The organism is Actinomadura citrea (assembly GCF_013409045.1).
Lineage (GTDB): Bacteria > Actinomycetota > Actinomycetes > Streptosporangiales > Streptosporangiaceae > Spirillospora > Spirillospora citrea.
In genome coordinates this window covers 3,935,507-3,990,931 of sequence record NZ_JACCBT010000001.1, presented here as the reverse complement: position 1 = coordinate 3,990,931, position 55,425 = coordinate 3,935,507, and the positions used below count along the sequence as shown (strand labels likewise).

At 72.7% G+C, this 55,425-nt stretch carries 56 protein-coding genes (2 of these 56 only partly in view); 13 read left to right on the top strand and 43 right to left on the bottom strand.

The window, feature by feature from the left end; translation table 11 throughout:
• Window positions 1-689: the 5' portion of a DUF349 domain-containing protein gene (locus BJ999_RS18795; RefSeq protein WP_179834496.1), read on the bottom strand. Its footprint begins 547 nt before the window's first position; 689 of the gene's 1,236 nt are visible here — the first part of the coding sequence; its start codon is at window positions 687-689; the stop codon falls past the left edge of the window.
• A gap of 72 nt (window positions 690-761) precedes the next feature.
• The gene (locus BJ999_RS18790) at window positions 762-1,511 is read right to left on the bottom strand and encodes a peptidylprolyl isomerase (protein ID WP_179834495.1); all 750 of its coding nucleotides are present in this window, start codon (window positions 1,509-1,511) and stop codon (window positions 762-764) included.
• A 221-nt stretch (window positions 1,512-1,732) separates the two neighbouring features.
• On the opposite strand from BJ999_RS18790, the gene BJ999_RS18785 reads away from it, so the two are divergent.
• The 3 genes from BJ999_RS18785 to aspS are packed head-to-tail and all read left to right on the top strand — an operon-like array spanning window position 1,733 to window position 5,477.
• Window positions 1,733-2,428 (top strand): MBL fold metallo-hydrolase, encoded by a 696-nt coding sequence (locus tag BJ999_RS18785; protein WP_179834494.1) that lies wholly within the window; start codon window positions 1,733-1,735, stop codon window positions 2,426-2,428.
• Window positions 2,429-2,439: 11 nt separating this feature from the next.
• Window positions 2,440-3,720, top strand: coding sequence for a histidine--tRNA ligase (gene hisS, locus BJ999_RS18780; RefSeq protein ID WP_179834493.1), 1,281 nt, complete (start codon window positions 2,440-2,442; stop codon window positions 3,718-3,720).
• The gene (aspS, locus tag BJ999_RS18775) at window positions 3,717-5,477 is read left to right on the top strand and encodes an aspartate--tRNA ligase (protein WP_179834492.1); all 1,761 of its coding nucleotides are present in this window, start codon (window positions 3,717-3,719) and stop codon (window positions 5,475-5,477) included. The genes hisS and aspS overlap by 4 nt, the downstream gene beginning before the upstream one ends.
• Window positions 5,478-5,530: 53 nt before the next feature.
• Here aspS and BJ999_RS18770 read toward each other — a convergent pair whose 3' ends face one another.
• From BJ999_RS18770 to pgsA, 18 genes are all read right to left on the bottom strand, one after another.
• Window positions 5,531-7,705 (bottom strand): RelA/SpoT family protein, encoded by a 2,175-nt coding sequence (locus BJ999_RS18770; RefSeq protein ID WP_218935919.1) that lies wholly within the window; start codon window positions 7,703-7,705, stop codon window positions 5,531-5,533.
• A 413-nt stretch (window positions 7,706-8,118) separates the two neighbouring features.
• Complete coding sequence (locus BJ999_RS18765) at window positions 8,119-8,643, bottom strand: adenine phosphoribosyltransferase (RefSeq protein WP_179834490.1); 525 nt, start codon at window positions 8,641-8,643, stop codon at window positions 8,119-8,121.
• 12 nt (window positions 8,644-8,655) lie between these two features.
• On the bottom strand, window positions 8,656-9,825 hold the full coding sequence (secF, locus tag BJ999_RS18760; RefSeq protein WP_179834489.1) for a protein translocase subunit SecF: 1,170 nt from the start codon (window positions 9,823-9,825) through the stop codon (window positions 8,656-8,658).
• 2 nt (window positions 9,826-9,827) lie between these two features.
• The gene (gene secD / locus BJ999_RS18755) at window positions 9,828-11,636 is read right to left on the bottom strand and encodes a protein translocase subunit SecD (protein ID WP_308427305.1); all 1,809 of its coding nucleotides are present in this window, start codon (window positions 11,634-11,636) and stop codon (window positions 9,828-9,830) included.
• 41 nt (window positions 11,637-11,677) lie between these two features.
• Complete coding sequence (yajC, locus tag BJ999_RS18750) at window positions 11,678-12,205, bottom strand: preprotein translocase subunit YajC (RefSeq protein ID WP_179834488.1); 528 nt, start codon at window positions 12,203-12,205, stop codon at window positions 11,678-11,680.
• A 178-nt stretch (window positions 12,206-12,383) separates the two neighbouring features.
• On the bottom strand, window positions 12,384-13,457 hold the full coding sequence (ruvB, locus tag BJ999_RS18745; protein ID WP_179838648.1) for a Holliday junction branch migration DNA helicase RuvB: 1,074 nt from the start codon (window positions 13,455-13,457) through the stop codon (window positions 12,384-12,386).
• Window positions 13,458-13,707: 250 nt separating this feature from the next.
• Window positions 13,708-14,316 (bottom strand): Holliday junction branch migration protein RuvA, encoded by a 609-nt coding sequence (gene ruvA / locus BJ999_RS18740; protein ID WP_179834487.1) that lies wholly within the window; start codon window positions 14,314-14,316, stop codon window positions 13,708-13,710.
• On the bottom strand, window positions 14,313-14,906 hold the full coding sequence (ruvC, locus tag BJ999_RS18735) for a crossover junction endodeoxyribonuclease RuvC (protein WP_244983797.1): 594 nt from the start codon (window positions 14,904-14,906) through the stop codon (window positions 14,313-14,315). Before ruvC ends, ruvA begins: the two co-directional genes overlap by 4 nt.
• Window positions 14,907-14,943: 37 nt before the next feature.
• Window positions 14,944-16,095, bottom strand: coding sequence for a GNAT family N-acetyltransferase (locus BJ999_RS18730; protein WP_179834486.1), 1,152 nt, complete (start codon window positions 16,093-16,095; stop codon window positions 14,944-14,946).
• Window positions 16,096-16,175: 80 nt separating this feature from the next.
• Window positions 16,176-16,931 (bottom strand): YebC/PmpR family DNA-binding transcriptional regulator, encoded by a 756-nt coding sequence (locus tag BJ999_RS18725; protein ID WP_089316293.1) that lies wholly within the window; start codon window positions 16,929-16,931, stop codon window positions 16,176-16,178.
• Between the two features lie 3 nt (window positions 16,932-16,934).
• Complete coding sequence (pdxT, locus tag BJ999_RS18720; protein ID WP_276530304.1) at window positions 16,935-17,552, bottom strand: pyridoxal 5'-phosphate synthase glutaminase subunit PdxT; 618 nt, start codon at window positions 17,550-17,552, stop codon at window positions 16,935-16,937.
• 319 nt (window positions 17,553-17,871) lie between these two features.
• Complete coding sequence (locus tag BJ999_RS18715; protein ID WP_179834485.1) at window positions 17,872-18,486, bottom strand: DUF6928 family protein; 615 nt, start codon at window positions 18,484-18,486, stop codon at window positions 17,872-17,874.
• A 141-nt stretch (window positions 18,487-18,627) separates the two neighbouring features.
• Complete coding sequence (gene pdxS / locus BJ999_RS18710) at window positions 18,628-19,551, bottom strand: pyridoxal 5'-phosphate synthase lyase subunit PdxS (RefSeq protein ID WP_179834484.1); 924 nt, start codon at window positions 19,549-19,551, stop codon at window positions 18,628-18,630.
• A 134-nt stretch (window positions 19,552-19,685) separates the two neighbouring features.
• Entirely contained in the window at window positions 19,686-20,723 is a 1,038-nt protein-coding gene (locus BJ999_RS18705; RefSeq protein WP_229810406.1) for a DUF3048 domain-containing protein, read from the bottom strand.
• Window positions 20,724-20,846: 123 nt separating this feature from the next.
• On the bottom strand, window positions 20,847-21,389 hold the full coding sequence (locus BJ999_RS18700) for a LemA family protein (protein ID WP_179834483.1): 543 nt from the start codon (window positions 21,387-21,389) through the stop codon (window positions 20,847-20,849).
• Window positions 21,390-21,397: 8 nt separating this feature from the next.
• Entirely contained in the window at window positions 21,398-22,558 is a 1,161-nt protein-coding gene (locus tag BJ999_RS18695) for a glycosyltransferase family 4 protein (protein ID WP_179834482.1), read from the bottom strand.
• Window positions 22,559-22,568: 10 nt separating this feature from the next.
• Complete coding sequence (locus tag BJ999_RS18690) at window positions 22,569-23,498, bottom strand: phosphatidylinositol mannoside acyltransferase (protein WP_179834481.1); 930 nt, start codon at window positions 23,496-23,498, stop codon at window positions 22,569-22,571.
• Complete coding sequence (gene pgsA / locus BJ999_RS18685; RefSeq protein ID WP_179834480.1) at window positions 23,495-24,157, bottom strand: phosphatidylinositol phosphate synthase; 663 nt, start codon at window positions 24,155-24,157, stop codon at window positions 23,495-23,497. The genes BJ999_RS18690 and pgsA overlap by 4 nt, the downstream gene beginning before the upstream one ends.
• 354 nt (window positions 24,158-24,511) lie before the next feature.
• Here pgsA and BJ999_RS18680 point away from each other — a divergent pair, with 354 nt between their 5' ends.
• Together BJ999_RS18680 and BJ999_RS18675 are read left to right on the top strand one after the other, a co-directional pair.
• Window positions 24,512-26,677, top strand: a complete 2,166-nt coding sequence (locus BJ999_RS18680; protein WP_179834479.1) for an elongation factor G-like protein EF-G2 — start codon at window positions 24,512-24,514, stop codon at window positions 26,675-26,677.
• Window positions 26,678-26,865: 188 nt separating this feature from the next.
• On the top strand, window positions 26,866-27,723 hold the full coding sequence (locus BJ999_RS18675) for a polysaccharide deacetylase family protein (protein ID WP_179834478.1): 858 nt from the start codon (window positions 26,866-26,868) through the stop codon (window positions 27,721-27,723).
• Between the two features lie 26 nt (window positions 27,724-27,749).
• Here the strand turns inward: BJ999_RS18675 and BJ999_RS18670 are convergent, their stop codons facing one another.
• Window positions 27,750-28,379 (bottom strand): HIT family protein, encoded by a 630-nt coding sequence (locus tag BJ999_RS18670; RefSeq protein ID WP_229810405.1) that lies wholly within the window; start codon window positions 28,377-28,379, stop codon window positions 27,750-27,752.
• Window positions 28,380-28,567: 188 nt separating this feature from the next.
• Between BJ999_RS18670 and BJ999_RS18665 the strand changes: the two genes are divergently transcribed.
• Entirely contained in the window at window positions 28,568-29,224 is a 657-nt protein-coding gene (locus BJ999_RS18665) for an Asp23/Gls24 family envelope stress response protein (protein WP_179834477.1), read from the top strand.
• Here the strand turns inward: BJ999_RS18665 and BJ999_RS18660 are convergent.
• The 6 genes from BJ999_RS18660 to BJ999_RS44015 all read right to left on the bottom strand — a co-directional run bounded on the left by BJ999_RS18660 (window position 29,206) and on the right by BJ999_RS44015 (window position 35,026).
• A complete protein-coding gene (locus tag BJ999_RS18660) occupies window positions 29,206-29,805 on the bottom strand; it encodes a hypothetical protein (RefSeq protein ID WP_179834476.1) in 600 nt (199 codons plus the stop codon). The two genes, BJ999_RS18665 and BJ999_RS18660, sit on opposite strands and share 19 nt — an antisense overlap.
• 106 nt (window positions 29,806-29,911) lie before the next feature.
• The gene (thrS, locus tag BJ999_RS18655; protein WP_179834475.1) at window positions 29,912-31,891 is read right to left on the bottom strand and encodes a threonine--tRNA ligase; all 1,980 of its coding nucleotides are present in this window, start codon (window positions 31,889-31,891) and stop codon (window positions 29,912-29,914) included.
• Window positions 31,892-32,175: 284 nt separating this feature from the next.
• Window positions 32,176-33,639, bottom strand: a complete 1,464-nt coding sequence (locus BJ999_RS18650; RefSeq protein ID WP_179834474.1) for a sugar porter family MFS transporter — start codon at window positions 33,637-33,639, stop codon at window positions 32,176-32,178.
• A 48-nt stretch (window positions 33,640-33,687) separates the two neighbouring features.
• Window positions 33,688-34,320 (bottom strand): class I SAM-dependent methyltransferase, encoded by a 633-nt coding sequence (locus BJ999_RS18645; RefSeq protein ID WP_179834473.1) that lies wholly within the window; start codon window positions 34,318-34,320, stop codon window positions 33,688-33,690.
• A 61-nt stretch (window positions 34,321-34,381) separates the two neighbouring features.
• Window positions 34,382-34,897 (bottom strand): cysteine dioxygenase, encoded by a 516-nt coding sequence (locus tag BJ999_RS18640; protein WP_179834472.1) that lies wholly within the window; start codon window positions 34,895-34,897, stop codon window positions 34,382-34,384.
• A 42-nt stretch (window positions 34,898-34,939) separates the two neighbouring features.
• The gene (locus BJ999_RS44015; RefSeq protein WP_360616493.1) at window positions 34,940-35,026 is read right to left on the bottom strand and encodes a putative leader peptide; all 87 of its coding nucleotides are present in this window, start codon (window positions 35,024-35,026) and stop codon (window positions 34,940-34,942) included.
• A gap of 168 nt (window positions 35,027-35,194) precedes the next feature.
• On the opposite strand from BJ999_RS44015, the gene BJ999_RS18635 reads away from it, so the two are divergent.
• Window positions 35,195-36,448, top strand: coding sequence for a sensor histidine kinase (locus tag BJ999_RS18635; RefSeq protein ID WP_179834471.1), 1,254 nt, complete (start codon window positions 35,195-35,197; stop codon window positions 36,446-36,448).
• Between the two features lie 38 nt (window positions 36,449-36,486).
• Window positions 36,487-37,161, top strand: coding sequence for a response regulator (locus tag BJ999_RS18630; RefSeq protein ID WP_179834470.1), 675 nt, complete (start codon window positions 36,487-36,489; stop codon window positions 37,159-37,161).
• 15 nt (window positions 37,162-37,176) lie between these two features.
• Here the strand turns inward: BJ999_RS18630 and BJ999_RS18625 are convergent, their stop codons facing one another.
• Both BJ999_RS18625 and BJ999_RS18620 read right to left on the bottom strand, forming a co-directional pair.
• On the bottom strand, window positions 37,177-38,133 hold the full coding sequence (locus tag BJ999_RS18625; protein WP_179834469.1) for a quinone oxidoreductase family protein: 957 nt from the start codon (window positions 38,131-38,133) through the stop codon (window positions 37,177-37,179).
• A gap of 26 nt (window positions 38,134-38,159) precedes the next feature.
• Window positions 38,160-38,906 carry an SDR family oxidoreductase gene (locus BJ999_RS18620; RefSeq protein WP_179834468.1) on the bottom strand — a complete coding sequence of 249 codons (747 nt, stop codon included), beginning with the start codon at window positions 38,904-38,906 and terminating at the stop codon, window positions 38,160-38,162.
• 45 nt (window positions 38,907-38,951) lie between these two features.
• On the opposite strand from BJ999_RS18620, the gene BJ999_RS18615 reads away from it, so the two are divergent.
• The gene (locus BJ999_RS18615) at window positions 38,952-40,175 is read left to right on the top strand and encodes an acyl-CoA dehydrogenase family protein (RefSeq protein ID WP_179834467.1); all 1,224 of its coding nucleotides are present in this window, start codon (window positions 38,952-38,954) and stop codon (window positions 40,173-40,175) included.
• The gene (locus BJ999_RS18610; RefSeq protein ID WP_179834466.1) at window positions 40,172-40,837 is read left to right on the top strand and encodes a TetR/AcrR family transcriptional regulator; all 666 of its coding nucleotides are present in this window, start codon (window positions 40,172-40,174) and stop codon (window positions 40,835-40,837) included. The genes BJ999_RS18615 and BJ999_RS18610 overlap by 4 nt, the downstream gene beginning before the upstream one ends.
• A gap of 37 nt (window positions 40,838-40,874) precedes the next feature.
• Here BJ999_RS18610 and BJ999_RS18605 read toward each other — a convergent pair whose 3' ends face one another.
• Window positions 40,875-41,894 (bottom strand): ROK family transcriptional regulator, encoded by a 1,020-nt coding sequence (locus BJ999_RS18605; protein WP_218935125.1) that lies wholly within the window; start codon window positions 41,892-41,894, stop codon window positions 40,875-40,877.
• A 76-nt stretch (window positions 41,895-41,970) separates the two neighbouring features.
• Between BJ999_RS18605 and BJ999_RS18600 the strand changes: the two genes are divergently transcribed.
• Window positions 41,971-43,158 (top strand): MFS transporter, encoded by a 1,188-nt coding sequence (locus BJ999_RS18600; protein WP_179834464.1) that lies wholly within the window; start codon window positions 41,971-41,973, stop codon window positions 43,156-43,158.
• Window positions 43,159-43,243: 85 nt separating this feature from the next.
• Here BJ999_RS18600 and BJ999_RS18595 read toward each other — a convergent pair whose 3' ends face one another.
• From BJ999_RS18595 to BJ999_RS18560, 8 genes are all read right to left on the bottom strand, one after another.
• Window positions 43,244-43,447 (bottom strand): cold-shock protein, encoded by a 204-nt coding sequence (locus tag BJ999_RS18595; protein ID WP_067639228.1) that lies wholly within the window; start codon window positions 43,445-43,447, stop codon window positions 43,244-43,246.
• Between the two features lie 193 nt (window positions 43,448-43,640).
• Window positions 43,641-44,891 (bottom strand): kynureninase, encoded by a 1,251-nt coding sequence (gene kynU, locus BJ999_RS18590; protein WP_229810404.1) that lies wholly within the window; start codon window positions 44,889-44,891, stop codon window positions 43,641-43,643.
• Window positions 44,888-45,916 carry an amidohydrolase family protein gene (locus tag BJ999_RS18585; RefSeq protein ID WP_179834463.1) on the bottom strand — a complete coding sequence of 343 codons (1,029 nt, stop codon included), beginning with the start codon at window positions 45,914-45,916 and terminating at the stop codon, window positions 44,888-44,890. The genes kynU and BJ999_RS18585 overlap by 4 nt, the downstream gene beginning before the upstream one ends.
• A gap of 10 nt (window positions 45,917-45,926) precedes the next feature.
• Window positions 45,927-46,499 carry a 3-hydroxyanthranilate 3,4-dioxygenase gene (locus tag BJ999_RS18580; RefSeq protein ID WP_179834462.1) on the bottom strand — a complete coding sequence of 191 codons (573 nt, stop codon included), beginning with the start codon at window positions 46,497-46,499 and terminating at the stop codon, window positions 45,927-45,929.
• Complete coding sequence (locus tag BJ999_RS18575) at window positions 46,496-46,939, bottom strand: RidA family protein (RefSeq protein WP_179834461.1); 444 nt, start codon at window positions 46,937-46,939, stop codon at window positions 46,496-46,498. The genes BJ999_RS18580 and BJ999_RS18575 overlap by 4 nt, the downstream gene beginning before the upstream one ends.
• Window positions 46,939-47,682 (bottom strand): 2-keto-4-pentenoate hydratase, encoded by a 744-nt coding sequence (locus BJ999_RS18570; RefSeq protein WP_179834460.1) that lies wholly within the window; start codon window positions 47,680-47,682, stop codon window positions 46,939-46,941. Before BJ999_RS18570 ends, BJ999_RS18575 begins: the two co-directional genes overlap by 1 nt.
• Window positions 47,682-48,467 (bottom strand): 2-keto-4-pentenoate hydratase, encoded by a 786-nt coding sequence (locus BJ999_RS18565; RefSeq protein WP_276530294.1) that lies wholly within the window; start codon window positions 48,465-48,467, stop codon window positions 47,682-47,684. The genes BJ999_RS18570 and BJ999_RS18565 overlap by 1 nt, the downstream gene beginning before the upstream one ends.
• Window positions 48,468-48,478: 11 nt before the next feature.
• Window positions 48,479-49,915 (bottom strand): 2-hydroxymuconic semialdehyde dehydrogenase, encoded by a 1,437-nt coding sequence (locus tag BJ999_RS18560; RefSeq protein WP_179834459.1) that lies wholly within the window; start codon window positions 49,913-49,915, stop codon window positions 48,479-48,481.
• A gap of 248 nt (window positions 49,916-50,163) precedes the next feature.
• On the opposite strand from BJ999_RS18560, the gene BJ999_RS18555 reads away from it, so the two are divergent.
• Window positions 50,164-50,343 carry a hypothetical protein gene (locus BJ999_RS18555; protein ID WP_218935124.1) on the top strand — a complete coding sequence of 60 codons (180 nt, stop codon included), beginning with the start codon at window positions 50,164-50,166 and terminating at the stop codon, window positions 50,341-50,343.
• 44 nt (window positions 50,344-50,387) lie between these two features.
• Entirely contained in the window at window positions 50,388-51,317 is a 930-nt protein-coding gene (locus tag BJ999_RS18550; protein ID WP_179834458.1) for a LysR substrate-binding domain-containing protein, read from the top strand.
• Here BJ999_RS18550 and BJ999_RS18545 read toward each other — a convergent pair whose 3' ends face one another.
• The 5 genes from BJ999_RS18545 to BJ999_RS18525 all read right to left on the bottom strand — a co-directional run.
• On the bottom strand, window positions 51,318-52,187 hold the full coding sequence (locus BJ999_RS18545) for an alpha/beta hydrolase (RefSeq protein WP_229810403.1): 870 nt from the start codon (window positions 52,185-52,187) through the stop codon (window positions 51,318-51,320).
• Between the two features lie 134 nt (window positions 52,188-52,321).
• On the bottom strand, window positions 52,322-53,074 hold the full coding sequence (locus tag BJ999_RS18540; protein ID WP_179838640.1) for an amino acid ABC transporter ATP-binding protein: 753 nt from the start codon (window positions 53,072-53,074) through the stop codon (window positions 52,322-52,324).
• Window positions 53,075-53,112: 38 nt separating this feature from the next.
• On the bottom strand, window positions 53,113-54,045 hold the full coding sequence (locus tag BJ999_RS18535) for an amino acid ABC transporter permease (RefSeq protein ID WP_179838639.1): 933 nt from the start codon (window positions 54,043-54,045) through the stop codon (window positions 53,113-53,115).
• Window positions 54,046-54,058: 13 nt separating this feature from the next.
• Window positions 54,059-55,000: an ABC transporter substrate-binding protein gene (locus BJ999_RS18530; protein ID WP_179834457.1), complete on the bottom strand. Its 942-nt coding sequence runs from the start codon at window positions 54,998-55,000 to the stop codon at window positions 54,059-54,061.
• On the bottom strand, window positions 54,997-55,425 hold the 3' portion of the coding sequence (locus BJ999_RS18525; protein ID WP_179834456.1) for a deaminated glutathione amidase. Its footprint extends 381 nt past the window's final position; only the last 429 of its 810 coding nucleotides appear in the window; the start codon falls outside the window, past its right edge; the stop codon is at window positions 54,997-54,999. Before BJ999_RS18525 ends, BJ999_RS18530 begins: the two co-directional genes overlap by 4 nt.

Genomic DNA, 55,425 nt, shown 5'->3' with positions numbered 1-55,425 from the left:
TCGCGGTAGGCGGCGGCAGTGTCGCCCCAGTCGGTGGAGCCCGCCATCGCCTCGGCCTCGGCGACGAGGCGCTCCTTGTCCCGCCGGGCCTCCTCGCGCTGGTCGTCGAGGGTGGCGAAGTAGGCCTTGCGGCGCTTGGTGAAGGCGTTGCGGGCGGCCGACAGGCGCTTCCACAGCGTGGTCTCGGTGGGGCGGTCGATGCGGTCGGCGGCCTTCCACTCCTCGACCAGGAGGCGCAGGCGCTCGCCGCCGTTCTTCCAGTGCGTCTCCTCGACGGCGATGCGCTCGGCCTCGGCGACGATCCGCTCCTTGATCTCGCGGGCCTCGTGCCGGTGCTGCTCGCGCTGGGCCTTGACCTCCTCGCGGCGGCGCCCGACCTGCTCCGACAGGCCCTCCAGGCGACGCAGGAGGGCGCCGAGGTCGCCGACGGCGTGCGCCTCGGCGACGGCCTCACGCAGCCGGTCGATGCCCTGCTGGGCCTGGGCCGGCTGCAGGTCGGTGGTGCGGACCCGCTGTTCGAGCAGGCCGATCTCGGTGACGAGCGCGTCGTACTTGCGCTTGAAGTAGGCCAGGGCCTCTTCGGGCGCGCCCGCCTGCCAGGAGCCGACGATCCGCTCGCCGTCGGCCGTCCTGACATAGACGGTGCCGTCCTCGTCCACCCGGCCCCAGGGATCGGTCGCGCTGGACACCTTGCCTCCTGAATCGCGGGCCCGGACGCGCTCACGGCGACCGGACCCTCCACACCTTAGTATCCCGTTCGCCTATTTCCCGGCGATCGTGACGTCCTGGATCTCTACCTTCTTCTTGGGCTTGCCGTCGCCCTTCGGGTCCGAGCCCGCGTCAGCGATCTTCTTCAGCACGTCCAGTCCCTTGGTGATCTTCCCGAACACCGTGTAGTCCGGCGGGAGCTGCGAGTCCTTGTAGACCATGAAGAACTGGCTGCCGTTGGAGTCCGGCAGGCTGCTGTGCGCCATGGCGAGCGTGCCCTCGGTGTACATGGCGCCTTCGGTGTTCTCGTTGGCGAACTGGTAGCCCGGCCCGCCGGTGCCCTTCGCGGTCGGGTCGCCGCACTGCAGGACGTTGAGCCCGCCGCTCGTCAACCGGTGGCACGAGGTCTTGTCGAAGAAGTTCTTCTGCGCCAGGTACGTGAAGGAGTTGACCGTGCACGGCGCCTTGCCGCCGTACAGCTGCACCTCCACGTCGCCCTGGTTGGTCTTCATCGTCGTCTGGACGATGTCGGTGTAGGCGGGCTTGCCCGCGGGGGTGCCGACACCCTTGGGCGCGCCGTCCTGCTGGGCCGCCTTGTAGGTGCACTTGGGCCCGGCGGCGGTGGACTCGTCGTCCTTGGTGAGCACCATGAACGCGGCGCCGCCGACGACGATGACCGCCACCACCGCCGCGGCGGTGATGATCTTGAGTCGGCGCGCCCGCGCCGCCTCCTGCGCCTGCCGCTGCTGCTGGCGCTCGTAGCGCTGCCGCGCGAGCTGCTTCTTGCGGTCCTTCGCCGCCACGTGCCTCGCCTCTCCGGTGTGATCAGGTGAACGTGCAGCGCATAGTAGCGGTACCCGGGAGTAAAAGCGTCTCCGCGTTCAGGGAGCGCTTTCCCGCCCGGCCGCGCCCCGGCGGGCCGCGCCCCGCGACACGTCGGCCGCGCCAACTCGTTCGCGGTGGCCGTGGCCGCGCCGGTACCCTCGAACACGCCCACCCGAGATGGTTCAAAGGAAGGACGACCGTGCTCGTCGCCGGGTTCCCCGCTGGATCGTTCGCCGCGAACTGCTACGTCGTGGCGCCCGCCGCCGGTGAGGAGTGCGTGATCATCGATCCCGGCCAGGACGCCGAGGGCGGGATCGAGGAGATCCTGCGCGAGCACCGGCTGAAGCCGGTCGCGGTGCTGCTGACGCACGGCCATCTCGATCACGTCTGGTCGGTGGCCCCGGTCTGCGGCGCCAAGGACGTCCCGGCCTACGTCCACCCCGACGACCGCGACCTGCTGACCGATCCGGCCAAGGGCCTGTCCCTGGGCGCCGGGCAGCAGCTGTTCGGCGGGCTGGAGCTGTCCGAGCCGGACGACGTGCGCGAACTGGCCGACGGGTCGGTGCTGGAGCTGGCCGGGCTGAGCTTCACCGTCGACCATGCGCCGGGCCATACGCCCGGGTCGGTGACGTTCCGGACGCCGAAGGCGCAGCAGATCCCGGACGTGATGTTCACCGGCGACCTGCTGTTCGCCGGCTCCATCGGGCGCACCGACCTGCCGGGCGGATCGTACGAGCAGATCCTCGCCAGCCTGTCCCGGGTGTGCCTCACGATGCCCGACGAGACGGCCGTCCTGCCCGGCCACGGCGACCAGACCACAATCGGCCGCGAGCGCGCGACCAACCCGTTCCTCTCGGAGTTGGTCCCCGCGGACGGACCTGACAAGGGATTCTGATCTAAAACACCATGAGTTCGAGTTTCCGGGCCCCAAAGGGGGTCAGCGAGTACGTCCCGCCGCGCGCGGATCTCTTCTACGCCATCCGGGAGGCGTTCGCCGAGCAGGCGAGGCTGGCCGGGTACGGGTATCTGGAACTGGCGGTGTTCGAGGACACCAACCTGTTCCGGCGCGGCGTCGGCGAGTCCACCGACGTCGTGTCCAAGGAGATGTACACCTTCGAGGACAGGGGCGGCCGGTCGCTGACGCTGCGCCCCGAGTTCACCGCGTCGGTGCTGCGCTCCGTCCTGGAGAACAACCTGCACAAGGGCTCGCTGCCGGTGAAGGTGTGGACGACCGGGGCCGCGTTCCGGGCCGAGCGCCCGCAGCAGGGCCGCTACCGGCAGTTCTACCAGCTCGACCTGGAGGCGATCGGCAGCGAGGACCCGCAGGTCGACGCCGAGACGATCGCGATCGCGTGGAACTGGTACCGGTCCCTCGGCCTGACCCGGGTGCGGCTGCTGCTGAACTCGCTCGGCTGCAAGGAGTGCCGCCCCGCCTACCGGGCCCTGCTGCAGGACTTCCTGCGCGGCCTGGACCTGGACGAGGACACCCGCGCCCGCGTCGAGATCAACCCGCTGCGGGTGCTGGACGACAAGCGTCCCAAGGTCCGCGAGCAGCTCGCGGGCGCCCCGCTGATGGCCGACCACCTGTGCCCGGCGTGCAAGGCGCACCACGACCGCGTCCGGGAGCTGCTCGCCGACCTCGGCATCGCGTGGGAGGACACCCCCACCCTCGTCCGCGGCCTGGACTACTACACCCGCACCACCTACGAGTTCGACCACCCGCTGCTCGGCGCCCAGTCCGGCATCGGCGGCGGCGGCCGCTACGACGGGCTGTCGGAGGACATCGGCGGTCCCCTGCTGCCCGGCATCGGATTCGGGCTCGGCCTGGACCGCACGATCCTCGCCCTGGAGGCCGAGTCGTCGGACGAGGCGGGCCCCGCGTTCGCCGCCAAGCCGCGCTGCGAGGCGTTCGGCGTGGCGCTCGGCGACACCGCCGAGCGGCGCCTGTTCGCGCTCGTCGCGGAGCTGCGCCGCGCCGGGATCGCCGCCGACATGGCGTTCGGCGGCAAGAGGCTGAAGGGCGCCATGAAGGACGCGGACCGCTCGGGCGCCCGGTACGCCGTGATCCTCGGGGAGCGAGATATCGCGGACGGCGTCGCCCAGGTCAAGGACCTGGCCGAGGGCGAGCAGACCGCCGTCCCGCTCACCGACCTCACCACGACGTTGAAGGAAAGGCTCTCGAAATGATCCGCACCCACGAGGCGGGGACGCTCCGCAAGGAGCACGCCGGGCAGCAGGTAACGCTGGCCGGCTGGGTCGGGCGCCGCCGCGACCACGGCGGCGTCACGTTCATCGACCTGCGCGACGCCTCCGGAACCGCGCAGGTCGTCTTCCGCGAGGAGGACACCGCGCACGACCTGCGCGCCGAGTACTGCGTCAAGGTCGTCGGCGAGGTCCGCGTCCGGCCGGAGGGCAACGAGAACCCCGAACTGCCCACCGGCGGGGTCGAGGTCGCCGCCGCCCGCATCGAGGTGCTCTCCGACGCGGCGCCGCTGCCGTTCCCCATCGAGGGCGACGTCAACGTCAACGAGGAGATCCGCCTCAAGTACCGCTACCTCGACCTGCGCCGCGAGAGCGTCGCGCGGGCGATGAAGGTCCGCTCGGAGGCCTCGTTCCTGACGCACGAGGTGATGCGCGCGCACGGCTTCGTGAACGTCGAGACGCCCACCCTCACCCGGTCCACCCCGGAGGGCGCCCGCGACTTCCTCGTCCCCGTCCGGCTCCAGCCGGGCCACTGGTACGCGCTCCCGCAGTCGCCGCAGCTGTTCAAGCAGCTCCTCATGGTCGGCGGCCTCGAACGCTACTACCAGATCGCCCGCTGCTACCGCGACGAGGACTTCCGCGCCGACCGGCAGCCCGAGTTCACCCAGATCGACATCGAGATGTCGTTCGCCGAGCAGGACGACGTCCTGTCGGTCGGCGAGGACCTCGTGGCGCGCCTGTGGAAGGAGATCGCCGGGTACGAGATCCCCCGCCCGATCCCCCACATCACCTACGCCGACGCGCTGGCCCGCTACGGCTCCGACAAGCCCGACCTGCGGTTCGGCAACGAGCTGACCGACATGACCGAGTACTTCGCCGGCACGTCGTTCCGCGTGTTCCAGGCCCCCTACGTCGGCGCGGTCGTCATGCCCGGCGGCGCGTCCCAGACCCGCAAGGAGCTGGACGGCTGGCAGGACTGGGCGAAGGCCCGCGGCGCCCGCGGCCTCGCCTACGTGCTCGTCCAGGAGGACGGCACCCTCGGCGGCCCGGTCGCCAAGAACCTCTCCGACGCCGAGAAGGAGGGCCTCGCCGCCAAGACCGGCGCCTCCCCCGGCGACGCGGTCTTCTTCGGCGCCGGCAAGCGGCACTCCACCCAGGAGCTCCTCGGCGCCGCGCGCCTGGAGATCGGCCGCCGCCGCGACCTGATCGACGAGTCCGCCTGGAAGTTCGTCTGGGTCGTGGACGCGCCGATCTTCGAGCCCGTCGAGGACGACAAGGGCGAGCAGGTCGGCTGGACCTCGGTGCACCACCCGTTCACCGCGCCCAAGCCCGAGTACGCCGACACCTTCCAGGAGGACCCGGGCACCGCCCTCGCCGACGCCTACGACCTCGTCCTGAACGGCAACGAGATCGGCGGCGGCTCCATCCGTATCCACCGGGCCGAGATGCAGCAGCGCGTCTTCGACGTGCTGGGCCTGTCCAAGCAGGAGGCGGAGTCCAAGTTCGGCTTCCTGCTGGAGGCGTTCAAGTTCGGCCCGCCGCCGCACGGCGGGATCGCGTTCGGCTGGGACCGGGTGGTCATGCTCCTCGCCCGCCAGGAGTCGATCCGCGATGTGATCGCCTTCCCGAAGGCCGCCTCCGGCTACGACCCCCTGACCGCCGCGCCGACCCCCATCACCCCGGAGCAGCGCGCGGAGGCCGGCGTCGACTTCGTCCCCGAGGACGAGCCCGCCGAGAACTGACCCGTACGCGAGAGGGCGGCCGCAGACGCGGCCGCCCTCTCGCGTACGGGCTCCTACTTGGTGGCGCCGCTCGTCACCCGGTAGACGTCGTAGACGCCGTCGATCGAGCGGACGGCCTTCAGGACGTGGCCGAGATGCTTCGGGTCGCCCATCTCGAAGGTGAAGCGGCTGACGGCGACGCGGTCGCGGGTCGTGGTGACCGATGCCGACAGGATGTTGACGTGCTGGTCGGACAGGACGCGGGTCACGTCCGACAGCAGGCGGGGCCGGTCGAGCGCCTCCACCTGGATCGCGACGAGGAACACCGAGTCCTCGCCCGGGGACCACTTGACGTCGATCAGCCGGTCCGGCTGCGACCTCAGGCTCTCGACGTTGGCGCAGTCGGAGCGGTGGACGGAGACGCCGTGGCCCCGGGTCACGAAGCCGACGATGTCGTCGCCGGGGACCGGGGTACAGCAGCGCGACAGCCGGATCCACACGTCGGGGTCGTCGGCGACGACGACGCCCGGGTCGCCCGCGGGGCGGCTGCGCTTGCGGCGCGTCGGCAGCGCGATCTCGGCGAGATCCTCTTCGGCGCTCTCCACGCCGCCGAGGGCGTCCACCAGGCGCTGCACGACGTGCTGCGCGGAGACCTGGCTCTCGCCCACCGCCGCGTACAGCGACGACACGTCCGGGTAGCGCATGTCGCGGGCGAGGGCGAGGAGGGCCTCGCCGGACATCATCCGCTGCAGCGGCATGTTCTGCTTGCGCATCGCGCGGGCGATGGCGTCCTTGCCGGACTCGATCGCGGTGTCGCGGCGCTCCTTGGAGAACCAGTGCTTGATCTTGTTGCGGGCGCGGGCGCTCTTGACGAAGCCGAGCCAGTCGCGGCTCGGGCCCGCGTCCTGCGACTTGGAGGTGAAGACCTCGACGGTGTCGCCGTTGTCGAGGGTCGATTCGAGGGGGACGAGGCGCCCGTTGACGCGGGCGCCGATACATCGGTGCCCGACCTCGGTGTGGATCGCGTACGCGAAGTCGACGGGGGTGGCGCCCTGCGGCAGCGCGATCACGTCGCCCTTCGGCGTGAAGACGAACACCTCGGAGACCGACAGGTCGAAGCGCAGTGACTCCAGGAACTCGGCCGGGTCGGCGGTCTCCTTCTGCCAGTCGAGGAGCTGGCGCAGCCACTGCATGTCACCGGCCTTGCGGCCGCCGACCGTCTCCTCCTTGTACTTCCAGTGCGCGGCGACGCCGTACTCGGCGCGGCGGTGCATGCCCCAGGTGCGGATCTGCAGCTCGACGGGCTTGCCCTCCGGGCCGATCACCGTCGTGTGCAGCGACTGGTACATGTTGAACTTCGGCATCGCGATGTAGTCCTTGAACCGGCCGGGAACCGGGTTCCACCGCGCGTGGATCGAGCCGAGGGCGGCGTAGCAGTCGCGGACGCTGTCGACGAGGACCCGGATGCCGACCAGGTCGTAGATGTCGTCGAAGCTGACGTCCCGCGCGATCATCTTCTGGTAGATCGAGTAGTAGTGCTTCGGCCGGCCCGTCACGGTGGCCTTGATCCGGGCCTCGCGCAGGTCGGTGGAAACGTTCTCGATCACTTCCTGCAGGTAGACGTCGCGGCGCGGGGCGCGCTCGGACACCAGGCGGGCGATCTCGTCGAACCGCTTGGGGTACAGCGTGGCGAACGCGAGGTCCTCCAGCTCCCACTTCAGCGTGTTCATCCCGAGGCGGTGCGCGAGCGGCGCGAACACCTCCAGGGTCTCGCGGGCCTTCTTCTCCTGCTTGTGCCGCGGCATGTAGCGCAGCGTGCGCATGTTGTGCAGCCGGTCGCCGAGCTTGATCACCAGGACGCGGATGTCGCGGGACATCGCCACGACCATCTTGCGCACGGTCTCGGCCTCGGCGGCCTCCCCGTACTTGACCTTGTCGAGCTTGGTGACACCGTCGACCAGGGCGGCGATCTCGTCACCGAACTCGGCGCTCAGCTGGTCGAGGGTGTACGGGGTGTCCTCGACGGTGTCGTGCAGAAGCGCCGCGCAGAGCGTCTCGGTGTTCATGCCGAGCTCGGCGAGGATGGTGGTGACCGCGAGCGGATGGGTGATGTACGGGTCGCCGCTCTTGCGCTTCTGATGCCGGTGGTAGTGCGCGGCCACGTCGTAGGCGCGCTCGATGAGCCGGAGGTCCGCCTTCGGGTGCGTGTTGCGGACCGTCTTGATCAGTGGTTCGAGTACCGGGTTCATAGCGGGGCCGCGCTGGGCGCCCAACCTGGCGAGCCTACGGCGCACCCGGGCGGCGGACGGCGGGATCGTGGCCGGCGTGGGCCTGGACGGGACGGCGGGCCCGGACGCTTCATCGTCGTCCGGGGCGGCGCCAGGGTCTGGAGCTGGGGGAACATCGGATCTCGACGAGGGCTGGGCGGGCGGGGCGGACGCGGGCGTCCGCGCGGCGGGCTCGTCGGGCTCGGGCGGCCGGACGTCGGGCGGTGGGGGCGCGCGCCGCTCCTCGGCGGCGGTGTTCACCGCGTCGGTCGATACCACCTCACCTGGCACCCAGCCTCCCTAGTCCATCCCGGGCGCCGCACCCGCCGTCGCGCGGGCCGCGCCCGTTCCGACCGGACCCTGATGGCGTCAGTGTATCCGGCCCCTATTTCGTACTAGACCGTAACCAGGGAGTGAACGTCCAGATTCCCCAGCTTGTCGCGTCCGTGCAGGAACGACAGCTCGAGGAGGACCGACAACCCGACGACCTCTCCACCGCCCCGCCGCACGAGCTCGGCGGTGGCCCTGGCCGTCCCTCCGGTGGCCAGGACGTCGTCGACGATCAGCACCCGGTCGCCGGGTTCGAAGGCGTCGAGATGGATCTCGATCGTCTCGCTCCCGTACTCGAGATCATAGGTCTCCGCGTCCGTCGCCGAGGGCAGTTTCCCCTTCTTTCGCACCGGGACGAAGCCCGCCCCGAAGTGGTAGGCGACGGGCGCGGCGAGGATGAACCCGCGGGCCTCGATACCGACGATCTTGTCGATGGTGCCGCGGCCGTAGTGGTTCACCACGGCGTCGACCACCCCGGCGAACGCCACATGGTCGGCCAGCAGAGGGGTGATGTCCTTGAACATCACCCCCTGCTTGGGATAGTCGGGGATGTCGCGGATCCGCTCCTGGATCAGCTTGCCGAGGTCCACTCCGTCCCCGCCCTACCTGCCGCCGCGGCGCTGCTGCCGCGACCCGCGCTTCGGCTGCTGCCGCGACCCGCTCTGCACGACCTTCCGCACGGTGACCGTGCTGCGGATCTCCGGGGTGCCGTGCTCGGCGTCCTCACCGGCGTCGTCGTCGGACGGGTCACCCTCGGCCGAGGCGGCGGAGGCGCCGGCACCGGCCCTGACCTTGGCCTTCGACGCCCGCTTGGCGCTCTGCTCGCGCCGGGCGATGTTCTGCCGGAGCTGCTTGAACTTCGGCTCGCGCTCCTTGAACTGGACGAGCAGCGGCGTCGCCACGCAGATCGAGGAGTACGTGCCGACGATCATGCCGACGAACAGGGCGAGCGAGAGGTCCTTCAGCGTGCCCGCGCCGAACAGCGTCGTTCCGATGAACAGGATCGCGCCGACCGGCAGGATCGCCACCAGAGAGGTGTTCAGCGAGCGGACCAGGGTGCTGCTGAGCGCCTGGTTGGCGGCCTCGCTGTAGGTCATCTTGGAGGTCGGGCCGAGCGGCTTGGTGACCTCCTTGATCATGTCGAAGACGACGACCGCGTCGTACAGCGAGTAGCCGAGGATCGTCAGGAAGCCGAGCAGCGTGGCAGGGGTCACCTCGAAGCCCGACCAGGCGTAGATGCCCGCCGTGATAACCAGGTCGTGGACGAGCGCGACCACCGCGGCCACGGCCATCCGCCACTCGAACGCCACCGACAGGTAGGCGATGATCAAGATCATGAAGACGAGCAGCGCCTGCCAGGCCTTCTTCTGGATCTCACCGCCCCACGAGGCGCCGACGACCTGCGTGCTGACTTTGTCGGCGGGAACGGTCAGCTCCTTGGCGACGCTCGTCTTGACCTCGGTGACCTGGTCGGAGGACAGGCTCTCGGTCGTGACCCGCCAGTCGCCGCCCGCCTTCTGCACGATCACCTGGTGGGCGCCGCCGTCGCCGACGGCGCCGCGCACCTGCTCGATCGACGCGCTCGGCGCCTTGAAGGTGAAGACCGAGCCGCCCTTGAACTCCACGCCGAAGTTGAGGCCCTGCACCAGCAGGCCCGCGATCGACAGCGCCAGCAGCAGTCCGGAGATCGTGTACCAGATCTTCGGCCGGCCGACGATGTCCGCGCTGATCTCGCCCCGGTAGATCCGGGAGATGGCCGCACGCGTTCCCATGCTCAGGCCTCCTGGCTCGTCGTGCGGGCGGCTGGGGCGGAGGTGTCCTGCGCCTTGTGCAGACGCCTCGGATCGAGACCGGACATCGGATGCCCGCGTCCGAAGAAGTTCGTGCGCGCCAGCAGCGCGACCATCGGCTTGGTGAAGAAGAACACCACGATGACGTCGATGAGCGTCGTGAGACCCATCGCGAACGCGAACCCGGCCACGCCGCCGACCGCGAGGAAGTACAGCACCAGCGCCGCGAGGAAGGTGACGGCGTCGGCGACGAGGATGGTGCGCCGCGCCCGCTTCCAGGCGTTCTCCACCGACGAGCGCAGCTTGCGCCCCGCCCGCAGCTCGTCCCTCAGCCGCTCGAAGTAGACGATGAACGAGTCGGCGGTGATGCCGATGGACACGATCAGGCCGATGATGTGCGGCAGGGAGAGCCGGAAGCCCATCCCCTCACCGAGGATCACCACCGCCTCGTAGGTGATGACCGACGCCACGACCAGGCTGGACACCGCCACCAGGCCGAGGCCCCGGTAGTAGAACAGGCAGTAGAGCACCACCAGGCCGAGCCCGATCGCGCCGGCGATCAGCCCGCCGGTCAGCTGGTCGGAGCCCAGCGTGGACGACACCTCGTCGATGGAGCTCTGCTTGAACTCCAGCGGCAGCGCCCCGTACTTGAGCACGTTGGCGAGGTCGGTGGCGTACTGCTGGTCGAAGCTGTCGGGCGGGCCGTCGATGCTGGCGGTGCCGCCGGTGATGGCGCCCTCGCGGATGCTGGGCGCCGAGACGACCTGCCCGTCCAGGACGATCGCGACCTGCGCCTGCGGGGAGGACGGGTTCTGCTGGTAGGCCTGGGACGCGGCGGTGGTGACCTCGCCGAACTGGCGGGCGCCCGTGCCGTCGAACTTCAGCGAGACCGACCAGCTGGCCTGGCCCTGCTGGGCGTTCGGCGGCATCGCGGTCGCCGAGGAGACGTTCTCGCCCAGCACCCGGACCGGGCCGAGGATGTACTTGGCGGCCTGGCCGCTCTCCTCGTCCTGGTCGCAGGCGGCGACGAACTTGCGGTTCGGGTCGTTGGACCCCGGGGCCCGCCGGTCGCCGCCGTAGCAGTTCAGCGCCTCGAACTGGCTGATCACGGCCTTGTCGGTGACGCCCGGGTAGTCCTGCGTGGGAGCCGTGGGCTGCCCGGACGGCTGGCCCAGCGGCGAGGACGCCGACGGCGTCGACGACGGGGCGGCGGACCCGGACGGCTTGGGCGTCGGGGCCGTCAGCGCCCCCGACAGGGCCCGGCCGCGCGGGGTGGACGACGCCGACGGCGACGCGCTCCCCGAGGGCGAGGCCGACACGGACGGCGACGGGCTCTTGCCCCCGTCCTTCTTCTCCCCCGTGCCCTTGGACGGGCTGGGGGACGGGGCGGGCACCGCCCCGCTCGACGGCTTCCCGTCGGCCACCGCGAACACCTGGCGGAACTGCAGCTTGGCCGTCGTCCCGATCAGGTTGACGACGCGGCCCTGCCCCTCACCGGGGACGTTCACCACGATGTTGTTGCTGCCCTGCTTGGCGACCTCGGCGTCGGACACCCCCAGACCGTTGACGCGCTTCGTCATGATCTTGACGGCCTGGTTCATCTGGTTCGCCGGGGGATTCTTGCCGTTCGCGGTCTTGGCCGTGAGCGTCACGGTCGTCCCGCCGGCGAGGTCCAGGCCCAGCTTGGGCTTCGTCTGCCCCTGCCAGACCGCCAGACCGGCCAGGACCACCATGATCGCGAAGAGCGCGAGGAGCGTGCGCCCGGGCTTGGGAGCATTTTTGGGCGGAGCCACTTGTCGTCGTACTTCCCGTCGTATCGTCGCCGTGAGAGGGGTCAGGCGGGCTTGTCGCCCGCCTCGACCTTCGCCTTCCCCTTCGGCTTGGACTCGGGCTCGCCGTCCTCGCCCGCGGTGTCCTCGCCCGCGGCTTCCGCGGCCTCGCCGTCCCCGTCCTTGGACAGGTCGACCTCGGAGCCGTCCTTGGACAGGTCGACGCGGTCGCCGTCCTCGTCGCGCTCCTCGTCCTCGATGTCCTCGTCGTGCTCGTCGTCGAGCTCCTCGGGCTCGTCGTCCTTGAGGACCTGCATGACGGCCTGCTTGACGAAGCGGACCTCGACGCCGTCGGCGATCTCCAGCACGATGCCGTCGTCGTCGACCGACACGACGGTCGCGCGCATACCGCTGGTCGTCAGGACGCGAGCGCCCGGTTCCATGGCGTTCTGCATCTGCATCTGCTCTTTCCGGCGCTTGCTCTGCGGCCGGATGAGCAGGAAGTAGAAGACCAGTGGCACGGCGAGGAGCAGGAGCAGGTTGAAGGACCCGCTACCGCCCGAGCCCGCCGCAAGAATAATGTCGCTGCCCATTACTGGGGCATCCTTCCGAAGTTGATTGCCCAGCCTGTGACCGGATCGGTCACGTGCCACGGGACCGCCGGCTGGAGACGGTGAACCAAGTCCCGGAGTCTAGAGAGTACGCGAGACCCCGGCAACGAGGCGACGATCGGCGACGCCGGGAAGTTCCCAACCCGTTATCAGATGATCACTATTCGGCCCGGCCCGCGTCCCCGTCCAGGTCGAACAGGGCGCCCGCCATCGGAGCCGTCGGCGGCTGGGGAAGCCCCAGGTGCGCCCACGCGGCGGCCGTGGCGACCCGTCCGCGCGGCGTCCTGGCGAGCAGCCCCTGCCGGACGAGGAACGGTTCCGCGACGACCTCGACGGTCTCGGGTTCCTCCCCCACCGACACGGCCAGCGTCGACAGGCCCACCGGCCCGCCGCCGAACTTGCGCATCAGCGACTCCAACACGGAGCGGTCGAGCCGGTCCAGGCCCCGCTCGTCCACCTCGTACAACGCCAGGGCCGCGCGGGCCGATTCCCGCGTGACCACGCCGTCGGCGCGCACCTCGGCGTAGTCGCGGACACGGCGCAGCAGCCGGTTGGCGATGCGGGGGGTGCCGCGCGAGCGCCCGGCGACCTCGGCGGCGGCCTCTTCGGCGATCTCCACGTCCAGCAGCCGGGCGGACCGGCGGACGATGATCTCCAACTCGGCGGGCTCGTAGAAGTCCATGTGCGCGACGAAGCCGAACCGATCGCGCAGCGGACCGGGCAGCATGCCGGCCCGCGTGGTGGCCCCCACCAGGGTGAAGGGGGCGATGTCCAGCGGGATCGCCGTCGCCCCGGGGCCCTTGCCGACGACGACGTCGACGCGGAAGTCCTCCATCGCCATGTAGAGCATCTCCTCGGCGGGCCGCGCCAGCCGATGGATCTCGTCCAGGAACAGCACCTCACCCTCGGCGAGGGTCGACAGCACGGCCGCGAGGTCGCCGGCCCGCTCGATCGCCGGCCCCGAGGAGATCCGCAGCGGCTGCCCCAGCTCCGCAGCGATGATCATGGCGAGGGTGGTCTTGCCGAGCCCGGGCCCGCCCGACAGCAGCACGTGGTCGGGGGTCCTGCCACGCCCCAGCGCGCCGTGCAGCACCAGCGAGAGCTGCTCACGGACCCGCTCCTGCCCGACGAAGTCGGCCAGTTTCTTCGGCCGCAGCGCGGCCTCGATCTGCTGCTCCTCGGCCCCGCCGGCGTCCGCGGACACCAGCCGCTCGGCCTCGTCGGCTCCGCTCATCCCCGCCCCCTGCGCCTCCCCCGGTCCACTGCCGCTCATCCGTGTCTCCTGTGGGAGGCGGCTCCCACACCCCCCGGTTCGCTACCGCTCATCCGTGTCTCCTGTGGGGGGCGACCCCCCACACCCCCCGGTTCGCTACCGCTCATCCGTGTCTCCTGTGGGGGGCGACCCCCCACACCCCCCGGTTCGCTACCGCTCATCCGTGTCTCCTGTGGGGGGCGACCCCCCACACCCCCCGGTTCGCTGCCGCTCATGGTTTGCTGAGCTTCTTCAAGGCCGACCTCAGCAAGGCCGCGACCGGGGGCGTCTCCCCGCCGTCGAGGTCGGCCGCGACCGCGTCCACGGCGGCGTCGGCGTCCCTGGCCGACCAGCCGAGGTTGACCAGGCCCATCTGCACCTGGTCGCGCCACGGCTCGGCGCGGGCCGGCGCGCGCAGGTCGCCGCCGTCGTCGCCGACCGGGCCGCCGAGGCGGTCCCGCAGTTCCAGGACGATGCGCTGCGCGCCCTTCTTGCCGATGCCGGGCACCTTGGTGAGCGCCGTCAGGTCCTCGGTGGACACGGCGCGGCGCAGCGCGTTCGGCGAGTGGACCGCCAGCATCGCCAGGGCGAGGCGGGGCCCGACGCCGCTGGCGGTCTGGAGCAGCTCGAAGACGGTGCGCTCGTCGTCGTCGGCGAACCCGAACAGCGTGAGGGAGTCCTCGCGGACGACGAGGGAGGTCGGCACCTGCGCCTGCTCCCCGACCCGCAGGCCGGCCAGCGTGGTGGGGGTGCACTGCACCGAGAGGCCGACGCCGTGCACGTCGATCACCGCCCCGTCGGGGCCCGCGGCGGCCACCCGGCCGCTGACGAAGGCGATCACTGGACGCTTCCTCCTCTGTTCCGGGCGGCGAGCCGCTCCCGTTCGGCCCTGGCCGCCTCCTCGATCCGCGACCGGTGCGCGTGCGCGAGCCGCCGCTGCGCTCCCCCGCGCCACACGTGGCAGATGGCCAGGGCGAGCGCGTCCGCGGCGTCCGCCGGCTTCGGCGCCGTCTCCAGGGACAGGAGCCGGGTCACCATCCTGGTCACCTGCGCCTTGTCGGCGCGGCCGTTCCCGGTGACGGCGGCCTTGGCCTCGCTGGGGGTGTGCAGCGCGACGGGCAGGCCGCGCCGGGCGGCCAGCAGCATGGCGATCCCGGCGGCCTGGGCCGTGCCCATCACGGTCCGCACGTTGTGCTGGGAGAACACGCGCTCGACGGCGACGGCGTCGGGGCGCAGCTCGTCCATGACCGCCGCGATGCCCGTCTCGACGCCCAGCAGGCGCAGGGCGTGGTCCTCGTCGGGGGCGGTCCGCACGACCGACACGTGCACCAGGTGCAGCCGCTTGCCCGGGGCGCCCTCGACGACCCCGACCCCGCACCGGGTGAGCCCGGGGTCCACCCCCATCACCCGCACGGCCGCTCCTTCGATCATCTGTTCGGCCGCCAACGCTATCAATCCGCGTGGCCGGTCAGAAGTAATCCAGCGAGAACGGCGTGGCCGCGAACACGGCCGTGAGCGCATCGGCGTCCCCGCCCTGGAGCAGGCCGACGCGGCGGAGCGTCGACACCGGGATCCCTGAGTAGAGGGCCGACAGGCCGCGCGGGCCGAGGCGCACGGCGCCGGCGTCGGGGGCGGAGCGTTCCAGCCGCCCCTCCCCGTCCTTGATCTCCAGGCGCCAGTGGCCCGAGTTCGCCGGACGCTGCGGATCGTCGATCTCCATCGGGACGCCGGCGGCGACCCCGTCCGGGTAGCCGCGTGCCGCGATCGCGGCGGGCGCGTCGACGACCCGCAGCATCCACTGGGAGCGCTGCACGGCCTCGCTCTCGCGCTCGCGCGGCAGCCAGAGCACCGGGTCCATCGGCGACACGCAGGCCCGCACGGACTCGGCCGTCGACGAGCCGGACCCGACGATCGCCCACAGCGCCCTCAGCGTCCGCTCGGATGAGGCGACGAGCCGGGCGACCTCCAGCCCGGTGTTGCCCTCCGCCCACTGGTAGGAGAGGAACCCGTCCTCGGCCAGGTAGTGGTAGGCGTCGGGGCCGTCCAGGTACACGCGCCACCTCGCCTCCGGCCAGCCGACCGGACCGCAGTCGCGCGCCGTCCGGTGCGCGCGGCCGACCACGGCGGCCACCTCGGCGGCGTCGCCGGGCCCGGTCCTGCGGACGGGGACCCGCTCGGCCGCGATCGTGCGCAGGGCCTCGGTGGGCAGGTCGACGTGGTGCCAGGCCCCCGCGTGCTCCCAGCCGAGCGACCGGTAGAGCCGCGTCGTGGCCGGATAGAGCATGGCGAGCGGGTGACCGAGATCGGCGCACCGCTCCAGCAGGTCGGCCATCAGGCGGCGGCCGAGACCCCGGCCGCGTTCCTCGGGGGCGACCGTGATCGCGCTGACGCCGGCCGCGGACACCGCCCGCCCGTGCCACCACTGCGTCATGTCGAGCAGGGCTCCCGTGGCGACGACCGTGCCGCCGTCGAGACCGGCGAACTGCCGCCCCGCCTCCGCCGCCTGCCGGACCATGCGGGACCGCCTCGCCCACACCTCGTCGGGCAGCGGCCCGAAGGCGCGGGCCCGGATGTCGCGGACGGCGTCCGCCTCTTCGGGTGCGAGAGCGCGAATCTCCATGATCCAGACCGTATGCGACGGCGCCGACGCGAACGCCGCCGGACCCGGGCGGGCGGCGGCGTTCGGGAGGCGACGGCGCGTCAGGCGTCGATGGAGGCCATGACCTCGTCGCTCACGTCGAAGTTGGCGTAGACCTCTTGGACGTCGTCGGAGTCCTCCAGGGCGTCCAGGAGCCGGAACACCTTCTTGGCGTTGTCCTCGTCGAGCGGGACGGTGACGCTCGGCAGGAACTTGCTCTCCGCCGACTCGTAGTCGATCCCGGCGTCCACCAGGGCCGAGCGGACCGCGACCAGGTCGCCGGCCTCGCTCACGACCTCGAAGTTCTCGTCGTCGAGGTCGTTGACCTCCTCGGCCCCGGCGTCCAGGACGGCCATCATCACGTCGTCCTCGCTGGTGCCCGCCTTGGGGACGATCACGACGCCCTTGCGGTTGAACATGTAGGAGACCGAGCCCGGGTCGGCGAGGGAGCCGCCGTTGCGGGTCAGGGCGACGCGGACCTCGGAGGCGGCCCGGTTGCGGTTGTCGGTCAGGCACTCGATGAGCACGGCGACACCACCGGGGGCGTAGCCCTCGTAGGTGATGTTCTGCCAGTCGGCACCCCCGGCCTCCTCGCCGGCGCCCCGCTTGCGGGCCCGCTCGATGTTGTCGTTCGGGACCGAGTTCTTCTTCGCCTTGTAGATGGCGTCGTAGAGGGTGGGGTTCGCGTCGGCGTCGCCGCCGCCCGTGCGGGCCGCCACCTCGATGTTCTTGATCAGCTTGGCGAAGAGCTTGCCCCGCTTGGCGTCGAGGGCCGCCTTCTTGTGCTTGGTCGTCGCCCACTTGGAATGGCCGGACATCTGTCAATCCTCCTCAGTCGTCCGGCGCACCAGATCGGCGAAGTAGTGGTGCACGCGGAAATCGCCTGTCAACTCCGGATGGAACGCGGTCGCCATGAGGCGCCCCTGGCGGACGGCGACGATCCTACCGGCGTTCGGGCCGCTCTCCGCGCGTCCGAGGATCTCGACGGAGTCGCCGACGGATTCCACCCAGGGTGCGCGGATGAAAACGGCGTGGTACGGCGTGTCACCCATACCGGTCAGCGGGACGGCGGCCTCGAACGAGTCGACCTGCCGGCCGAACGCGTTGCGCCGCACGGTCATGTCGATCCCCCCGACGGTCTCCTGGCCCGCCACGCCGCCCCGGATCCGGTCCGCCAGCATGATCATGCCGGCGCAGGAGCCGTAGGCGGGCATGCCCGCCTCGATCCGCTTGCGCAGCGGGTCGAGCATCTCGAACGAGCGCGCCAGCCTCCACATGGTGGTGGACTCCCCGCCGGGCAGGACCAGCCCGTCGACCCGTTCCAGCTCGTCAGGACGGCGCACCGTCACGGTGCGCGCCCCGGCCTCCTCCAGCGCGCGCGCATGCTCGCGCACGTCGCCCTGCAGGGCGAGGACACCGATCGTGGGCACAGCAGTCACGTGGAAACCTTCCGGGGACACAGGAGACGTCTCAACCCTAGACGTTCCTTACAACGCCCCACGACCTGGCCGATCTTCCCAGCGATACCGGGCGCCTGACCGACGCCTTCCGCTCCGCAAGCTCCGCTCCAGGCCTCGGACACACCACTGTGGGGGACCACCCCCACACCCCCGAAAAGAGCGGCCTGACCGACACCTTCCGCTCCGCAAGCTCCGCTCCAGGCCTCGGACACACCACTGTGGGGGACCACCCCCACACCCCCGAAAAGAGCGGCCTGACCGACACCTTCCGCTCCGCAAGCTCCGCTCCAGGCGTCGGTCAGGCGTGCCGGAAGCGGCGGACCGGGAGCTCCAGGGGGAGGAAGCCGTCCTTGCCGCGGTCGGCGATGCCGCGGCCGAACATGTGCTCCTGGGCGAGGGCGAGGCCGAACTCCTCGGGGTCGAACGGGAGCGGCACGTCCGGGGCGCCCTCGTCGACGGCGCGCCAGAACGGGCGCTCGGCGGGCAGCCGCTCGCCCTGGTCGACGACCACGCCGTCCTCGGCGGTGACGTACACGTCGCGGAGCAGCACGCCCGACTCGTACCAGCGGAACCAGCAGCTGCGGATCACGTTGTGCAGGACGAGGACGCCGCAGTGGGAGCCGGGGAGCGCCGCCGCGGCGGTGTCGGCGATGCGGCGGGCGTCGTCGTCGAGACAGAACAGCCGCCGGTCGCACAGCAGCAGCGCCCGGCCGAAGGCCCCGACGAACAGCTCGTCCTCGTACGGCCAGAGCGCGAAGTCCAGGACGGTGTCGCCGGTCTCGGTGAGGGCGGCCGCCGGATACAGGCGGCGCGCGATCTTCGCGGCGGCGTCCGGATCGGGCACCAGGCCCGACCGGAACACGTCGGTGGGTTCACCCGCGCTCGCGCACGCCAGCGCGACCGACCAAGCCATGCTCTTCCCTCCCGCGGCCGGGCGCCGGCCAGGGCTAGCCCCCTCCGGCCGCGCCGTCAGCGTAAACCCTCTCGGCGGCCCGTGTGGAGGGGGTACCCACCGATCCGCCCGGCCACCCGGGGCCGGGCGGACGCACCTCCGCTACCAGCCGCGGCCGGCGAACTTCTGGTCCTCGCCGAGGGTGGCGGCGTTGATGCCGACCATGGCCTCGCCGAGGCCGCGGGACACCTTGGCGATCACGTCGGGGTCGTCGTGGAAGGTGGTGGCCTTCACGATCGCCTCGGCGCGCTGGGCGGGGTTGCCGGACTTGAAGATGCCGGAGCCGACGAAGACGCCCTCGGCGCCGAGCTGCATCATCATCGCGGCGTCGGCGGGGGTCGCGATGCCGCCCGCGGTGAACAGCACGACGGGCAGCTTGCCCGCCCGGGCGACCTCCTTGACCAGCTCGTAGGGGGCCTGGAGCTCCTTGGCCGCGACGTACAGCTCGTCCTCGGGCAGGGACTGCAGGCGGCGGATCTCCTGCCGGATCTTGCGCATGTGCGTCGTGGCGTTGGAGACGTCGCCGGTGCCGGCCTCGCCCTTGGAGCGGATCATCGCCGCGCCCTCGGTGATGCGGCGCAGCGCCTCGCCCAGGCTGGTGGCCCCGCAGACGAACGGGACGGTGAACGCCCACTTGTCGATGTGGTTGTCGTAGTCGGCGGGCGTGAGCACCTCGGACTCGTCGACGTAGTCGACGCCGAGGGCCTGCAGCACCTGCGCCTCGACGAAGTGGCCGATACGGGCCTTGGCCATGACGGGGATGGAGACCGCGGCGATGATCCCGTCGATCATGTCGGGGTCGCTCATCCGGGAGATGCCGCCCTCGACGCGGATGTCGGCGGGCACCCGCTCCAGGGCCATGACGGCGACCGCGCCCGCGTCTTCGGCGATCTTCGCCTGGTCGGGCGTGACGACGTCCATGATCACGCCGCCCTTGAGCATCTCCGCCATGCCGCGCTTGACGCGGGCGGTCCCGGTCTCGGGCGCGGCGTTGTCAGGGGCGGGAGTGGAAGTGGACACGGGCATTCCTCACGTGGACGGACAACAAGTCTTTTCCCATGATATTGCCTGCTCGTACGACCTCTCGACCCGGCAGAGTGTCAGCGAGGGACACCGGCCGCTTACGCAGTGACGGGCGGCGCCGGCCGCCGGGCGCGTCCCTAGGGCGTGTAGGGCTTGCCGTCGTTGACGAGCACGACCCAGACCTGGCCGCGGGCGAAGTTCATCGGCTTGCCGTCGGCGGTGGTGTAGGTGGTGCCCTCGCTCTCGGACGAGCGCGACCACTTGGCACCGTAGGCCTTGCCGTCGCGCAGGACGACCGCGCGCCCGTTCCCGGTGGTGTGGATCAGCGGCGTGTAGCTGCCGAGGAAGTCGTGGAACTTCGAGCGGGTCGTCTTGGCGTACTGGACGACGACGGTCCTGCCGCCGAGGAGCCCGCCCTCGGCGGCGCGGTCGGGGCTGCCGCCCCAGCTGGCGAGCCACCGCTTCTGCTTGGCCGACCACGTGAACCCCATGGTCGCGGCGGGCCACCGGGCGGTGAACGACCTGGTGGGCTTGCCGCCGTCCGGGGCGTCTCCGAATCGGAAGCCGATGTCGCGCGGCTTCGCGGCCTTCGGTGCCTGCTTCAGCAGGTTCTTGGGATCGGCGTAGAGGTTGTAGGGGATCCGCCTGTCGCCGGAGCGGAAGTACGCGCCCCCCGCGTTCTCCTGGGAGATGTCGTACAGCGGTGCCTTGCGGATGTACTTCTTCATCTTGCTCTGGACGCCGGAGAACGCGAAGGCGGGCCGGCCGAACTGCGGCAGGATGTGCAGGTCGGAGATGCGGGCGCTGCGGACGGGCCCGACCTTCTTCGGCAGCTTGGAGGAGTAGACCGCCATCAGGCGGGTCTCGCCGCCCTCGACCTGCTCGACGTAGACGATGTCGGCGGCCGAGACGCCGCTCTGCGGGAACGCCGGCCGCGTGTTCTCGATCTTGACCGCGAGGACGGGGTTGGTCAGCCCCTTGGCGCCGCCGGTGAAGGGATGCGTCGCGGGAGTCGGCGTCCCGCTGGGCTGGGGCGTGCCCGTGCTGCTCGGCGGTGGCGGCGCCGACTTCGCGCCGTCCGAGCCCGAGCAGGCCGACAGCGCGGCACCGAGGACGAGGACGCCCATCCCCGCGGACGTACGCCCCCGGACGGTGGTGCCCCAGACAGATCGCACGATCTACCCCTCCTTTGGACGATCTGCCCGAGAGTAGCGAACGTGGTCTGATGCGCTCGCCCTGCGGTGGTACGGCCGCGCGGGGCTCCCCCGATCAACACGGCCCCGGCGGATCGCGGGCCGTCAGATCCCGGGCGGGTCGTCGTCGATCTCGAAGAAGTCCGGGAGCGGGGCCCTCCCGGCGAGCGGCAGGACGCGGATGAGCAGCTTGCGGCGCGCGACCCGGGCCTGGGAGACGGCGTCGTTGTAGAAGCTGCGGGCGTAGGCGACCTTCGCGGCGGCGGACGACAGCTCGTCCAGGACCGCCCTGCCGTCGCCGCCGCCGCGGGCGTCGAGGGTGTCGACGAACCCGGGCTGGTCGACGGCGGCGCGCAGCGCCCGCGACAGGTCGCTCTCGGCGAACTCGCGGCCCTCGGCGTCGGCGGTGCGGGCCTCGTGGGCGGCGGTGGCCAGCACCAGGCTGGTGGCGGGGTCCAGGACCCGGGACGCGGCCAGCTCCAGCGTGGCGGCGGCCCGCCGGACGAGCGCGGCGTCGAGCGCGGCGCGGGCCGTCTCGACCCGCACGTGCAGGCGGTCGAGCCTGGTGGCGCGCCACGACACGTACACCACGATCAGGAAGACGACGGCGACCCAGAACAGGACGTCGATGACCCAGTCGTAGGACACGCCGCCCCCTACGCGCCGAGCCCGGACTCGACCACGCCGGCGCGGCCGCCGGTGACGGTCTCGTACACCCGCAGCACGTCGCGGGCCACCGACGACCAGTCGTAGGCCCGCACCGCCGCGCGGGCCTCCGCCGACAGCTGCTTGCGGCGGGCCGGGTCGTCGAGCAGCTCCCCGGCCGCCGCGGCGAGCGCCTCGTGGTCGCCGACAGGGAACAGCATCCCGGCCCGGCCCCCGCGCAGGACGCGGTCGAACGCCTCGATGTCGCTGGCGAGGATGGGCGCGCCCGCGGCCATGGCCTCGGCGAGGACGATGCCGAAGCTCTCACCGCCGAGGTTGGGCGCGACGAACACGTCCACCGAGTGGTAGGCGCGGACCTTGTCGTCCTCGCTCACCATGCCGAGCACGGCGACGCGGTCGCGGAGGTCGGCCGGGACCCGGGCCAGCACGTCGTCGGCGTCGCCGGGCCCGGCGATCAGCAGCCGCAGCCCGGGGCGCAGGCGGCCGAGGATCTCGAAGGCGCGCAGCAGCACCTGCAGGCCCTTGCGCGACTCGTCCATCCGGCCGAGGAACCCCAGCGCTCCCCCGTCGCCGACGGGCGGCGTGTCCGCGCGGCCGCGCCAGCCGGGCAGCGGCTCCGCCATCGCGTAGCGCTCGGTCGCGACGCCGTTCGGGATCAGCACGGCGCCGCCGCCGAGGTGCTCGACGAGGGTGGTGCGGGCGGCCTCCGACACCGCGATCCGGCCGGTGATCTTCTCCAGGGCGCTCTGCAGGATCGGCGCGGTGACCGACAGCGCCCGCGACCGCTCGTAGGACGCGTGGAACGTGCCCACGATGGGCCCGTCGGCCGCCCAGCAGGCGAGCAGCCCGAGCGAGGGCGCGGCGGGCTCGTGGACGTGCAGGACGTCGAACCCGCCCTCGCGGATCCAGCGCCGGACCCGGCCGGCCGACAGGAACCCGAACGCCAGCCGCGCGACCGAGCCGTTGTAGGGGACGGGGACGGCGCGCCCGGCCGACGCGACGTAGGGCGGCAGGTCGGCGTCGTCGTCGGCGGGCGTGATGACCGACACCTCGTGGCCGAGCGCGATCAGCGCCTCGGCGAGATCGCCGATGTGCTGCTGGACGCCGCCCGGCACGTCCCAGGTGTAGGGGCAGACGAGTCCCACCTTCATCGGCCGGCCCTCATCCTCGGTCGTCCTCGAGGTCGTCCACCCAGACCTTCTGCAGCATGTGCCAGTCCTCGGGGTGGGCGGCGATGCCCTCCTCGAAGGCGCGCGCGAGGTCCTGGGTCATGGCCCGGATCTTCTCCTGTCTGCCGCCCTCGTCCGGCACGGGGATCTCCTCGTGGACCCGCGCCGCCCAGTACTCGCCCTCATACCAGAGTGTCACGGGAATGAGGGCGGCGCCGGTCTGGACGGCCAGCGCGGCCGACACGGCGGGCATCCGGGCGGTGGCGCCGAAGAACTGCACGTCGATGCCGCTCTCGGTCAGGTCGCGGTCGACGACCAGGCACACCGGCCGCCCGGCGCGCAGCCGCTGCGCCATCCGCCCGTAGGCGGAGGCGCCCTTGTGCGCGAGCACCTCCATCCCGAGGCCCTCGCGGAACTCGACGAACCGGTCGAACAGCGAGGCGGGTTCGAGCCGCTCGGCGACCGTGGTGAAGGGGTAGCCGCAGTGCACCAGCCACGCGCCTGCGTGCTCGTAGTTGCCCATGTGGGGCAGCGCCAGGATGACGCCGCGCCCGGAGTCGAGGTTGGTGAAGATCTTCTTCTCGCCGGTGACCCGCATCCGGCCGAGGATCCGCGCCCGGTCGTACTCCGGCAGCCGGAAGACCTCCAGCCAGTAGCGGAAGTAGGAGCGGAGCACCTTCTTGCTGAGGATGCGGACCTCGTCGTCGACGGCGTCCTTGCCGAGGACGCGGCACAGATTCCTCTCCAGCTGCCGCACGCCGCCGCCGTAGCGGTGCCACGTGCGGTCGGACAGCGCGGTGAACACCAGGCGCGCCGCGCTCTCCGGCATCTTGCGGACGACCGTCCAGCCCAGGGCGTAGGCGGCGTCGGACACCTCGTCGCGAAGCGACGGCGGCGCCTCTCCGCGGCGGGGCGTGGTCATGGACGCGGCTCCGGCGTCTTCGCGGCCCCGTTCTGCGCACCGTTCCCGGCCCCGGCCTCCGCGCCCGGCCGCGCCTGGGCGTACACCGTGGCGAACCGCTGCCCGACCGTGACGGTGCTGAGCACGGCGAGGCCCCACAGGGCGACCGCGAGGATGTAGGGGACGCCGAGCCCGTCGAACCCGGCCGCGACGAGGACGACGATGAGGCGCTCGGCGCGCTCGGCGATGCCGACGTTGCAGGTGTAGCCGAGGCCCTCGGCGCGGGCCTTGGCGTAGGACACCACGACCCCGGAGACCAGGCAGTACAGCGCGACCCCGGCGAGGGTCTCCTGGTCGCCCCGGTACAGCCCGATCATCAGCCCGGCGAAGATCGCGGCGTCGGCGACGCGGTCCATGGTGGAGTCCAGGAACGCCCCGAACGCGGAGATCTTCCCGGTGACCCGGGCGACCGCGCCGTCGAGCATGTCGAACAGGACGAACGCGGTGATGACCATCGTCCCCCAGAAGAACTCCCCGCGGGGGAACAGCACGAGCGCGCCGGCGGCGACGCCGACCGTCCCGATGACGGTGATGGCGTTGGGCGAGACCCCGGTCCGCGCGACCGCCTGTCCGACGGGGGTGAGGACTCGCCCCAGCGCGGGCCTGATCTTGTTGAGCATCGACGTCCGTTCTCGTGATCATCGGGAGTCGCGGCCACCGGGAGTCGCGCTCACCGGGACCGGCCCCGCCGCGGGCGACCGGCGCTCGCGCGGCGCGCCCATCGTAGTGCGCACGCCGCGGGCCCGCGGCCGGTCCCGGGACCCGCGCCCCGGCGGCCCGCACGGATCACGGTTGTTTGCCGTCCACCCCTTGTGATCCCGGCCATCACGGGAAAGGCTGTTGACACGGGTGTGACGTCGGTCACGCGCGATGGACAAGGTCGGACGCCGCACTCGGACGTCAGGGCCGGGCCCGCCGGGCCGGGCCCCAGCCGCACGCGGGCCTCCGCGAGAGGCCCGTCCGAGGAGGTAGTCATGGCGGACAAGGGAGGCCACCCGGGAGCCCCCGGCAGGGCACCGGAGGCCGGCGGGTGCGACAAGGTGCGCAATGTCGCGCTGGTCGGCCATTCAGGGGCCGGCAAGACCACGCTCGTCGAGGCGCTGCTCGCCGCCACGGGCACGCTGCAGCGGGCGGGGAAGGTCGAGGACGGCACCACCGTCAGCGACTTCGACGAGGTGGAGGTGCGCCAGCAGCGCTCGGTCAACCTCGCGCTCGCACCGCTGACGCACGGCGACATCAAGGTCAATCTCATCGACACCCCCGGCTACGCCGACTTCGTCGGCGACCTGCGGGCCGGGCTGCGCGCCGCCGACGCGGCGCTGTTCGTGATCTCGGCGGTGGACGGCATCGACGGCCTCACCCGGATGATCTGGGAGGAGTGCGCGGCGGTGCAGATGCCGCGCGCGGTCGTCATCACCAAGGTCGACCAGCAGCGCGGCGACTACGACGACGTGGTCATGGCCTGTCAGGACGCCTTCGGTGAGGGCGTCGCGCCGCTGTACTTCCCGGCCCGGGGCGACGACGGTCTCCAGGGCCTGATCGGGCTCCTGTCGCAGCGCTGCCTCGACTACTCGACCGGGCGGCGCACCGAGTGCGACCCCGATCCCCGGTACCTGGACCAGATCTCCGAGCAGCGCGCCTCGCTCATCGAGGGGATCATCCAGGAGAGCGAGGACGAGACCCTCATGGACCGCTACCTGTCCGGTGAGGAGATCGACGTCAAGGCGCTCATCGAGGACCTGGAGACCGCGGTGGCGCGCGGCAGCTTCTACCCCGTCCTCGCGACGTCGGTCCCGCACGGCGACCACCCCGGCCCGGTCGTCGGGATGATGGAGCTGCTGGAGGTCGTCACCCAGGCGTTCCCGTCCCCCCTCGAACACGGCATCCCGCCCGTGACCCCGGTGGCGGGCGGGCCCCCGAAGGAGATCTCCTGCGATCCGGAAGGGCCGCTGGTCGCCGAGGTCGTCAAGACCACGTCCGACCCCTATGTCGGGCGGATCTCGCTGGTCCGCGTGTTCTCCGGGACGCTGCGCCCCGACACGACCGTGCACGTCTCCGGGCACGGCATGGAGGACCGCGGCCACGAGGACCACGACGTCGACGAGCGCGTCGGCGCGCTCACCTCGCCGCTGGGCAAGACGCAGCGCACCGCGGCGTCCTGCGGGGCGGGCGACATCTGCGCGGTGGCGAAGCTCGGCCGCGCCGAGACCGGCGACACGCTGTCGGATCCGGGCGCTCCCGTGGTGATGGCCCCCTGGTCCATGCCGGACCCGCTGCTGCCGGTCGCGATCCGCGCGAAGTCCAAGGCCGACGAGGACAAGCTGAGCCAGGCGCTCGGCCGGCTCGTCGCCGAGGACCCGACGCTGCGGCTGGAGAACAACGCCGAGACCCGGCAGCTGGTGCTGTGGTGCATGGGCGAGGCCCACGCCGACGTGCTGATCGACCGGCTGCGCGCCCGGTACGGCGTCGAGGTCGAGCGGGTGGACCTGCGCGTCCCGCTGCGGGAGACCTTCGGCGGGACGGCGAAGGGCCTCGGCCGGCACGTCAAGCAGAGCGGCGGGCACGGCCAGTACGGCATCTGCCACATCGACGTCGAGCCGCTGCCGTCCGGCGAGGGCTTCGAGTTCGTCGACAAGATCGTCGGCGGGGTCGTCCCGCGCCAGTTCATCCCCTCGGTCGAGAAGGGCGTCCGGCAGCAGATGGAGCGCGGCGTGTCCGCCGGCTACCCGATGGTCGACGTCAAGGTCACGCTGCACGACGGCAAGGCGCACTCGGTCGACTCCTCCGACATGGCGTTCCAGGCAGCCGGCGCGCTCGCGCTGAAGGACGCGGCGGGTCAGGTGCCGATCCTGCTGCTGGAGCCCGTCGACGAGGTGGAGGTTCTGATCGCCGACGAGTACGTGGGCCCGATCATGTCCGACCTCACCTCGCGGCGCGGCCGGGTGCTCGGCTCCCAGGCGGTGCCCGGCGGACGCACGATGATCAAGGCCGAGGTGCCGCAGTTGGAGATCGTCCGGTACGCGATCGACCTGCGGTCGATGTCGCAGGGAACCGGCACGTTCAACCGCGGCTTCCTGCGGTACGAGCCGCTCCCGTCGCATCTCGCCGACAAGGTCGCCGCCGACTCCAAGGACGGCTGACCGCCCGCGCCCGCGGACGGGGCCCGGCGCGGGCCGGGCCCCGTCCCCTCCGCCACGGTGACGCCCGGCGCCCGCGGACGCGACCTCGGGGGGAGCCGGGCTCATCCCGCAGGGTGACCCTCGATTCGGCCGCAGGGCCGATGATCAGGGCGGGTCCGCGGTGGCATCGTGGTCGCACAATGGAAAACGTGGACGACCCCCGGAGCCCGGCCGCCCCCGGACGCCGGGCGTTCATCAAGGGGTTCGGTCTGGCGGCCGCCGGAGCGGTCACGCTGGGCGCGGGGGCGGAGGCGGTCGACGCCGTGGTCGGGTCAGGGAACCCGCCCTCGTCGGCGATGGCGGTCCCCATCGCCGGTCCGTGGCGGCCCGGGAGCGCGCACGTCGACGTGGTCTGGGGCGTCGACACCGCCCAGAAGCTCGTCGCCCTCACCTTCGACGACGGGCCGATGCACAACTGGACGCCCATGGTGCACGACATCCTGGACGCCGAGCGGGTCAAGGCCACGTTCTTCCTAGTCGGGGAGCGTCTCGTCCGGCACGCCCGGCTCGTGCACGGGCGGATGGACCGGCACGAGGCCGGCAACCACACCTGGCAGCACCAGGACTTGTCGCGCCTCTCCGACGAGCGGGCCCTGGAGCAACTGCGGCGCGCCCACAACGCCATCGGGCGGATCGTCGGCAAGGAGCCCCGGCTCCTGCGGCCCCCGTTCGGCCATCTGGGCGGGACCACGCTGAGCGCCGCGTGCCGGTTCGAGTACGACATCGCGCTGTGGTCGATCAAGATGCTGGAGAAGACCTACGAGGACGACCCGCCGGCCCTGGTGGACTACATCGTCGGCAACACCGGGCCCGGCACGATCCTGCTCGCGCACGACACCGGCCACCACGACCGCCTGGTCGCGCTGCGCAACCTCGTCCCGATGATCCGGGGCCTGCGCGCCAAGGGCTTCGAGTTCGTCACGGTCTCGGAGCTGATGAGCGCCTCGCAGGCCCCGCCCCGCCCGCCGGGCGACGTGGGACTGCGGCGCGCCGCGCCTCCCGCCTAGGCCCGCCGGCCCGCCCGGGCGGACGGTCAGGCGTCGTGCGGCCAGGCGTCGGCGAGCATCTGGCGGGTGTCGCGCAGGAGCTGCGGCAGCACCTTGGTGTGCCCGACGACCGGCATGAAGTTCGTGTCGCCTCCCCAGCGCGGGACGACGTGCTGGTGCAGGTGGGACGCGATGCCGGCGCCGGCGACGAGACCGAGGTTCATGCCGACGTTGAAGCCCTGCGCGCCGCTCGCCTTGCGCAGCGCCGTCAGGGACCGCTGCGTGAACGTCGCCAGCTCCACGTACTCCGGCTCTTCGAGGTCGGTGTAGTCGGCGACGTGCCGGTACGGGACGACCATCAGGTGCCCGGAGTTGTAGGGGTAGAGGTTCAGCACCGTGAACACCGACTCCCCGCGGGCCACGACGAGCCCCTCCTCGTCGGTCATCTTCGGGATCTCGCAGAACGGGCAGCCGTCGCCCGATCCCCCGCCCGTGGGCTTGTTCTCGCCCTTGATGTAGGCCATCCGGTGCGGGGTCCAGAGCCGCTGGAAGTTGTCGGGCGTGCCCGCGCCGCCCCTCTGCTCCTCGAAGCGGGGCGTGCGCTCGTTCCCGGCACCGGCCCCGGGCGCGTCCTCGCGCCCCTGCTGCACCACGGACTCCTCCGGCTCTGCGCTCAAGGCGGCGGTCTCCTTTTGTTCACGGCCTGACCAGCAGCATAGAGAGAGACGCCCTCGGACCTGTAGCCGGGATCCCTTAGCATGGCCCGTCGGCGGGTCTTCGGACGCGCCCGCGATCCGGTGCCTGCGTGACGTTCCGCGCGTCGCTCCGACACCATGGTCACCCGACCGAACCGCAGGGAGCGATCATGACCGGGCTCGACAAGCGCCAGACCGGGAACGCCGAGCAGGGACCGGGGGCCAAACCCGGACCGCGGTTCCCCGGGGCGCCCGCCGGCCGCCCGGAGACGGACCCTCCCCCCGGCATGCCGTCGCACGGCACGGTCTCCCCGGGCACGCCGTCCCCGGGCACGCCGTCCCCGGGCATGCCGTCGCAGGGCGCGCCGATCCCGGGGATGCCGCAGCGGGCGCCGCTTTCCGCACCTCCCGCGACCGCGGCACCGCAGTCGGTCCCGCCCCCGCGGAGCGTGCTGTCGTCGGGGCCGAACGCGGTGCCGATGACGATGCACGGCTCGTCCGGCGACCTCAGCGCGCCGGTGGACGGCCGCATCACGATCGGCAACGCGGTGATCGGGAAGATCGCCGCGTTCGCCGCGCTGGAGGTGGAGGGCGTCGCCGGCCTCACCGTCCAGGACGAGCCGGCCGCGACGGGCGTGCGCGTCGTCCAGAACGACGACGAGGTCACGCTGGACGTCGCCATCGCCGTCGAGTACGGCCTGGTGATCAAGGACGTGGCGACGAAGGTGAAGGCGAACGTGGCGCGGGTGGCGGGCATGATGCTGGGGACGCGGGTCGCCGCCGTCAACGTGTCCGTCGAGGACGTCCGTCAGGCGGCGCGGGCGTAGCAGTTCTGCATGCCGCCCCCCACCGAGATCGTGGTGACCTTGACGCGCTCGACCAGTTGCGGCGCGACGCCCGTGAAGTGGAACGTCTGCGGCCCGCCGCTGCGCACGGTGGTCTGCTGGGCCTTGGGCTCCTGCCCCCGCAGCGACAGCTCCGCCCGGATCGCTCCGCTGGCGGAGACCGCGATGACGACGTCCACGCCCGTGGAGGTGGCCCGGTAGTACGCCGTCCCCTTCGGGCAGGCGGCGACGCCGCCCGAGCCGTTCTGGGGAGGGATCTGCGGTCCGCCGCCCTGGCCGCCGGACCCGCCGCCTCCACCGCCCGGATAGGGCTGGCCGCTCCCGTTCTGCTGCGGGGCGGGGCCGGTGGGGGTCATGGGCAGGCCCCCGCCTCCGGGAAGGCCCGTCTGCGCGCCCGGCGCGGACGGGCTCGCCGTCCCGCCGGCGGCGCCCTTCGTGCCGTCGTCCATCAGCGGCATGAGGAGCACGATGACGGCGGCTGCGACGAGCGCCAGGGTGCCGGTGTAACCGGCGATCCGGAGCCAGAGCGACCGCCCCCGCCGCCCCGGCCTCCTGGACTTCATCTCCGCTGTCTCCCCGGTCCTCGAACGTGATCGATGAGGCTACCAACTCCGGGCGCGCGCCACTTCCGGGCCGCGCTCGCGCGGGGCGGGCACGACCCGGCGGGGCTCAGATCTGCACGCGGGTCCGCACGGCCTCGACGATCTCCTCGACCGCGGCGTCGATCGGGACGCCGTTCTTCTGCTCGCCGCTGCGGTACCGGAACGACACCGCGTCCTTGGCGACGTCGTCGTCGCCCGCGATCAGCATGTACGGGACCTTCTGCTTCTGCGCGTTGCGGATCTTCTTCTGCATCCGGTCGGAGGAGGCGTCGACCTCGACGCGCAGGCCGTGCTCGCGCAGCCGCGCGGCGACCTTCTCCAGGTGCGGGGCGTGGGCGTCGCCGATCGGGATGCCGACCGCCTGCACCGGCGCCAGCCACGGCGGCATCGCGCCCGCGTAGTGCTCCAGCAGCACGCCGAAGAACCGCTCGATCGACCCGAACAGCGCCCGGTGCAGCATCATGGGCCGCTGCCGGGTGCCGTCGGCCGCCTGGTACTCCAGGCCGAACCGCTCGGGCTGGTTGGGGTCGACCTGGATGGTCGACAGCTGCCAGGTGCGCCCGATCGCGTCCTTGGCCTGCACGGAGATCTTGGGGCCGTAGAACGCCGCGCCGCCCGGGTCGGGGACGAGGTCGAGCCCGGTGGCCTCGGCGGCGTCGCGGAGGGCGGCGGTGGCCTTCTCCCACATCGCGTCCGAGCCGATGAACTTGTCGGACTCGTCGCGGGTGGACAGCTCCAGGTAGAACTCGTTCAGGCCGTAGTCGCGCAGGAGGCCGAGGACGAAGTCGAGGAGCCGCTTGATCTCCTCGCCCATCTGGTCCTCGGTGCAGTAGATGTGCGCGTCGTCCTGGGTCATGCCCCGCACGCGGGTGAGGCCGTGCACGACGCCCGACTTCTCGTACCGGTACACCGACCCGAACTCGAACAGCCGCATCGGCAGCTCCCGGTAGGACCGGCCGCGCGCCCGGAAGATCAGGTTGTGCATCGGGCAGTTCATCGGCTTGAGGTAGTAGTCGCCGCCGTCGACCTCCATGGCGGGGAACATGTCGTCCTTGTACCAGCCGAGGTGCCCGGAGGTCTCGAACAGGTGGCCCTTGGTGATGTGCGGGGTGTTGACGAACTCGTACCCCTCCTCCTCGTGCCGGCGGCGCGAGTAGTCCTCCATCACCTTGCGGACGGCTCCGCCCTTCGGGTGGAAGACGGCGAGGCCGCTGCCGATCTCGTTCGGGAAGGAGAAAAGGTCGAGCTCGGCGCCGAGGCGGCGGTGGTCGCGCTTCTCGGCCTCCTCCAGGAACCGCAGGTACTCGTCCTGCTTCTCGCGGGACTCCCAGGCGGTGCCGTAGATCCGCTGCAGCTGCGGGTTCTTCTCGCTGCCGCGCCAGTAGGCGCCGCCCGAGCGCATCAGCTTGAAGGCGGGGATGACCCGGGTGGACGGCAGGTGCGGGCCGCGGCACAGGTCCTTCCAGCGCAGCTCGCCGGACTTGGCGTCCAGGTTGTCGTAGATGGTCAGCTCACCGCCGCCCACCTCGACCTCGGCGCCGTCGGCCGCGTCCGGGCCGGCCCCCTTCAGCCCGATCAGCTCCAGCTTGTAGGGCTCGTCGGCCAGCTCGGCGCGCGCGTCCACGTCGGAAATGGGACGGCGGGAGAACCGCTGCCCCTGCTTGACGATCTCGCGCATCCGCTTCTCGATGCGCTTGAGGTCGTCGGGGGTGAAGGGCTCGGGGACGTCGAAGTCGTAGTAGAAACCGTTCTCCACCGGCGGGCCGATGCCCAGCCTCGCCTCGGGGAACAGCTCCTGGACGGCCTGCGCCATCACGTGCGCGGCGGAGTGCCGCATGATGGCCCGGCCGTCGCCCGAGCCGATCTCGACCGGCTCGACCGCGTCGCCGTCGCGCAGCTCGCCGGCGAGGTCGCGCAGCTCGCCGTTGACGCGGGCGGCGATCACGGTGCGGCCGTCGGCCTCCAGTGCCTGGCCCGCGGTGGTGCCCGCCGGCACCGCCCGCTCGCTCCCGTCGAGGGTGATGCGCAGCTCAGACACGGTGGACACGGGTACTCCTCGCGATGATGGGTCGGGGTCAACGGGGTCCGATGCTATCGACTCGGGGTGTCCCCCGGACGCATCCGGTTCCATCCGCCGCTCCTCTCGGTCGGTGGAGGGCCCGCGGCGTCCCCGGACGGCGGAAGGGCCCCGGGGATCGCTCCCGGGGCCCTTCCGCGTGCAATGTCAGGACATGCCGCAGTCGCGCCGGGAGTGACCCGGCGTCGTCGTCTCTGCGAGCGCGTGCGGCATGCATCCACTGTAACCGATGGGCGGGCGCGCGGCCCGGCCTTTCACGCGCGGGACCGCGGGGAGGCGAGGCCGTCCATGTCCTCCAGTTCGCGTCCCTTGGTCTCGGGGACGGCGCGCAGCACGAACAGGAACGCCAGGATCGAGAACAGCGTGTAGAGGCCGTAGGCCAGGCCGAGGGAGAAGCCGGAGATGCCGGGGAACGTCGTGGTGATCACCCAGTTGGCGAGCCACTGCGCGGCGGCGGCGACGGCCAGGGCGGACGCCCGGATGAAGTTGTTGAACATCTCGCCGAGCATCACCCACACGACGGGCCCCCACGTCGCGGCGAAGGAGGCGACGAACACGTTGGCGGCGACGAGCGCCACGGGACCGGCGACGCCGCCGAGGTCCGGCTTGCCGTCCACCACGGGGGCGGTCGCGAAGCAGACCGTGAGGGTGCCGAGGGCGACCGCCATGCCGGCGGCACCGGCCAGCAGCAGCGGACGCCGCCCGATCCGGTCGACGAGCGCGATCGCGACCAGCGTGAACGCCACGTTGACGATCGAATTGATCACCGAGGTGAGCATCGCGTCGTTCTCGGAGAAGCCGACGGCCTGCCACAGCGAGGAGGAGTAGTAGAAGATCACGTTGATGCCGACGAACTGCTGGAACACCGACAGCAGGATCCCGGCCCACACGATCGGCATCAGACCGAGCCGGTCGCCGCGCAGGTCCCCGAGCCGGACGGGCCGGTCCACGGCGATGGACCGCCCGATCTCGGTGATCTTCACGTCCACGTCGCCGCGGCCCATCACGCGCCGCAGCACCTGCCGCGCGCGGGCCGTCTCGTGCTTCTTGACCAGGTAGCGGGGCGACTCGGGGATCGTGGTGGCGATCACGCCGTACATCACGGCCGGGACGACGGCGCTGGCGAACATCCACCGCCACGCGCCGCCGCCCCAGGGGAACGTTCCGGTCGCGCCGCCGTCGGACACCCGCGCGATGACGTAGTCGACCACGAGGGCGGCGAAGATGCCCAGCACGATCGCCATCTGCTGCAGCGAGCCGAGCCGGCCGCGCAGCTCGGCCGGGGCGATCTCGGCGATGTAGGCGGGGGCGATCACCGACGCGGCGCCGATGGCGAGGCCGCCGACCAGCCGCCAGGCGGTCAGGTCGACCGCGCTGAAGGCCAGCGCGGAGCCGAGCGAGCTGATCACGAACAGCCCGGCGGCGATGAGCATCACCCGCACCCGGCCGATCCGGTCGCTCAGCGGCCCCGCGAACCAGGCGCCGGCGGCGCAGCCGAGCAGCGCGGCGGAGACCACGAAGCCGACCGCGAAGCCGCCGAGGCCGAACTCCTCCTTGAGCGCGTCGACGGTCCCGTTGATCACCGAGGAGTCGTAGCCGAACAGGAACCCGCCGAGGGCGGCGGCTCCCGCCAGCAGGGCCGCCACCGCCGCGGAGTGCGACGTCCCGTCCTCGCGGAGCTCGTCCGCCTGCCCCGGTCCGCTGCCCGCTCCCGTCATGGAGCCCGATCTTCCCCGGGAGCCGGACCTTATGCGGGCGCCGTCCGGTCAGTCGCGGACGGCGATTCCGAGCACGTGCGGCGAGGCCGGGTTGGCCCGGCTCGGCTCCGGGAACTCGAACCGCCGCTCGCCGCGCACGGTGAACCCGCTGCCGGCGATCCACTCGCTCGTCGGGCGGGTGACGTGGCAGCCTGCGGCGAAGAACGGCCACAGCACGTCCGCGTAGCGCTGGAAGCGCACCTTCCCGGGGGTGCTGCCCCGCACGTGCTCGTAGTAGCGCAGCTCGCCGCCCGGCTTGAGGACGCGCCGCAGCTCGGCCAGGGCCCGGATGGGGTCCCGGACCGAGCACAGCACGAGCGACGCCACCGCCACGTCGAACGACGCGTCGTCGAGGTCGAGGTCCTCGGCCAGCCCGGGGCGCACCGTGATCGGGACCGGCGCGCGGTCCGCGGCGTGGGCGGCCTTCGCACGCAGCCGCGGCTCGGGTTCGACGGCGACGACCTCGGTGACCTCGGGCGGGTAGTGGCGGAAGTTGGCCCCGTATCCGGCGCCCACCTCCACCACGCGGCCGGACGCTCCGGCCAGCAGCTCCGCGCGGCACGCGTCGCCGCCCGCCTTGGCGCAGCCGGCGTCCAGCCGCGGATAGAGGCGGGCGAAGATCGGATGGCTCAGGTCGGTCATTCCCGCAGTGTCCGCCGCCCCGGCGATCACCGCAAGATCGGCGCTCCCGGGCGGCCGGGCCTCACCAGTCGGCGGCGGACTCGTCGACGAGCCGGACCAGGCCGCCGCCCGCGTCCACGTCGTATCGGCGCATCGCGCTGAGCGGCGGCGAGTAGACGTGGACGCTCACGGCGGGCGCGTCCGAGGTGTTGCGCACGTCGTGGACGTAGCCGGGCCCGAAGGAGCGGGCCTGCCCGGCGCCGACGCCGTGCGCGGTCCCGATCCGGCGCGCGGCGTTGACGCGCTGCTCCTCCAGGGTCCCGAGGGCGACCGCGAACGCGCCCGCGGAGTCGCCGTGGTCGTGGAAGCCGGTGGACTGGCCGGGCAGCCAGCTGATCAGCCATATCTCGTGGTCGGCGTCCTGGTGGACGCGCTCGTACCAGCGCCCTCGCGGGTCGAGCCGGACCCGGAGCAGCCACTCCCCCGGGTCGGTGGCGAGGCCGCGCGCCCGCTCGGCGAGGCGCCGGGGCGTGAAGGGGGCGCCTTCGGGCGCGGGCACGGTGAGGCCGGTCGTGAGGCCGGTCGTGGTGACGGTCATGCGGTCGCTCTCCTAGCGGTGTGCTGCCATTCCTCGTCGCGCTCAGCGGGACGGGCGGCGACACAGCGCGCTGGCCTGGCGGCGGAGGTCGACATGCAGGCGCTCGTAGCGAAGTCCGGAGATCGGCACGAGGACCAGCGTGGCGCAGATTCCCTATAAAGTCAATCGGAAATAGCCGTTTACTGCCCCTCCGCACCGAGGAGGGCACTGCCCAGGGCTGATACCCAGGGGCTGGATCGGATCTCCCTCCCCGGGGTCAGGCCGCCTGGGCGCCGAGGGTTCTAGGCTCACAGCCAAATGAACGATCCAGACCGCCCCGCGCCCCCGGGCCGCACCCGGCTGGCCGCCGGCGTCCGCGCCGCCCTCGTGCCGGGCCGTGACGAGCCGGCCGTCACCCTCCTGCCCGCCCACCCCGCGCTGCGCTTGCCGATCCTGCTCATCCTGACGATGCTGGCCCTCGGCTTCACCGCCGGGGCCATCGCCATCTCCATCACGCAGTACCGGGTCAACGCCCAGCTGGCCTGGCCTCTCGGCGCGCTGCAGGCGATGCCCCTGCTGTTCGCGGCCCGCTGGCCGCTGGCCGCCTGGCGGTTCGCGGCGGCGGGCCTTCTGCTGACGGTCTTCGTGCGGCACGGCGAGGGCTTCATGCCGTGGCCGGTGACGGCGATCCTCGCCCTGATCGTCATCCTGTTCTTCGTCGGCATCGGCGCCGCCCGGCAGACCACCGTCGGCGTGGGCGCGGTGACCATCGCCGGCGTGCTGGTGCCCGCCGTGCTGTTCGGGATGCCCGGCTGGTTCGGCATGATCCTCGCGGCGATCGCGGCGGTCACGCTGACCTTCGGCGACGCGGTCGGCGGGCGGCACTCGGCCGTGGAGGAGCTGCGCAGGCGCGAGGAGCAGCACCGGCGCGACCTCGCCCGGCAGGCGGTGCTGGAGGAGCGGGCCCGCATCGCCCGCGAACTGCACGACGTCGTCGCCCACCACATGTCGGTGATCGCGATGCAGGCGGAGGCCGCCCCCTACAAGATCCCCGAGCTGCCGGACGCGGCGCGGCAGACGTTCGAGGTCGTCCGGGACGCGGCCCGCGAGGCCCTCACCGAGACGCGCCGGGTCGTCGGGCTGCTGCGCGCCGACGACGAGGGCGCCGAGCGCGCCCCGCAGCCCGGCCTGGAACGGCTGGACGACCTGGTCGGCGCGGCCCGCCGCTCGGGGCTGGCGGTCGCCAGCGCCGTCGTCGGGATGCCGCGCCCCCTGCACGCCGGGGTCGACCTGTCGGCGTACCGGATCGTGCAGGAGTCGCTGAGCAACGCGGCCCGGTACGCGCCGGGCTCCCGGGTGCACGTCGAGGTGCGGTACAGCGCCGACACTCTGACCGTGTCGGTCACCGACGACGGCGCCCGCAGCACCCCGGAGGAGTCGCACGGCGGCGGCCACGGCCTGGTCGGCATGCGCGAGCGCGTCGCGATGCTCGACGGCAGCCTCGACGCCGGTCCGCGCGAGGGCGCCGGCTGGTCGGTCGTCGCCGAACTGCCCTACGGCGATCCGGACTAGTCCGGGCGAGCCGACCACCCGGCCCGTAGGGTTGTGCCGTGACGATTCGGGTGCTGATCGCCGACGACCAGGTGATGATCCGCGACGGGCTCGCGGCGCTGCTGTCCTCCGATCCCGGGATCGAGGTGATCGGGCAGGCGGGCAACGGCCGCGAGGCCGTGGAGATGGCCCGCAGGCTGGACCCGGACGTGGTCGTGATGGACATCCGGATGCCGGAGATGGACGGCCTGGCCGCCACCGCCGAGCTGGCCGGCTCCCCCGACCCGGACGCGGACCCTGCCGGCGCGCGGCCCAAGGTGCTCATGCTCACGACCTTCGACCTCGACGAGTACGTCTACGAGGCGCTCGGCGCGGGGGCCAGCGGGTTCCTGCTGAAGGACGCCTCGGCGGCGGACCTGGTGAACGGCGTGCGGGTCGTGGCGGCGGGCGACGCGCTGCTCGCCCCGTCCATCACCCGCCGGCTGATCGGCGACTTCGCGCGCCGGCGCCGGCACCAGCGGCCGAGCCCGAAGGCGACCGCGGGCCTGACGCCGCGCGAGCTGGACGTGCTGCGGCTCATGGCGCGCGGCCTGTCCAACGCCGAGATCGCCGCCGAGCTGGTGCTGGCCGAGCAGACGGTCAAGACGCACGTCGGGCACGTGCTGACCAAGCTCGGCCTGCGCGACCGCACCCAGGCCGTCGTCTACGCCTACGAGAACGGCCTCGTCGGCTGACGGCCGGGCCGCGGCTCAGCGCGACGGGTCGAGGACGAGTTTGCCGGTGGTGCGGCGGGCGCGCAGGTCCTCGTGGGCCTGCCGTACCTCCTTGAGCCCGTACTCGCCGCCCGCGACGACGCGGATCACGCCGTCCGCGGCGAGGGCGAAGAGCTCGTCCAGCGCCCGGCGCATCACGTTGCCGGGGAGCTGGAAGACGTGCGCCAGCCACATGCCGGAGATCGTGGTGGAGTGCGACATGAGGGTGGCGGGCCGGACGGGCGAGGGTTCCGTGCGCGATGCCATGCCGTAGAAGGCGAGGCGGCCGAACGGGGCCAGGGCGCGCAGGCTCTGGTCGGTCACCGTCCCGCCGGTCATCTCCAGGACGGCGTCGACGCGCCTGCCCTCGTTGGCGTCGATCAGCGCCCGGGTGAGGTCGGGCACGCCCGGGTCGATCGCGACGTCGGCCCCGAGGTCGAGGGCGAGCTGCCGCTTGCGCTCCGACGAGGCGGTGGCGATGACCCGCCCGGCGCCCCAGGCCTTGGCGAGCTGCACGGCGATCGTCCCGACCCCGCCCGCCGCGGCGTGCACGACGACGGACTCGCCGGGCTCCAGGTGGACGCTGCGGCGCAGCAGCACCCACGCCGACGCCCCCTGAACGATCATGCCGAGGGCGGTGACGTCGTCGATCGCGTCCGGGACGTCCCAGGCCAGCGCCTCGGGCGCCACGGCCTTCTCCGCGTAGCCGCCGGTGCCGACGAGCGCGACGACACGGCGGCCGTCGGGTGTGGTGCCCACGACCTCGCCGCCCGGCACCATCGGCAGCGTGGACTCCGAGAGGTAGCTGTTCTCGGCCTGGTGGGTGTCGGCGTAGTTGACGCCGGCCCGCGAGACGTCGATGAGCAGGTGCCCCGGCCCGGCGGCCGGCTCTGGAAGCTCGGCGACGGTCAGGACCTCCGGCCCGCCGAACTCGGTGATCTGTATCGCGCGCATGACTCTCCTCAGAAGCTCTCGGATGCTCAGCGGGGCCCGGGGACGCCGCGGAAGCGGAACGGCTCGGACGGGCGGCCCGGCACCACGTACCAGGCCTCGCCGGCGCCGTCGGCGTCCAGGATTCGCAGGAACGCCTCCACGACGTCCCCCACCTCCAGGATCGGGAAACCGGTCTCCTGGAGGTGCCCCTTCATCGGGGTCAGGATGTCGGTGTCGGCGAAGGACGGGCACAGCGCGTTCACGCGGATGCCCTCCCCGGCGAACGTGGGACCGAGGGCTCGGACGAGCCCGACCACGGCCGCCTTGTTGGCGCCGTAGACCGGGTCGAACGGCGTCGCGGTGAGCGCGGCCATGCTCGCGGTGGCGACGATGTCGCCGCCGCCCCGGGCGCGCAGCGCGGGCAGCGCGGCGTGCGCGCCGAACACGACGCCGTCGAGGTTGATCCCCATGGCCCGCCGGTACGCGGCGAGGTCGAAGTCGTCGCCGACCCCACCGCCCCCGGCCACCCCGGCGTTGAGGAACGCCACGTCCAGGCCCCCGAAGCGGTCGACGGCGACCGCGACGGCGGCCGCACTGTCGGCGGGGTCGCGCACGTCGCAGCGGACGAACGCGCCGTCCAGTTCCTTCGCGAGCGCGTCCCCGGCAGCCACGTCGACGTCGGCGAGCACGACGCGCGCGCCCTCGCTGGCGAGGCGGCGCGCCACCGCGGCCCCGATGCCGTTGGATCCGCCCGTGATCAGCGCGACCTTGCCGGTGCCGTCGAAGGGTGCCATGGGGACTCCTCCCGAAGTAACTGACTCGTCAGTTACTCTAGCGGAATGGACTTCGGTTTGAGCGAGCGGGCCCGGGACCACCTCGGCCGCCTCCAGGACTTCATGGACGCCCACGTCTACCCGGCCGAGCCGGTCTACGCGGCCCAGCGGGCCGAGCTGCGCGCGGCGGGCCGCGAGCACCACGTCCCCCAGGTCGTCGAGGACCTCAAGGTGGAGGCGCGCAAGCGCGGCCTCTGGAACCTGTTCCTTCCCGACTGCGAGGACCCGGCACACGGCCTCTCGGTCACCGACTACGCCTCCCTCGCCGAGGTGACGGGCCGCTCCCCCGCCCTGGCGCCCGAGGCCATCAACTGCGCGGCGCCCGACACCGGCAACATGGAGGTCCTGCACCTGTTCGGGACGCCCGAGCAGAAGGAGCGCTGGCTCGCGCCGCTGCTGAACGGCGAGATCCGCAGCGCGTTCGCGATGACCGAGCCGGAGGTGGCGAGCTCGGACGCCACCAACATCTCCACCCGCATCGAGCGGGACGGCGACCACTACGTCGTCAACGGCCGCAAGTGGTGGATCAGCGGCTCCGCCGACCCGCGCTGCAAGATCATGATCGTGATGGGCAAGACGGACCCCGAGGGGCACCCGTACCGGCAGCAGTCGATGGTGCTCGTGCCGCTCGACGCCCCGGGGGTGGAGGTCGTCCGGCCGCTGCCCGTGTTCGGCTACCAGGACCAGCACGGCCACTGCGAGATCACCTTCACCGACGTCCGCGTCCCCGTCGAGAACCTGGTCGGCGAGGAGGGCGGCGGCTTCGCCATCGCGCAGGCCCGCCTCGGCCCCGGCCGCATCCACCACTGCATGCGCGCGATCGGGATGGCCGAGCGGGCGCTGGAGCTGATGTGCGAGCGCGCGGTGTCGCGCGTCGCCTTCGGCGGGCCGCTGGCCAAGCAGGGCGTGGTGCGCCAGCAGATCGCCGAGTCGCGGATGGCGATCGAGCAGGCCCGGCTGCTCACCCTCAAGACCGCCTGGCTGATCGACAAGCAGGGGGTGCAGGCCGCCCGGTCCGAGGTCGCGGCGATCAAGGTGATAGCCCCGCGCGTCGCGCTGGAGGTGGTCGACCGGGCGATCCAGGTGCACGGCGGCGCCGGCGTCAGCGACGACACCCCGCTAGCCGCGATGTGGGCCGGACTCCGCACGCTGCGCCTCGCGGACGGCCCGGACGAGGTCCACGTGCGGAACGTGGCCCGCGCCGAGCTCGGCAGGTACCTCGGCACATGACGAGCGGCACGGGGGAGGCGGCGCCGGGCGCGCGGCGGCGCATGCCGCACGCCCGGCGGCGCGAGCAGCTGCTCCAGGCGGCGCTGGCGGAGTTCGGCCGGCGCGGCTACCACCTGACCCAGATGGAGCACGTGGCGTCGGGGGCGCAGGTGTCCAAGGCGCTGCTGTACCAGCACTTCACCTCCAAGGAGGAGATGTTCGCCGAGGTCACCGAGGCGATCGTGGCCGAGATCACCGGCAGGCTGAACCGGGCCGTGCTCGCCGCGCACGGCTCGGCGGACGGCATCCGGGCGATGATCCGGGTGCTGTTCGACTACGCCACCGAGGAGCCGGACGCCTGGGCCCTCGTGGTCCGGCATCTCGACAAGCCCGAGGTCGGCCTGGAGCTGCGGGAGCTGCGCGACCGGCTCGGCACCGCGTTCGCCGACCTGCTGCTGCGCCGCCGCCGCGCCGACCCGGCGCTGTCGCCGGCGGCGCTCGCGGTGAACGAGCGGCGGGCGCGGCTGCTCGTGCCGCTGATGTACGGGTCGATGCTGTCGATGGTGTCGTGGTGGCTGGAGCATCCCGACACGCCGCGCGAGCGCGCCGAGCAGATGGCCGTGGAGTTCATCTGGCTCGGCCTGGACCGGCTGCGCGCGGGCGAGCGCCTGCCGAAGGCGTGAGGAACCCGCGGCCGGGCGGGTTCCGGCCGCGGGACCGCTAGCCGAAGACGTCGTCGCGGACCAGGTCGAGGGCGGTCAGCACCGCGCCGCGCAGCACGGCATCGCCCTCGACGCGGCCGGGCCGCACCTCGGTGGCGGCCGGGCTGAGAAGCCCGAGGTGCGCGGCGACCAGGCCCGCGAGCCGGTCGCCGCCCGCGCGGCCGAGCGCCCCGCCGAGCACGACGAGCCCGGGGTCCAGGACGGCGACGAGCACGAACACCGCCTCGGCGATGCGCCCGGCGATCACCTCGTCGCCGAGGCCCGCGACGGCCGCCCCGTCGAGCAGGGCGCAGAAGTCCGTGCCGCCGACCTTCAGCAGGCCCACCTCGCCCGCGCCGCCCGACGCGCCGCGCCGCAACCGACCGTCCAGGACGAGCGCCCCGCCGACGCCGTCGTCCAGCCAGAGCAGCGCGAAGTCGTCGCGGCCGGCCGCCGCGCCTTCCCGGTGCTCGGCGATGGCGCCGAGGTTGACCTCGTTCTCCACCCGCACCGGCGCGCCCAGCCGGTCGCGCAGGGCCGCGCCGAGGTCGGGCCGGCCGCCGGGGACGCCGCTGGCGGTCGCGCGCCCGGTGCGCGGGTCGATCAGCCCGGGGGTACCGAGCACCACCGTGTGCAGGGCGCGGCCGCCCGCCGCCTCCGTCACCGCATCGGCGACGAGGGCGCAGAGGTCGGGGGACGGGGGCAGCGGCCTGGACGCCGACCCCACCGGGTTCCCCGCGATGTCGGCGACGCTGACGTGCACGGCGTCGCGGCGCAGATCGACCCCGGCGACGTGGGCGCGGTCAGCGACCAGCGCGTAGAGGCGGGCGTTCGGCCCCCGCCGGTCGGCGCCGGTCTCCCCCGCCGCCTCGATCAGCCCGCCGGCCCGCAGCCGCTCGATCAGATCGGACACCGTCGGCCGCGACAGCCCGGTCAGCGTCCGCAGCTGCGGCGCGGTCAGCGGCCCGCGCTCCAGCAGCAGGTCGAGGGCCAGCCGGTCGTTGATCGCGCGGGCCATCGTCGGGTCGGCGGTCTTCACGGCCCCCATGGTAGTAGGCAGGGAACCTGCCTGAAACGCTTTCCATCAGGAAGCCTGCCTGTTAGTTTTTCGGACCATGAACTCCCCCCACCGCGCCATCGCGGTCGTGTTCGCTCTGCACGGCGCCGTCGCCGGCACCCTCGCCACCCGCATCCCCTGGATCCAGGACCGGCTCGACCTGTCCCCCACCGTGCTCGGCGCGGCGCTGCTCTGCCCGTCCGTCGGCGCGTTCATCGGCATGCCGACCGCGAGCCGCATCGCGCACCGGATCGGCGAGCGCCGGGCCACCCGCCTGCTGATCGCGGCCTGGTGCGCCGCCGGGGCGCTGCCCGCGCTCGCCCCGGCGCCCGTCTTCCTGTTCGCGGCGATGCTGCTGTTCGGGGCCACCGCCGGCATGTCCGACGTGGTGATGAACGCGCACGCGGTGTCGGTGGGGCGGCATCTGGGCCGGCCGGTCATGTCCGGCCCGCACGGCCTGTGGTGCGTGGGCAGCCTCGTCGCGGGCGGCGCCGGCATCCTGGCCGCGCACGCGGGGATCGACGCCCGCCTGCACCTCGGTCTGGTCGCGGCCGTGCTGCTGGCGGTGGGCGTCCCGGCGGGCCGCGGGCTGCTGCACGTCCGCCCGTCGCCCGGCGCCCCGGCGCCCCGGCGCTTCGCGCTGCCGACCCGGGCCGTCCTGGCCATCGGCGTCGTCGGCTTCTGCGCCACGTTCGCCGAGGGCGCCAGCGCCGACTGGACGGCCGTCTACCTGACCGAGGTGGCGGACGCGGGCCCCGGACTGGCCGCCGCCGCCTACACGGTCTTCATGTCGTGCATGGCGGGGACCCGGCTGCTCGGCGACCGGCTGGTGCGGCGGCTCGGCCCGGCCCGGGTGGTCCGGTGCGGGGGCGTGGTGGCGGTCCTCGGCGGAGCGCTGGTCGTGGCGTCCCGCGCGCCCTGGCCGGCCATCGCCGGGTTCGCGCTGCTCGGCGTCGGCGTGGCGACGGTCGTGCCGCTGGTGTTCGCGGCGGCGGGCGCCGCCGGCGCCACCCCGGGCGAGGGCGTGGCGGGCGTGGCGACGATCACCTACCTGTCCGGGCTGACCGCGCCCGCCATCACCGGCTGGACGGCCGGGGCGCTGTCCTACCCGGCCGCGTTCGCGCTCATCACGTGCGTGGTCGCGGTGATGACCGTGACGGCCGGGGCACTGGACGCGCGCGGCGGCGGTGCGACCGCGCGGCCCGCGGCCGAACCCGCCGGCCGTGCCGAGAAGGCGGTTCCCTAGGGCGGACCCGGCGCGCGGCCGGTGGGCATGCGAAAGGCCGGGAACGCGCGAGCGCCCCCGGCCTCAGCTGAGATCCGGCAGGACCTTAGAGCGGGTAGACGCCCTCGGCCTGCGGGCCCTTCTGGCCCTGAGTGATCTCGAACCCGACGCGCTGGTTCTCGTCGAGGCTGCGGTAGCCGTTGGTGGTGATCGCCGAGTAGTGGACGAACACGTCGGGGCCGCCGCCGTCGGGCGCGATGAACCCGAAGCCCTTCTCAGCGTTGAACCACTTCACGGTGCCTTCGGCCATGGTCTTTCCCTTCCGGGTAAAACGTCTCCGGCCCGCCGGTCGGCGGGGCCGGGCTGCAAGCGGACTCACTCACGCCCGCCGGTCACCCGGAGAAAACGCTTCGAGACTGCTTGGCGCCGGCCGGCCGGGCCGACGCCATCGTGCAACGCAGACGAACTTACCCGATGCCGGGCGGGCCCATGCACCGACACACCTAAAGAAGATCCGCCAGGGCCGCGGCGGCTCGGTGGCAGTCGTGGAACGTGCAGTACAGCGGGACGGGCGCGAGCCGGACGACATCGGGCTCACGCGCGTCGGCGATGACGCCGTGCTCCTCGGCGAGCCGCCGGACGAGCACGCCGGCGTCCGCCACCCGCACCGACAGCTGGGCGCCGCGCGCCGCCGGGTCGGGCGGCGTGACGACCACGGCGCCGATCGCGGCGAGCCGGTCCGCCAGGTAGCCGGTGAGGCGCTCGCTCTTGGCGCGCAGCGCGTCCATCCCCACCCGGTCGAAGATCTCCAGGGAGGCCAGCACCGGGGCGAGCGCCATGATCGGCGGGTTGGACAGCTGCCAGGCGTCGGCGGAGGCGGGCGGCGCTATGTCGGCGTCCATCCGGAACCGGACGGCGGGGTCGGTGCCCCACCAGCCCGCCAGCTTCGGCACGGAGGCGTCCCGGACGTGCCGCTCGTGGACGAAGCATCCCGCGACGGCGCCCGGTCCGCCGTTGAGGTACTTGTAGGTGCACCAGGCGGCGAAGTCCACGTCCCAGTCGTGCAGGCGCAAAGGGACGTTCCCGGCGGCGTGGGCGAGGTCCCACCCGACGACGGCGCCGGCGGCCCGGCCCGCCTTGGTGATCGCCGCCATGTCCATGAGCTGGCCGGTCAGGTAGTTGACCCCGCCGAGCAGGACGAGCGCGACCGTGCCGCCCTCGCGGTCGAGGAACGCCAGGACGTCCTCGGTGCGCAGCGTGTCTTCTCCGTCGCGGGGCCTGAGCCGCACGACCGTCCCGGCCGGGTCGAGCCCGTGCTGGACGGCCTGGCTGGCGACCGCATAGGAGTCGGACGGGAACGCCGCGTCCTCGATGACGATGCGGGTGCGCGTCCCGGCGGGACGGTAGAAGCTCGCCATCATCAGGTGCAGGTCGACGGTCAGCGAGTTCATCGCGACGACCTCGTGCGGCAGCGCGCCCACGAGGCGGGCGGCGGGCTCGCGGAGCAGCTCGTGGTAGTTCACCCAGGGGCGGCGGCCCCGCGTGTGGGCCTCGACGGCGAGCCGCGCCCAGTCGTCCAGCTCCTCGCGGAGCAGCCCGGCCACGCTCCTCGGCTGGAGCCCGAGGGAGTTGCCCGCGAAGTAGGCGGCCTCCGCGCAGGGCCCGCCGGGCGCGGGCGGGACGAGGAACTCCCCCCGCAGCGTGGGCAGCGGATCGGTCTCGTCGAGGCGCCGCGCCTCGTCCTCCAGGCTCACTGCGTCATTCCTTCGGTGGTCACCAGGTCGTGGGCGGGCGCGAAGAACGCCTCCGCGTTGCCGCCGAGCAGCAGGGCGCGCCCGGCGTCGTCCAGGCCGGGGCACGCCCGGATCGTCGCGCCCGGGTCCTTCTCGCCGAGCGGGAACGGGTAGTCGGTGCCGAGCATGACCCGTTCGGGGCCCATCACGTCCACGAGCAGGCGGAGCGCGCGGGGGTCGAACACGGCGGAGTCGACGTGGAACCGGCCGACGTACTCCGACGGGGGCCGAGGCGAGTCGGCGCGCACGATGTCGCGGCGGTGCCAGGCGTTGTCGGCCCGCCCGAGCAGGAACGCGAAGCTGCCGCCGCCGTGGCAGAAGCACAGCCGCAGGGACTCCGGGAGCCGCTCGAACGCGCCCGACAGCATCAGCCCGAGGATGCTCAGCTGCGTCTCGGCGGGCATGCCCGACAGCCACGGCAGCATGTGGCCGCGCATCCGGTCGGCGCCGAGCATGTCCCACGGGTGCGCCAGGACCGGCAGGCCGAGTTCCGCGCAGTGGGCGAGGAACGCCGTGATCCCCTCGTCGTCGAGGTTGCGGTCGCCGACATGGTTGCCGATGTGGACCCCGCGGTGCCCCGCGGCCGCGGCCCGCTCGGCGACCGCGCAGGCGAGCTCCGGATCCTGGAGAGGCACCTGGCAGAGCGGCAGGAGCCGGTCGGGGACGTCCGAGCAGAACGCCAGGATGCGGTCGTTCACGAAGTCGCACCAGTCGGCGGCGCGGGACGGCTCGGCCGCGTACCCGAACATCAGCGGCGTGGACGAGACGGCCTGCCGGTCGACGCCGGCGGCGTCCATGTCGGCGACGCGGCGCGCGGCGTCCCAGAGCGCATCACCGACGGGCCGGTACTCGGCGTCGCCGCACATCATCATGCCCGCGCCACCGTGGTCGACGCGCAGCCACGGCTGGCCCTCGTCGGCGAGCATCAGGCCCTCGTCGCGGCCGATCCGCGGGAAGACGTGCGTGTGGACGTCGAAGACCGTCACCGAGGCCCCGTCAGACACGGGGCGCCGTCGTCGGGGTCATGGACCGCGGCCACTGCCGGCCCGGGTGCACCGCGCCGCAGTTCGGGCACTTCCGGTCGCTGCCGTAGAAGCCCTCGAAGGCGGGCGGCAGGTCGTCCACGATCGAGCGGACCTGGAGCTCGGCGCGGTGGACGAGGTGGTGGCACTCGGTGCAGTACCACTCGAACGCCTCCGTGAGGCCCTCGGGGCGCGGGATCTCCACGACGAGGCCGATCGACCCGGGCTCGGGCCGCTGCGGCGAGTGCCGGACGTGCGGCGGCAGCAGGAAGACGTCGCCCTCGTTGATCTGCAGGTCGGTGGGCGGGCGGCCCTCCTCCTCCATGACGCGCAGCACCATGTTGCCCTTGAGCTGGTAGAAGAACTCCTCGGTCGGGTCGTCGTGGAAGTCGGTGCGCTGGTTGGGGCCGCCGACCACCATGATGATCAGCCCGGCGTCGTCGAAGACCTGGACGTTGCCGACCGGTGGCTTCAGCAGGTCCCGGTGCTCCTCGATCCAGGCGTCGAAGTTGAACGGCCGTCCGAACGACAGCTGGGGCAGGGTCATGTTCCGCCCTCCTTTCCGGTCCGCGTCGCCTGGGGGATGTGCGCGACGCACGAGATCTCGATGAGCAGGTGCGGGTGCGGGAGCTGGTGGACGGCGACGGTCGTGCGGGCGGGCCCGGTCTCGTCGAAGTACTCGCCGTAGACCTCGTTGTAGCCGCCGAAGTCGTTCATGCTCACCAGGTAGGTGGTGACGCTGACGACGTCGGACAGCCCGCCGCCGGCCGCCTCCAGCAGGTCGCGGATGTTCTCGACGACGGCGCGGGTCTGCTCCCGGATGTCGAGGTCGGTGACGCCCATCGCGTCGGCGCTCGCCCCGGCGAACGTCCCGTCCGGGCGGCGCGAACTCGTCCCGGACACGAAGACCAGGTCGCCGGCCCGCCGCAGGTGCGGGAACCGGCCGCGCGGCCGGGCCTTGCCCTCGACGAGGATCGCGTCGTCCATCAGGTCGTCACCTCCACGGCGCCGAGGCCCGCGCCGACGACCCGGACGTGGGCGTCCTTCGGCAGCGGGACCGCGGCCGTCGCGGCGCCGGCGAGGACGATCCAGCCCGGCTCCAGCGTCATCCCGGCGCCGAGCGCGAGCCGGGCCGCCGCCCGCAGCGACCGCGCCGGGTCACCGAGGATCGCGGCGGACGAGCCCGTCTGCACCGGGCGCCCGTCGATCTCCAGCAGGAGCCCGGCGTTCGACAGGTCGCGGGGCGCGTGCCAGGCGCCGACGCCGAACCGGGCCGCCGAGGCGTTGTCGGCGATGACGTCCGGGAGCGTGAACGCGAAGTCCTCGTAGCGGGAGTCGAGCACCTCGAACCCGACGGCGACGCCCGCCACGGCGGACTCGACCTCGGCGGCGGAGCGGACCTCCCGCCCGATCAGGTAGGCGATCTCGGGCTCGATCCGCGGGTGGATGAGGCGGGACACGTCCACCGCCGACTCGGCCGCCATGCCGTCGGTCAGCAGGCCCCAGATGACGTCGTCCACGCCCATCTGGACCATCTTGGCCCGGCTGGTGAACCCCATCTTCACCCCGGCGAGCCGCTCGCCCCTGCGGCGCCGCCGCTCGATCCCGGCGCGCTGCACCGCGTACGCCGTCGCGACGTCCAGCGGCGCCCGGCCGGTCAGCTTGGGGATCGCCCGAACGTCCCGGGCGGCCTCGTCTAGCGCCGCCGCGAGCGCGTGCACGTCCGCCATCAGGACTCCTCCTTGCCGAACGCGACGCGGACGTCGCCGAGTCCGTCGATGCGCGCCTCGAACACGTCCCCCGGGCCGGCCGGGACCACCGGGCCGAGCGCGCCGGTCAGGACGGTGTCGCCGGCGCGCAGCGGGCGGCCGACGCGGACGAGGGTGTCGGCGAGCCAGAGCGCGGCGTTCAGCGGGTGCCCGAGGCAGGCGGCGCCGTTGCCGGTCGAGACCTGCTCGCCGCGCCGCTCCATCACCATCCCGCACAGGCGCAGGTCGACGCCGGCGAGCGGGACGGGGCGGTTGCCCAGCGCGTACATGCCGGAGGAGGCGTTGTCGGCGACCGTGTCGGCGAGCGTGATGTCCCAGTCGCGGACGCGGCTGCCGACCACCTCGATGGCGGGCAGCGCGAACGCCGTCGCGCGGATCACGTCGGCGGCGGTGTGCCGCTCGTGGGTCAGGTCGTGCTCCAGCACGAGGGCGACCTCCGCCTCGGCGCGGGGCTGCAGGACGGCGCCGGCGGGGATCTCCTCCCCGTCCGGGACGGCCATGTCGGCGAACAGCATCCCGAAGTCGGGGCTGTCCACCCCGATCTGCGCCTGGACGGCGCGCGACGTCAGGCCGATCTTGCGGCCGGCGAGGCGGCGCCCCTCCCCCAGCCAGCGGTCGGTCAGCCGGTCCTGGACGGCGTAGGCGTCGTCCGCCGTGGTGATCAGGTCGCGGACGGGCGCGCACGGCGTGCCGCCGGCGTGGGCGCCGAGGAGCCTCTCGGCGGCGGCCTCGATGTTCGTGGTCACTGGGCTCGCTCTCAGATCTGGACGCAGACGTTGACGGGTTCGGAGAAGAAGTCCAGGGAGTACTCTCCCCCCTCCCTGCCGATCCCGGACGCCTTGACGCCGCCGAACGGGGTGCGCAGGTCGCGCAGGTTCCAGCAGTTCACCCAGACGATCCCGGTCTCGACGCGCGGCGCGACCCGGTGCGCGCGCGACAGGTCCCGCGTCCACACCGCGGCGGCGAGCCCGTAGGGGCTGTCGTTGGCGAGCGCGAGGGCCTCGTCCTCGGTGTCGAACGGCGCGACGTGGCAGACCGGCCCGAAGATCTCCTCCCGGACGGCCCGGGCGCTCTCGGGGAGCCCGGTGAGGACGGTCGGCTCGACGTGGAAGCCGCCGTCCCGCGCGTCCCCGAACCGCGGGGCGCCGCCGCCGGCGACGACCGTGGCGCCCTCCTCGCGGGCGAGCCGGAAGTACGACAGGACCTTGTCGCGGTGCCCGGCCGAGATCATCGGCCCGTAGCCGTCCAGCGCGCGGGCCCGCTCGCCGAGCCTCGCGACGAACTCCTCGAAGACGGGGCGCTCCACGTAGACGCGCTCGGTGCACAGGCAGATCTGCCCGGAGTGGGTGAAGGAGGAGCGGACCGTCCCGTCCACGGCGGCGTCCAGGTCGGCGTCGGCGAAGACGAGCGCGGGGTTCTTGCCGCCCAGTTCGAACGAGACGGGGGTGACGTGGTCGGCGGCGTTGCGCATGATCGCGGCGCCGGTGGCCGACTCCCCGGTGAAGGCGATCGCGTCCACCCCGGGGTGCCCGGTGAGGAACTCCCCCGCCGCGCCGGGGCCGTGCCCGTGCACCAGGTTGAACACGCCGCCGGGAAGTCCCGCGTCGTCGATCACCCGGGCGAGCAGCGTCGCGGTGGAGGGCGTCTCCTCCGACGGCTTGGCCACCACGGTGTTCCCGCACGCGAGCGCGGGCGCGATCTTCCAGGTCGACAGCAGCAGCGGGAGGTTCCACGGCGAGACGACCGCCACCACCCCGAGCGGCCGGCGCACCGTGTAGTTGAGCGCCTCGCCCGTCCCGGAGCTCCACCCCGGGACCCGCGTGGTGTAGGCGCGTTCCGGGCGCCCGTACAGCAGGTCGGCGTAGGCGCGGAAGTTGCCGACGGCGCGCGGCACGTCGACGGTCTCGGCGAACGCGCGGGGCCTGCCGGTGTCGGCGACCTCGGCGTCCACGAACTCCTCGAACCGCGCCTGGATGCCGTCGGCGACGCGCCGCAGCGCGGCGGCCCGCTCCTCGGCGCCCGTCGCGCCCCAGGGGCCCTTCAGCGCGGTCCGCGCCGCGGCCACGGCGTCGTCGACGACCTCCCGCGTGGCCTCGGGGACGGCGCCCAGCTCGGTGCCGTCCACGGGCGCGACGAGGGGGAAGGCCGGACCGTCCGAACGGAACACCCCGCCGACGTAGTGCTCAGCCTTCATCCGTCCCCTCCCGCGTGGCTCGACATCCCCCCGATACTCCGCCCGCGAAGCTATGCCTGGCAAATACCAAACTCCCCGGCGGCTATGACGGAACGGCTATGCCGGGCGCACCCGCCCGCTGGCCGGATACGAACAGGACCGCGCCTCGCCGAGCCCGGTGGTCCATGTCACTTTGATCTTGTGGTCGCCGGTGATCTCCGGGAGGCCCGCAGTCATGCCCGCGGCACCGGCCCGCTGAGTGGCAGCGGGTGGCGCTCGCCAGGGCGGCCTTCCGCGACGCGCCGTTCGTCATCCTGGACGAGCCGACCGCCGCCCTCGACGAGCACGGCACCCACGGGTCGCTGATGGCCGCCGGCGGGCGCTACGCCGAGCTCTTCGCCCTCCAGGCCGAGGGATACCTCGATGCGGCCGCCATACCCGGACGGTGACCCCGGATCCACCGGATATGACCGAACTGTGATACCAAGTCGGCATGCGCGCGATCGACCTGCTCAACGGACGGCTGAAGCTGCGGCACCTGGTGCTCGTCGTCGCCGTCGCCGACCAGGGCAGCGTCCTGCGGGCCGCCGAGCACCTGCGCCTCGCGCAGCCCGCGGTGACGCGCAGCCTGCGCGAGGTGGAGGGCCTCCTCGGCGTCGAGCTGTTCACCCGCGGCCCGCGCGGCATGACCCCGACCATGTTCGGCGACGCGTTCGTCGAGCACGCCCGCGCGGTCCTGGCCGAACTCCGCCGCGCGGGCGAGCGCATCAGCGGCCTGGCCGACGGCGAGGTCGGCACGGTCACGATCGGCACCCTGCTCGCCGGCTCCAGCGTCCTGCTCCCCCGCGCGATCGCGGCGCTGAAGCGGGACCGCCCCGGGGTCACCGTGATCGTCCAGGAGGCCACCTTCGACGCGCAGGTCCCCCGCCTGCTGGACGGCGAGATCGACCTGATCCTCGGCCGCCTCAACCCGATCGAGGACCTGCGCGGCCTGCGCCAGATCACCCTCTACGGCGAACCCGTCCGCCTCGTCGCCCGCCGCGGCCATCCCGCGCGCTCGGTGCCGGGCCTCGGCCTGGCCGACCTGCTCGCCTACCCCTGGGTGCTGCCCCTGGAGCAGACGGCGCTGCGGTCGGAGCTGGAGCAGGTCTTCCGCGCCGACGGCCTGGACCCGCCCGGCAACCTGGTCGAGTGCACGTCGGTGCTGACCGTCCGCACCCTCGTCCGCGACACCGACATGATCGCCGCCCTTCCCGAGCTGGTCGCGCGGACCGACGCCGACATCGCGCCGCTCCCGGTGCCGCTGGAGACCGTCCGCCGCCAGGTGGGCGTCACGCTCCCCGCGCACCGCGCCCCGACCCCGTCCGCCCGGCTGATGCTGGACCACCTCCGCCGCGCGGCCGCCGAGATCACCGCCGGCTGATCACACCGCGCGGACCAGGTCGACGAGCGCCCGGCCGGGCAGGGAGTCCGGATCCGCCAGGTCCAGGACCACGTCGAAGTGGTCGCGGCCCGGCACGATCACCAGGTCCCCGGCGTTCCAGCGCGGATGGAACATCCGGGACTGCGCGAGGAAGCCGGCCCCGTCGTCCTGCGCGGCGACGAGGACGGCAGGGCAGCGGTACCGCGCCGGCAGCAGCGCGGGGCTGAGCGCCGCCGCCCGCGCCAGGTCCAGCCGCACGGCCTCGTTGACGTAGACGCGGGTGATCGGGCGGATGTCGAACAGCCCGCTGAACGGCATCGCGGCCTTGACGACGTCGGCGGGCAGCCCGAGCGGCTCCTGCCAGCCGCCGACCATCGTCATCCCGGTCAGGTGCCCGCCCGCCGAACTGCCCCCCACCACGATCCGCTCGGGGTCGAGACCGTGCTCGCGCCCGTGCCGGTACACCCAGGCCACGGCCGCCCGTGTCTGCCGGACGATCTCCTCCAGCGTCGCCTTCGGCGCCAGGGTGTAGTCGGGCACCACGGTCGCGACGCCCTGCTCGTGCAGCATCCTCGCCATGAACGACGACACGTCCCGCGACAGCGCCATCCAGTAGCCGCCGTGCAGGAAGACGAACACCGGCCGCAGCCCCTCGCCGGTGCCCCAGACGTCGAGCCGCTCCCCGCTCGCCTTGTCGTAGACGATCCCCGGGTGCCCCGGCAGCCCCTCGACGGCCGCCTCCGACATGGCCCGGTACCGGGCCATGTGCCGGTCGAACAGCTCGGGCCCTGCCTTCCTGCGCACGTTGTAGGCGACGTCCAACTCCTCGTCGCTCAGTTCACTGCCAGGCCAGTCGTCCAGATCGTCCACGAGCGCACCTTCCCCTCCTGGGCAAGCCTCGCGTCCGCCCGGGGCACGATCAAATACCCTTCCCGGCCCCGCGGTATCACGCCTTCGCCATACCCGGCCGGCGGCCTCCGCTACGCCGACCGGGGGGCGGGCCGTCAGAGCACCTTGCTGAGGAAGGCCTTCGTGCGCTCGTTCTTCGGGCGGTCCAGGACCGCCGAGGGGCTGCCGGACTCCACGATCACGCCGCCGTCCATGAAGACGACGCGGTCGGCGACCTCGCGAGCGAAGCCGATCTCGTGCGTGACGACGATCATGGTGAGGCCCTCCTCGGCGAGGGTCTTCATGGTGTCCAGCACGTCCCCGACCAGCTCGGGGTCCAGCGCGGAGGTCGGCTCGTCGAACAGCATCAGCTTCGGCCGCATCGCCAGCGCGCGGGCGATCGCGACGCGCTGCTGCTGCCCGCCGGACAGCTGCCGGGGGTAGCCGCCCGCCTTGTCGGCGAGGCCGACCTTGGCCAGCAGCTCGCCGGCCCGCGCCCGGGCCTCGGCGCGGGACTCGCCGCGCACGCCGGTCGGCGCCTCGATGACGTTCTGCAGGACGGTGAGGTGCGGGAACAGGTTGAACTGCTGGAACACCATGCCGATCTCGCGGCGCTGCCGCGTGATCTCGCGCTTGCGCAGGTGCCGCACCTTCCCGCCGGACGCGGTGAAGCCGATCAGGTCACCGTCCACGTGGACGGAGCCGCCGTCGATCGTCTCCAGGTGGTTCACGCACCGCAGGAAGGTCGACTTGCCCGACCCGGACGGCCCGAGCACCACGACGACCTCGCCGGGGCTCACGTCCAGGTCGACGCCCTTCAGCACCTCCAGATGGCCGAACCTCTTGCGGACGCCGCGCGCCCGCACCATCGGGACGGCGGCCGGCGGCGCGTCCTTCTCCAGCGTGGTCACGGCGACACCTCCGGGACGGGACGGCGGCGCCGCATCAGGACGAAGTCCCAGAAGCCCTGCCGGGCGTTGCGGGTGGCGCCGCGCGAGTAGTGGTGCTCGATGAACGACTGCCCGACGTACAGGACCGAGGTGATCACCAGGTACCAGAGGCAGGCGACGAGCAGCAGCGGGATGGTCTGGAACGTCCGGTTGTAAATGGACTGGACGGTGTAGAGCAGGTCGGCGAGGGCGATCACGCTGACCAGCGAGGTGGCCTTCAGCATGTTGATGACCTGGCTGCCGGTCGGCGGGACGATGAACCGCATCGCCTGCGGCAGCACGATCCGCCGGAAGGTGCGGGCGCCGCCCATGCCGAGCGCCTGCGCGGCCTCGGTCTGGCCGGGGTCCACGGCGAGCAGCCCGCCGCGGATGATCTCCGCCATGTAGGCGGCCTCGTTCAGGCCGAGGCCGAGGATGGCGGCGATCAGCGGGGTGATGAGCTGGTTGGTGTCGCCGTGCAGGAACTCCGGCCCGAACGGGACGCCGACCGACAGCCGCGGCAGCAGCGCCGACAGGTTGTACCAGAGCACGAGCTGCACCAGCACGGGCACGCCGCGGAAGAACCACACGTACAGGCCGCAGGCGGTGCGCAGCAGCGGGTTGTCCGACAGCCGCCCCACCGCCAGCATGATGCCGCCCGCGATGCCGACCGCCATCGCGATGACGGTCAGGACCAGCGTGATGGCGATCCCGTCTCCGATGATGGAGGCGTTCATGTAGCGGCCGACGACGTCCCACCGGAAGTTGTCGTTCGTCCACAGCAGGTGGGCGAACTGGGCGGCCAGCACGAGCACGACGAGCGAGGCGACCCACCGCAGCGGGTGCCGCACGTGCGCCGCGCCCGCCACGTCGACGTCGCCGACGGTGCCGCGCGGATGCTCCTTGGTCATGGTCACCGCCGCCTCACCCCTTCCTGGGCGCCAGGTTCACGCCCGGCTTGTCGAGCATGTTGTCGGTCAGGTCCCACTTGGTCATGACCTTCTTGTACGTGCCGTTCTCGATCAGCTTCCGGAACCCTTCGAGCAGGACGTCCCGCAGCGGTGAGCCCTTGGCGACGACCGAGCCCTGGTAGAGGTCGTCGAACCCGTTGGGCTTGCCCGTCCCGGCGAGCTCCAGGTCGTCGCCCGACTGCTTCACGAAGTAGCTGAGCGGCGCCTGCGAGGAGAAGAAGCCGTCGGCCCGGTGGGACCGGACGGCGAGGATCGCGGTCGGCTGGTCCTTGTACGACTGCACCTGCACGGCGGGCTTGCCCTGCTGGACGCACGCGGCCGACTGGGTCTTGGCGACGTCCTCGGCGGAGCCGCCCGCCATCACCGAGATCTTCGTCCCGCACGTGTCGGCGATGGAGCCGATGTGCTTGGGGTTGCCCTTGGGGACGGCGAAGACGACGAACTCGCGGACCCAGTCGACGAAGTCGTTGGCGGCCTCGCGCTCGGGGAAGTCGCCGACCGGTCCCATCGCGAAGTCGTACCGGTCGGCCTTGATGCCGGTGAGCAGGCTGGGCAGCCCGTCCACGGTGACGTGCTCGATCTTGACGCCGAGCAGCTGGCTGAGCGCGGTGGACAGGTCGGCGGACGCGCCGCTCAGCGACCGCCCGTCCGAGCCCGCGATCTCGTAGGGCGGGAACGAGCCGTTGTTGACCGAGATCAGCTTGCCGGACGCCTTGTTCTTGGCGGGCAGCCGGTCGTGCAGCCCGTGGTCGAGCGTCTGGCGGAGGTCGGCGGCGCCGACGCCCTGCGAGGACTTGCCGTTGAGGATCCCCTCGGCCTCGGGCGGATTCGCCCCGCACGCGGCGGTCCCCGCGAGCAGGGCCGCCGCCGACAGGGCGGCGATGGCGCGTCTCATGCGGTCTCCTTCAGAGGGCGGATGGACGGGTCGACGCGGAACCGGCGGTTGGCGAGCACGGGCAGCGCGCGGCGGGCCTCGGCCAGTTCGTCGCGGTCGGCGATGGCCCACAGGAGGCCGGGCCGGCCGCCCAGCCGGTCGCGGACGGTGCCGAGCGGGTCGACGACCATGCTCGATCCGATGTTGCGGCGGCCGCACTCCCCCGACGCCGCGACGTAGCAGGTGTTCTCCAGCGCGCGGGCGGTCACCATGACCTCCCAGTGCCGCTCCTTCGCGGGACCGCGCACCCAGGCGGCCGGCACCGCGAGCACGTCGGCGCCCGCGTCGACCAGCAGCCTGGCCATTTCGGGGAATCTTACGTCGTAGCAGGTCATGAGCCCGACCCGCCAGCCGTCGCAGTCGACGACCACGGGCTCGCCGTCGCC

Excerpts from the sequence above, each read along its gene's own strand:
- hisS (WP_179834493.1), top strand. The coding sequence starts at position 2,440 with ATGAGTTCGAGTTTCCGGGCCCCAAAGGGGGTCAGCGAGTACGTCCCG.
- aspS (WP_179834492.1), top strand. The coding sequence starts at position 3,717 with ATGATCCGCACCCACGAGGCGGGGACGCTCCGCAAGGAGCACGCCGGG.
- BJ999_RS18770 (WP_218935919.1), bottom strand. The coding sequence starts at position 7,705 with ATGAACCCGGTACTCGAACCACTGATCAAGACGGTCCGCAACACGCAC.
- secF (WP_179834489.1), bottom strand. The coding sequence starts at position 9,825 with ATGGGAACGCGTGCGGCCATCTCCCGGATCTACCGGGGCGAGATCAGC.
- yajC (WP_179834488.1), bottom strand. The coding sequence starts at position 12,205 with ATGGGCAGCGACATTATTCTTGCGGCGGGCTCGGGCGGTAGCGGGTCC.
- ruvB (WP_179838648.1), bottom strand. The coding sequence starts at position 13,457 with ATGAGCGGAGCCGACGAGGCCGAGCGGCTGGTGTCCGCGGACGCCGGC.
- ruvC (WP_244983797.1), bottom strand. The coding sequence starts at position 14,906 with ATGATCGAAGGAGCGGCCGTGCGGGTGATGGGGGTGGACCCCGGGCTC.
- BJ999_RS18730 (WP_179834486.1), bottom strand. The coding sequence starts at position 16,095 with ATGGAGATTCGCGCTCTCGCACCCGAAGAGGCGGACGCCGTCCGCGAC.
- BJ999_RS18725 (WP_089316293.1), bottom strand. The coding sequence starts at position 16,931 with ATGTCCGGCCATTCCAAGTGGGCGACGACCAAGCACAAGAAGGCGGCC.
- BJ999_RS18715 (WP_179834485.1), bottom strand. The coding sequence starts at position 18,486 with ATGGCTTGGTCGGTCGCGCTGGCGTGCGCGAGCGCGGGTGAACCCACC.
- pdxS (WP_179834484.1), bottom strand. The coding sequence starts at position 19,551 with ATGCCCGTGTCCACTTCCACTCCCGCCCCTGACAACGCCGCGCCCGAG.
- BJ999_RS18695 (WP_179834482.1), bottom strand. The coding sequence starts at position 22,558 with ATGAAGGTGGGACTCGTCTGCCCCTACACCTGGGACGTGCCGGGCGGC.
- BJ999_RS18690 (WP_179834481.1), bottom strand. The coding sequence starts at position 23,498 with ATGACCACGCCCCGCCGCGGAGAGGCGCCGCCGTCGCTTCGCGACGAG.
- pgsA (WP_179834480.1), bottom strand. The coding sequence starts at position 24,157 with ATGCTCAACAAGATCAGGCCCGCGCTGGGGCGAGTCCTCACCCCCGTC.
- BJ999_RS18680 (WP_179834479.1), top strand. The coding sequence starts at position 24,512 with ATGGCGGACAAGGGAGGCCACCCGGGAGCCCCCGGCAGGGCACCGGAG.
- BJ999_RS18665 (WP_179834477.1), top strand. The coding sequence starts at position 28,568 with ATGACCGGGCTCGACAAGCGCCAGACCGGGAACGCCGAGCAGGGACCG.
- BJ999_RS18660 (WP_179834476.1), bottom strand. The coding sequence starts at position 29,805 with ATGAAGTCCAGGAGGCCGGGGCGGCGGGGGCGGTCGCTCTGGCTCCGG.
- BJ999_RS18650 (WP_179834474.1), bottom strand. The coding sequence starts at position 33,639 with ATGACGGGAGCGGGCAGCGGACCGGGGCAGGCGGACGAGCTCCGCGAG.
- BJ999_RS18645 (WP_179834473.1), bottom strand. The coding sequence starts at position 34,320 with ATGACCGACCTGAGCCATCCGATCTTCGCCCGCCTCTATCCGCGGCTG.
- BJ999_RS18640 (WP_179834472.1), bottom strand. The coding sequence starts at position 34,897 with ATGACCGTCACCACGACCGGCCTCACGACCGGCCTCACCGTGCCCGCG.
- BJ999_RS18635 (WP_179834471.1), top strand. The coding sequence starts at position 35,195 with ATGAACGATCCAGACCGCCCCGCGCCCCCGGGCCGCACCCGGCTGGCC.
- BJ999_RS18625 (WP_179834469.1), bottom strand. The coding sequence starts at position 38,133 with ATGCGCGCGATACAGATCACCGAGTTCGGCGGGCCGGAGGTCCTGACC.
- BJ999_RS18620 (WP_179834468.1), bottom strand. The coding sequence starts at position 38,906 with ATGGCACCCTTCGACGGCACCGGCAAGGTCGCGCTGATCACGGGCGGA.
- BJ999_RS18615 (WP_179834467.1), top strand. The coding sequence starts at position 38,952 with ATGGACTTCGGTTTGAGCGAGCGGGCCCGGGACCACCTCGGCCGCCTC.
- BJ999_RS18610 (WP_179834466.1), top strand. The coding sequence starts at position 40,172 with ATGACGAGCGGCACGGGGGAGGCGGCGCCGGGCGCGCGGCGGCGCATG.
- BJ999_RS18600 (WP_179834464.1), top strand. The coding sequence starts at position 41,971 with ATGAACTCCCCCCACCGCGCCATCGCGGTCGTGTTCGCTCTGCACGGC.
- BJ999_RS18595 (WP_067639228.1), bottom strand. The coding sequence starts at position 43,447 with ATGGCCGAAGGCACCGTGAAGTGGTTCAACGCTGAGAAGGGCTTCGGG.
- BJ999_RS18580 (WP_179834462.1), bottom strand. The coding sequence starts at position 46,499 with ATGACCCTGCCCCAGCTGTCGTTCGGACGGCCGTTCAACTTCGACGCC.
- BJ999_RS18575 (WP_179834461.1), bottom strand. The coding sequence starts at position 46,939 with ATGGACGACGCGATCCTCGTCGAGGGCAAGGCCCGGCCGCGCGGCCGG.
- BJ999_RS18570 (WP_179834460.1), bottom strand. The coding sequence starts at position 47,682 with ATGGCGGACGTGCACGCGCTCGCGGCGGCGCTAGACGAGGCCGCCCGG.
- BJ999_RS18560 (WP_179834459.1), bottom strand. The coding sequence starts at position 49,915 with ATGAAGGCTGAGCACTACGTCGGCGGGGTGTTCCGTTCGGACGGTCCG.
- BJ999_RS18550 (WP_179834458.1), top strand. The coding sequence starts at position 50,388 with ATGCGCGCGATCGACCTGCTCAACGGACGGCTGAAGCTGCGGCACCTG.
- BJ999_RS18540 (WP_179838640.1), bottom strand. The coding sequence starts at position 53,074 with ATGGTGCGGGCGCGCGGCGTCCGCAAGAGGTTCGGCCATCTGGAGGTG.
- BJ999_RS18535 (WP_179838639.1), bottom strand. The coding sequence starts at position 54,045 with ATGACCAAGGAGCATCCGCGCGGCACCGTCGGCGACGTCGACGTGGCG.
- BJ999_RS18530 (WP_179834457.1), bottom strand. The coding sequence starts at position 55,000 with ATGAGACGCGCCATCGCCGCCCTGTCGGCGGCGGCCCTGCTCGCGGGG.